The 56,406-nt window shown below is 69.0% G+C and carries 55 protein-coding genes and 5 pseudogenes (1 of these 60 only partly in view); 47 read left to right on the top strand and 13 right to left on the bottom strand.

Annotation, left to right across the window (positions count from 1 at the left end; translation table 11 throughout):
- Positions 1–217 precede the first annotated feature (217 nt).
- From ACZ5XZ_RS19865 to ACZ5XZ_RS19875, 3 genes are all read left to right on the top strand, one after another.
- A complete protein-coding gene (locus tag ACZ5XZ_RS19865; protein ID WP_468979692.1) occupies positions 218–1,507 on the top strand; it encodes an ATP-binding protein in 1,290 nt (429 codons plus the stop codon).
- Between the two features lie 322 nt (positions 1,508–1,829).
- On the top strand, positions 1,830–3,026 hold the full coding sequence (locus tag ACZ5XZ_RS19870; protein ID WP_468979694.1) for a cytochrome P450 family protein: 1,197 nt from the start codon (positions 1,830–1,832) through the stop codon (positions 3,024–3,026).
- A 108-nt stretch (positions 3,027–3,134) separates the two neighbouring features.
- Positions 3,135–3,857, top strand: coding sequence for a bleomycin resistance protein (locus ACZ5XZ_RS19875; RefSeq protein WP_468979696.1), 723 nt, complete (start codon positions 3,135–3,137; stop codon positions 3,855–3,857).
- A 192-nt stretch (positions 3,858–4,049) separates the two neighbouring features.
- Here the strand turns inward: ACZ5XZ_RS19875 and ACZ5XZ_RS19880 are convergent, their stop codons facing one another.
- On the bottom strand, positions 4,050–4,814 hold the full coding sequence (locus ACZ5XZ_RS19880; protein ID WP_468979698.1) for a chitinase: 765 nt from the start codon (positions 4,812–4,814) through the stop codon (positions 4,050–4,052).
- A 358-nt stretch (positions 4,815–5,172) separates the two neighbouring features.
- Between ACZ5XZ_RS19880 and ACZ5XZ_RS19885 the strand changes: the two genes are divergently transcribed.
- Positions 5,173–5,880 carry an aspartate/glutamate racemase family protein gene (locus ACZ5XZ_RS19885; protein WP_468979845.1) on the top strand — a complete coding sequence of 236 codons (708 nt, stop codon included), beginning with the start codon at positions 5,173–5,175 and terminating at the stop codon, positions 5,878–5,880.
- A gap of 76 nt (positions 5,881–5,956) precedes the next feature.
- Entirely contained in the window at positions 5,957–6,307 is a 351-nt protein-coding gene (locus tag ACZ5XZ_RS19890; protein ID WP_468979701.1) for a hypothetical protein, read from the top strand.
- A gap of 228 nt (positions 6,308–6,535) precedes the next feature.
- On the opposite strand, the gene ACZ5XZ_RS19895 is transcribed toward ACZ5XZ_RS19890, so the two are convergent.
- Positions 6,536–6,766 (bottom strand): DUF6296 family protein, encoded by a 231-nt coding sequence (locus tag ACZ5XZ_RS19895; RefSeq protein WP_384430388.1) that lies wholly within the window; start codon positions 6,764–6,766, stop codon positions 6,536–6,538.
- A gap of 388 nt (positions 6,767–7,154) precedes the next feature.
- Between ACZ5XZ_RS19895 and ACZ5XZ_RS19900 the strand changes: the two genes are divergently transcribed.
- The 3 genes from ACZ5XZ_RS19900 to ACZ5XZ_RS19910 all read left to right on the top strand — a co-directional run bounded on the left by ACZ5XZ_RS19900 (position 7,155) and on the right by ACZ5XZ_RS19910 (position 9,538).
- Positions 7,155–8,510, top strand: coding sequence for a serine hydrolase domain-containing protein (locus tag ACZ5XZ_RS19900; protein ID WP_468979703.1), 1,356 nt, complete (start codon positions 7,155–7,157; stop codon positions 8,508–8,510).
- Positions 8,511–8,779: 269 nt separating this feature from the next.
- Positions 8,780–9,157 carry a VOC family protein gene (locus ACZ5XZ_RS19905; protein ID WP_468979705.1) on the top strand — a complete coding sequence of 126 codons (378 nt, stop codon included), beginning with the start codon at positions 8,780–8,782 and terminating at the stop codon, positions 9,155–9,157.
- A 225-nt stretch (positions 9,158–9,382) separates the two neighbouring features.
- Positions 9,383–9,538, top strand: a complete 156-nt coding sequence (locus ACZ5XZ_RS19910; protein ID WP_468979706.1) for a hypothetical protein — start codon at positions 9,383–9,385, stop codon at positions 9,536–9,538.
- Between the two features lie 169 nt (positions 9,539–9,707).
- On the opposite strand, the gene pqqE is transcribed toward ACZ5XZ_RS19910, so the two are convergent.
- From pqqE to pqqA, 5 genes and pseudogenes are all read right to left on the bottom strand, one after another.
- On the bottom strand, positions 9,708–10,892 hold the full coding sequence (gene pqqE / locus ACZ5XZ_RS19915) for a pyrroloquinoline quinone biosynthesis protein PqqE (protein ID WP_468979708.1): 1,185 nt from the start codon (positions 10,890–10,892) through the stop codon (positions 9,708–9,710).
- Positions 10,889–11,146, bottom strand: coding sequence for a pyrroloquinoline quinone biosynthesis peptide chaperone PqqD (pqqD, locus tag ACZ5XZ_RS19920; RefSeq protein WP_468979710.1), 258 nt, complete (start codon positions 11,144–11,146; stop codon positions 10,889–10,891). Before pqqD ends, pqqE begins: the two co-directional genes overlap by 4 nt.
- A pseudogene (gene pqqC, locus ACZ5XZ_RS19925) lies at positions 11,143–11,795 on the bottom strand (pyrroloquinoline-quinone synthase PqqC). Before pqqC ends, pqqD begins: the two are co-directional and overlap by 4 nt.
- A gap of 19 nt (positions 11,796–11,814) precedes the next feature.
- The gene (gene pqqB / locus ACZ5XZ_RS19930) at positions 11,815–12,759 is read right to left on the bottom strand and encodes a pyrroloquinoline quinone biosynthesis protein PqqB (RefSeq protein WP_468979712.1); all 945 of its coding nucleotides are present in this window, start codon (positions 12,757–12,759) and stop codon (positions 11,815–11,817) included.
- 10 nt (positions 12,760–12,769) lie between these two features.
- Positions 12,770–12,841: pseudogene (gene pqqA / locus ACZ5XZ_RS19935) on the bottom strand (pyrroloquinoline quinone precursor peptide PqqA); the annotation flags it as partial.
- Between the two features lie 716 nt (positions 12,842–13,557).
- On the opposite strand from pqqA, the gene ACZ5XZ_RS19940 reads away from it, so the two are divergent.
- Positions 13,558–14,655, top strand: coding sequence for a PQQ-dependent sugar dehydrogenase (locus ACZ5XZ_RS19940; RefSeq protein WP_468979715.1), 1,098 nt, complete (start codon positions 13,558–13,560; stop codon positions 14,653–14,655).
- Between the two features lie 51 nt (positions 14,656–14,706).
- Here ACZ5XZ_RS19940 and ACZ5XZ_RS19945 read toward each other — a convergent pair.
- Positions 14,707–15,054 (bottom strand): annotated as a pseudogene (locus tag ACZ5XZ_RS19945) (transposase); the annotation flags it as partial.
- Between the two features lie 262 nt (positions 15,055–15,316).
- On the opposite strand from ACZ5XZ_RS19945, the gene ACZ5XZ_RS19950 reads away from it, so the two are divergent.
- The 3 genes from ACZ5XZ_RS19950 to ACZ5XZ_RS19960 all read left to right on the top strand — a co-directional run bounded on the left by ACZ5XZ_RS19950 (position 15,317) and on the right by ACZ5XZ_RS19960 (position 17,021).
- Entirely contained in the window at positions 15,317–15,877 is a 561-nt protein-coding gene (locus ACZ5XZ_RS19950; protein WP_468979718.1) for a hypothetical protein, read from the top strand.
- A 193-nt stretch (positions 15,878–16,070) separates the two neighbouring features.
- Complete coding sequence (locus ACZ5XZ_RS19955; protein WP_468979720.1) at positions 16,071–16,682, top strand: alpha-ketoglutarate-dependent dioxygenase AlkB family protein; 612 nt, start codon at positions 16,071–16,073, stop codon at positions 16,680–16,682.
- Between the two features lie 102 nt (positions 16,683–16,784).
- Positions 16,785–17,021 carry a DUF2277 domain-containing protein gene (locus tag ACZ5XZ_RS19960; protein WP_468979723.1) on the top strand — a complete coding sequence of 79 codons (237 nt, stop codon included), beginning with the start codon at positions 16,785–16,787 and terminating at the stop codon, positions 17,019–17,021.
- 112 nt (positions 17,022–17,133) lie between these two features.
- Here ACZ5XZ_RS19960 and ACZ5XZ_RS19965 read toward each other — a convergent pair whose 3' ends face one another.
- Complete coding sequence (locus ACZ5XZ_RS19965) at positions 17,134–17,961, bottom strand: endonuclease/exonuclease/phosphatase family protein (protein ID WP_468979847.1); 828 nt, start codon at positions 17,959–17,961, stop codon at positions 17,134–17,136.
- A gap of 396 nt (positions 17,962–18,357) precedes the next feature.
- Positions 18,358–18,978 (bottom strand): flavin reductase family protein, encoded by a 621-nt coding sequence (locus ACZ5XZ_RS19970; RefSeq protein ID WP_468979724.1) that lies wholly within the window; start codon positions 18,976–18,978, stop codon positions 18,358–18,360.
- 119 nt (positions 18,979–19,097) lie between these two features.
- On the opposite strand from ACZ5XZ_RS19970, the gene ACZ5XZ_RS19975 reads away from it, so the two are divergent.
- The 5 genes and pseudogenes from ACZ5XZ_RS19975 to ACZ5XZ_RS19995 all read left to right on the top strand — a co-directional run bounded on the left by ACZ5XZ_RS19975 (position 19,098) and on the right by ACZ5XZ_RS19995 (position 26,159).
- Positions 19,098–20,780, top strand: coding sequence for a recombinase family protein (locus ACZ5XZ_RS19975; RefSeq protein WP_468979725.1), 1,683 nt, complete (start codon positions 19,098–19,100; stop codon positions 20,778–20,780).
- A 653-nt stretch (positions 20,781–21,433) separates the two neighbouring features.
- Positions 21,434–21,655: pseudogene (locus tag ACZ5XZ_RS19980) on the top strand (DUF5655 domain-containing protein); the annotation flags it as partial.
- A 324-nt stretch (positions 21,656–21,979) separates the two neighbouring features.
- The gene (locus tag ACZ5XZ_RS19985; protein WP_468979727.1) at positions 21,980–22,954 is read left to right on the top strand and encodes a tyrosine-type recombinase/integrase; all 975 of its coding nucleotides are present in this window, start codon (positions 21,980–21,982) and stop codon (positions 22,952–22,954) included.
- The gene (locus ACZ5XZ_RS19990; protein WP_468979729.1) at positions 22,951–25,575 is read left to right on the top strand and encodes a tyrosine-type recombinase/integrase; all 2,625 of its coding nucleotides are present in this window, start codon (positions 22,951–22,953) and stop codon (positions 25,573–25,575) included. Before ACZ5XZ_RS19985 ends, ACZ5XZ_RS19990 begins: the two co-directional genes overlap by 4 nt.
- Positions 25,572–26,159, top strand: coding sequence for a DUF6262 family protein (locus tag ACZ5XZ_RS19995; RefSeq protein ID WP_468979731.1), 588 nt, complete (start codon positions 25,572–25,574; stop codon positions 26,157–26,159). The genes ACZ5XZ_RS19990 and ACZ5XZ_RS19995 overlap by 4 nt, the downstream gene beginning before the upstream one ends.
- A 166-nt stretch (positions 26,160–26,325) precedes the next feature.
- Here ACZ5XZ_RS19995 and ACZ5XZ_RS20000 read toward each other — a convergent pair whose 3' ends face one another.
- Complete coding sequence (locus ACZ5XZ_RS20000; protein ID WP_468979733.1) at positions 26,326–27,072, bottom strand: dienelactone hydrolase family protein; 747 nt, start codon at positions 27,070–27,072, stop codon at positions 26,326–26,328.
- 395 nt (positions 27,073–27,467) lie between these two features.
- On the opposite strand from ACZ5XZ_RS20000, the gene ACZ5XZ_RS20005 reads away from it, so the two are divergent.
- Positions 27,468–28,127, top strand: a complete 660-nt coding sequence (locus ACZ5XZ_RS20005; protein ID WP_468979736.1) for a DUF5655 domain-containing protein — start codon at positions 27,468–27,470, stop codon at positions 28,125–28,127.
- A gap of 92 nt (positions 28,128–28,219) precedes the next feature.
- Here ACZ5XZ_RS20005 and ACZ5XZ_RS20010 read toward each other — a convergent pair whose 3' ends face one another.
- On the bottom strand, positions 28,220–28,969 hold the full coding sequence (locus tag ACZ5XZ_RS20010) for a DNA-methyltransferase (protein ID WP_468979738.1): 750 nt from the start codon (positions 28,967–28,969) through the stop codon (positions 28,220–28,222).
- A 608-nt stretch (positions 28,970–29,577) separates the two neighbouring features.
- On the opposite strand from ACZ5XZ_RS20010, the pseudogene ACZ5XZ_RS20015 reads away from it, so the two are divergent.
- From ACZ5XZ_RS20015 to ACZ5XZ_RS20080, 14 genes and pseudogenes are all read left to right on the top strand, one after another.
- Positions 29,578–30,702 (top strand): annotated as a pseudogene (locus ACZ5XZ_RS20015) (C40 family peptidase).
- Between the two features lie 79 nt (positions 30,703–30,781).
- A complete protein-coding gene (locus ACZ5XZ_RS20020) occupies positions 30,782–31,090 on the top strand; it encodes a DUF6112 family protein (RefSeq protein WP_468979739.1) in 309 nt (102 codons plus the stop codon).
- The gene (locus tag ACZ5XZ_RS20025; RefSeq protein ID WP_468979740.1) at positions 31,090–31,779 is read left to right on the top strand and encodes a hypothetical protein; all 690 of its coding nucleotides are present in this window, start codon (positions 31,090–31,092) and stop codon (positions 31,777–31,779) included. The genes ACZ5XZ_RS20020 and ACZ5XZ_RS20025 overlap by 1 nt, the downstream gene beginning before the upstream one ends.
- A 31-nt stretch (positions 31,780–31,810) precedes the next feature.
- Positions 31,811–33,190, top strand: a complete 1,380-nt coding sequence (locus ACZ5XZ_RS20030; protein ID WP_468979742.1) for an SCO6881 family protein — start codon at positions 31,811–31,813, stop codon at positions 33,188–33,190.
- A gap of 96 nt (positions 33,191–33,286) precedes the next feature.
- Positions 33,287–34,756, top strand: a complete 1,470-nt coding sequence (locus ACZ5XZ_RS20035) for an SCO6880 family protein (protein ID WP_468979745.1) — start codon at positions 33,287–33,289, stop codon at positions 34,754–34,756.
- A gap of 44 nt (positions 34,757–34,800) precedes the next feature.
- On the top strand, positions 34,801–35,256 hold the full coding sequence (locus ACZ5XZ_RS20040; protein WP_468979748.1) for a DUF6238 family protein: 456 nt from the start codon (positions 34,801–34,803) through the stop codon (positions 35,254–35,256).
- A gap of 20 nt (positions 35,257–35,276) precedes the next feature.
- Positions 35,277–36,785 carry an ATP-binding protein gene (locus ACZ5XZ_RS20045; protein ID WP_468979750.1) on the top strand — a complete coding sequence of 503 codons (1,509 nt, stop codon included), beginning with the start codon at positions 35,277–35,279 and terminating at the stop codon, positions 36,783–36,785.
- A gap of 95 nt (positions 36,786–36,880) precedes the next feature.
- Positions 36,881–37,075 carry a hypothetical protein gene (locus ACZ5XZ_RS20050; RefSeq protein WP_468979752.1) on the top strand — a complete coding sequence of 65 codons (195 nt, stop codon included), beginning with the start codon at positions 36,881–36,883 and terminating at the stop codon, positions 37,073–37,075.
- On the top strand, positions 37,068–38,168 hold the full coding sequence (locus tag ACZ5XZ_RS20055; RefSeq protein WP_468979755.1) for a hypothetical protein: 1,101 nt from the start codon (positions 37,068–37,070) through the stop codon (positions 38,166–38,168). Before ACZ5XZ_RS20050 ends, ACZ5XZ_RS20055 begins: the two co-directional genes overlap by 8 nt.
- Before the next feature lie 85 nt (positions 38,169–38,253).
- Positions 38,254–38,964, top strand: a complete 711-nt coding sequence (locus tag ACZ5XZ_RS20060) for a hypothetical protein (RefSeq protein WP_468979757.1) — start codon at positions 38,254–38,256, stop codon at positions 38,962–38,964.
- A gap of 29 nt (positions 38,965–38,993) precedes the next feature.
- The gene (locus tag ACZ5XZ_RS20065; RefSeq protein WP_468979758.1) at positions 38,994–39,764 is read left to right on the top strand and encodes a hypothetical protein; all 771 of its coding nucleotides are present in this window, start codon (positions 38,994–38,996) and stop codon (positions 39,762–39,764) included.
- Between the two features lie 44 nt (positions 39,765–39,808).
- Positions 39,809–39,973, top strand: a complete 165-nt coding sequence (locus tag ACZ5XZ_RS20070; protein WP_468979760.1) for a hypothetical protein — start codon at positions 39,809–39,811, stop codon at positions 39,971–39,973.
- A 24-nt stretch (positions 39,974–39,997) separates the two neighbouring features.
- Positions 39,998–41,194, top strand: coding sequence for a tyrosine-type recombinase/integrase (locus tag ACZ5XZ_RS20075; RefSeq protein ID WP_468979762.1), 1,197 nt, complete (start codon positions 39,998–40,000; stop codon positions 41,192–41,194).
- Positions 41,187–43,643, top strand: coding sequence for a tyrosine-type recombinase/integrase (locus ACZ5XZ_RS20080; RefSeq protein WP_468979764.1), 2,457 nt, complete (start codon positions 41,187–41,189; stop codon positions 43,641–43,643). The genes ACZ5XZ_RS20075 and ACZ5XZ_RS20080 overlap by 8 nt, the downstream gene beginning before the upstream one ends.
- 92 nt (positions 43,644–43,735) lie before the next feature.
- Here ACZ5XZ_RS20080 and ACZ5XZ_RS20085 read toward each other — a convergent pair whose 3' ends face one another.
- Positions 43,736–44,407 carry a hypothetical protein gene (locus tag ACZ5XZ_RS20085; protein ID WP_468979767.1) on the bottom strand — a complete coding sequence of 224 codons (672 nt, stop codon included), beginning with the start codon at positions 44,405–44,407 and terminating at the stop codon, positions 43,736–43,738.
- 71 nt (positions 44,408–44,478) lie between these two features.
- Between ACZ5XZ_RS20085 and ACZ5XZ_RS20090 the strand changes: the two genes are divergently transcribed.
- The 15 genes from ACZ5XZ_RS20090 to ACZ5XZ_RS20160 form a co-directional block, all read left to right on the top strand.
- A complete protein-coding gene (locus ACZ5XZ_RS20090; protein WP_468979769.1) occupies positions 44,479–44,865 on the top strand; it encodes a hypothetical protein in 387 nt (128 codons plus the stop codon).
- Between the two features lie 18 nt (positions 44,866–44,883).
- Positions 44,884–45,390 (top strand): hypothetical protein, encoded by a 507-nt coding sequence (locus ACZ5XZ_RS20095; protein ID WP_468979772.1) that lies wholly within the window; start codon positions 44,884–44,886, stop codon positions 45,388–45,390.
- 35 nt (positions 45,391–45,425) lie between these two features.
- Positions 45,426–45,851, top strand: coding sequence for a hypothetical protein (locus ACZ5XZ_RS20100; protein ID WP_468979774.1), 426 nt, complete (start codon positions 45,426–45,428; stop codon positions 45,849–45,851).
- A 98-nt stretch (positions 45,852–45,949) separates the two neighbouring features.
- Positions 45,950–47,743 (top strand): type IV secretory system conjugative DNA transfer family protein, encoded by a 1,794-nt coding sequence (locus ACZ5XZ_RS20105; protein WP_468979775.1) that lies wholly within the window; start codon positions 45,950–45,952, stop codon positions 47,741–47,743.
- A 353-nt stretch (positions 47,744–48,096) separates the two neighbouring features.
- The gene (locus ACZ5XZ_RS20110) at positions 48,097–49,284 is read left to right on the top strand and encodes a DnaB-like helicase N-terminal domain-containing protein (RefSeq protein ID WP_468979778.1); all 1,188 of its coding nucleotides are present in this window, start codon (positions 48,097–48,099) and stop codon (positions 49,282–49,284) included.
- Positions 49,281–49,889, top strand: coding sequence for a hypothetical protein (locus ACZ5XZ_RS20115; RefSeq protein ID WP_468979780.1), 609 nt, complete (start codon positions 49,281–49,283; stop codon positions 49,887–49,889). The genes ACZ5XZ_RS20110 and ACZ5XZ_RS20115 overlap by 4 nt, the downstream gene beginning before the upstream one ends.
- Positions 49,879–50,172 (top strand): DNA cytosine methyltransferase, encoded by a 294-nt coding sequence (locus ACZ5XZ_RS20120; protein ID WP_468979783.1) that lies wholly within the window; start codon positions 49,879–49,881, stop codon positions 50,170–50,172. The genes ACZ5XZ_RS20115 and ACZ5XZ_RS20120 overlap by 11 nt, the downstream gene beginning before the upstream one ends.
- Positions 50,173–50,188: 16 nt before the next feature.
- Entirely contained in the window at positions 50,189–50,887 is a 699-nt protein-coding gene (locus ACZ5XZ_RS20125) for a DNA cytosine methyltransferase (protein WP_468979849.1), read from the top strand.
- A gap of 272 nt (positions 50,888–51,159) precedes the next feature.
- On the top strand, positions 51,160–51,771 hold the full coding sequence (locus tag ACZ5XZ_RS20130) for a DUF4913 domain-containing protein (RefSeq protein WP_468979784.1): 612 nt from the start codon (positions 51,160–51,162) through the stop codon (positions 51,769–51,771).
- Between the two features lies 1 nt (position 51,772).
- Complete coding sequence (locus ACZ5XZ_RS20135; RefSeq protein ID WP_468979786.1) at positions 51,773–52,573, top strand: hypothetical protein; 801 nt, start codon at positions 51,773–51,775, stop codon at positions 52,571–52,573.
- Positions 52,570–53,073: a type II toxin-antitoxin system RelE family toxin gene (locus ACZ5XZ_RS20140; protein WP_468979787.1), complete on the top strand. Its 504-nt coding sequence runs from the start codon at positions 52,570–52,572 to the stop codon at positions 53,071–53,073. The genes ACZ5XZ_RS20135 and ACZ5XZ_RS20140 overlap by 4 nt, the downstream gene beginning before the upstream one ends.
- Positions 53,074–53,104: 31 nt before the next feature.
- Positions 53,105–54,025 (top strand): winged helix-turn-helix transcriptional regulator, encoded by a 921-nt coding sequence (locus ACZ5XZ_RS20145; protein ID WP_468979789.1) that lies wholly within the window; start codon positions 53,105–53,107, stop codon positions 54,023–54,025.
- Positions 53,992–54,837 (top strand): SPDY domain-containing protein, encoded by an 846-nt coding sequence (locus tag ACZ5XZ_RS20150; RefSeq protein WP_468979792.1) that lies wholly within the window; start codon positions 53,992–53,994, stop codon positions 54,835–54,837. Before ACZ5XZ_RS20145 ends, ACZ5XZ_RS20150 begins: the two co-directional genes overlap by 34 nt.
- A 29-nt stretch (positions 54,838–54,866) precedes the next feature.
- On the top strand, positions 54,867–55,724 hold the full coding sequence (locus tag ACZ5XZ_RS20155; RefSeq protein ID WP_468979795.1) for an SPDY domain-containing protein: 858 nt from the start codon (positions 54,867–54,869) through the stop codon (positions 55,722–55,724).
- Positions 55,725–56,325: 601 nt separating this feature from the next.
- Positions 56,326–56,406 carry the beginning of a hypothetical protein gene (locus tag ACZ5XZ_RS20160; RefSeq protein ID WP_468979796.1) on the top strand. 126 nt of this gene lie beyond the right edge of the window, so 81 of the gene's 207 nt are visible here — the first part of the coding sequence; its start codon is at positions 56,326–56,328; its stop codon lies off the right edge, out of view.

The raw sequence follows: 56,406 nt of genomic DNA on the forward strand, positions 1-56,406 counted from the left end.
CGTCACAAGCGGCGGGGCAGGCCCTCGGGCGTCCCGCGGCCCGTTGCCCGGGGACCGCTGCCGGTCGAAGATCCGTCGCATCGGATCTGGCTACGTACGGACCGTAGCGGTCCGCGCCCCGGTTTGTGCACGGTGGAGCAGGCCCCACTCCCCCATCGCCCCTAGCCTCGCTGCCACCACATCACCACCATCACCATCACCACGAGGGGCGGTACCGGTGAACTGGCTCATCCACGACTACCGCGAGAAGGATCTCGCCGAAGTGGTCCACCTGATCGACTCCACCGCCGAGCTCGGCCAGGAGTCCGTCTTCTCGCTCGCCGAGTGCATCAGCGCGCTGACCTCGCGGCAGCCCGCCGTGGTGGCCGTCCACCAGGGTGCCCCCATCGGGGCCGCGCTCGCGTGTGTGGCGGGTGAGCGGGGCTGGGTGATGCGGATCGCGATCTCGTCGGCGTGGCGCGGCCGGGGGCTGGCGAGCGCGCTGCTGGTCGAGCTGGAGCGGCGGCTGATCGCCGCCCGGGTCAGCCGCATCGCCTACGTACTGCCGGAGGAGGACCTGCTCGGAGAGGGCCTGCTCAACGCGGGCTATACGCGCCAGCCGGCGGTGGCCTACTTCGAGAAGGTCGAACCGCACCACGGGCCCGCGGCGAGTCTCCTGGAGGACCTCGGCGGGCGGTTCCTGCCGGCCGATCTGTGGGCCAAGGTGGCCGGCATGGAAGCGGAGAAGGACCTGATCGAACGGCGGGTCGTGCTGCCGCTGGCGGAGCCGGAGCGGGCCGCCCGGCACGGGGTCCGGCCGCCGCGGGCGATCGCCCTGTTCGGCCCCCCGGGGACCGGGAAGACCACCTTCGCGCGGGGCATCGCGGCCAGGCTCGGCTGGCCGTTCGTCGAGCTGCTCCCGTCCCGGCTGGCCGATGAGGGCAATCTCGCGGCGGCGCTGCGCAGCGCGTTCGCCCGGATCGCGGAGCTGGAGCGGGTGCTCGTCTTCATCGACGAGGTCGAGGAGATCGCGCCGGTCCGCCACGAGCCCGCGCAGCCGGGCGGACTGCACGGCGTGACCAACGAGCTGCTCAAGCTGATACCCGGCTTCCGGGAGCGGGACGAGCGGCTGCTGGTGTGCGCGACCAACTCGATCCGCTCGCTGGACCCGGCGTTCCTGCGCCCCGGCCGGTTCGACTACCTGATCCCGATCGGTACGCCGGACACGGCGGCCCGCTCCGCGATCTGGTCCCGGTACACGGACGGCCGGGCCGATGTGGATGTGGCGGCGCTGGTGGCGGCCAGCGAGCTGTTCACCCCGGCCGACATCGAACACGCCGCCCGGGTGGCGGCCCAGGCCTCGTTCGAGCGGGACCTGGAGGCGGTCGGCGTCGGCTCGGCCGTACACGGGCGGCTCGGCGCGAGCACCGAGGACTATCTCGCCGCCATCGCCGAGTGCCGGCCGACCGTCACCCCCGCGATGATCGACGAGTTCAGCACGGACATCACCGCCCACGCCCGCTGTTGAACGAGCGACGCCCCGCCACTCCCGACACGACGGGCTCGGGCCCGCCGTTCGTCCTGTCGCCGCGCCTCCGGACGGCACCACGACCGCATATGGCACGACGGCCGCGTCCGTACGCCGACCACATCCGGTACGCCGACCGCGTCCAGTACGGCGACCGCATCCGACGCGACGACAGGACGACGGCCGCGCACTGCGTGCGGAGGACATGGCGCGATGCGGCTCCTCCGCCGGGCGGATGCTGATGCCACCTGGTGTACGTACGGTGCTGAAGAGAGCCGGGCGACGGATTTCGCCGGAATTCGAGAGAGCGGGCAGGCAAGGCATGCGGGACATCGTCGATCTGGGCGCCTTCGGTACGGACTTCACCGCGGACCCATATAAGTACTACGCCAAGCTGCGCGCCCAGGGGCCGGTGCACCGTGTGCGGGTCCCTGATGGGCCGGAGGCGTGGCTGGTCGTCGGACACGAGGCGGTCAGGGCCGCGCTGACCGACCCCCGCATCAGCAAGAGCTGGCGCCGGTCCGGCCTGCTGGGCGAGGCGGGCGAGGAATCGGCACTGTTCACGAACATGCTGGACGCGGACCCACCGCAGCACACCCGGCTGCGGAAGCTGGTGGCGAAGGAGTTCACGCCCCGCCGTGTGGAGGCGCTCCGACCGCGGGTGCAGCAGATCACCGATGAGCCGCTCGATGCGATGCTCGCCGCGCCGGACGGCCGTGCCGATCTCGTGGCGGCGCTCGCCTTCCCGTTGCCGATGACCGTCATCTGCGAGCTCATCGGCGTGCCCACCATCGACCGGGAGGCGTTTCGCCGCTGGTCGAACGAGCTGGTCGCGCCGACGGGTGAGCAGGCGGTGCAGGCGGCGAGTCTCGCGATGTCCGAGTACCTCGTCGATCTCATCGAAGCCACGCGCAACAGCCCCGGCGACGGCCTGCTCAGTGCGCTGATCCGCACCAGCGACGAGGACGGCGACCAGCTCTCCCGCGAGGAGGTGGTCGGCACGGCGTTCCTGCTGCTGGTCGCCGGCCATGAGACGACCGTGAGCCTGCTGTCCAACGGCGTGCGCGCCCTGCTGCAGCACCCCGCCCAACTGGCCGCCCTCCGGGCCGACTACTCGCTCCTCGACAACGCCGTGGAGGAGATGCTCCGCTACGACGGCCCGGTGGCCACGGCCACTTGGCGCTTCACCGCGGAGCCGGTCGACATCGCCGGTACCCGGATCCCCGCCGGCGAGAACGTACTGGTCGCCCTGGCCTCCGCCTCCCGGGACCGCGAACGTTTCGCGGCCGCCGACGACTTCGACATCACCCGCGACGCCCGCGGCCACGCCGCCTTCGGCCACGGCATCCACTTCTGCCTCGGAGCCCCGCTGGCCCGTCTGGAGGCACGTATCGCCATCCGGTCCCTCCTGGAGCGTTGCCCCGACCTCGCGCTGGACACCGACCTCGCCGCCCTGACCTGGCGCGCCGGGATGCTCATCCGGGGAACGGAGCAGTTGCCGGTGCGCTGGAAGGCGTAGGCAGGGGGCCGCCGCCCCCACTGGCGGCGGCCACGCTCCTCTTCCTCTCTCCCTCCCACCCACTCCAACTCCCCTCCCCTTCTAGTCAACTTTGACTAGAATCGAGATGTGACAGATGCGAGCAGCGATACCAGCGAGAAGACCATCCCGATCCTGCCGTGCCGCACCATCCAGCCCGTGCTCGACTTCTACGGCGCCCTCGGCTTCGAGGTGACATTCCAGCAGAAGAGCCCCAACCCCTACGCCGTCGTCGAACGCGGCGGCATCCAGCTCCAGTTCTTCGGGATGAAGCACTACGATCCGGCCGGCTCCTTCAGCACCTGCTACGTCCGGACCCATGACGTCGACGGCCTGTACGAGACCTTCAAGACCGCCCTCAAGGCGGCGTACGGGCGACTCCCGACCCGCGGACTACCGCGCATCGGACCGCTGAAGGACACCTCGTACGGCACCCGGCAGTTCCTCATGTCCGATCCGGGCGGAAACTGCCTCCGCATCGGCCAGCAGACGAGCGAGGACCCGCACCACCGCCCCGCCCCCAAGGAAACCTTCGCCCGGACCCTTCACCATGCGTCTCTCCTCGCGGACTCGAAAGAGGACTTGGCGGGAGCCGCAAAGATCATCGACCGGGCACTGGCCCTTGAGGACGAGCACCCCACGCCCGTACAACTACTGCGCCTCCTGGTCCTGCGCGCGGACACCGCCCGGCGCCTCGGCGACGAAGACAGCGCGGCGTCCGCACTGCGCAGGGCCACCGCCATCCGCCTCACCACCGAGGAACGCCACTCGGCCCACGACGACCTCATGCGCCTTGAGGAGCTGCGAGCTTAGGGACCAGCCGACGGGCCTAGAGCCTGTCCGACGAGCCTGGGGCCTGCCCGACGAGCCTGGGGCCAGCCGGCTCTGATCCACCGGACAGGCTCCTGGACGGGCCCCAGGCGCGTCACCCGTACGCATGGGTGCCGCGGCCGCCGTCCAGGACGTGCTGCCACTATGGCGGCGGCCGACCCGGACGGCTGCGTCTCAGCAGCTGAGGTTGTCGCCGGGCGTGGTCCCCAGGATCTGCACAAAGCTCTTGTAGTTGTTGATACGGCTCTGCACCTGGCCGGGATTGCCGCCGTTGCATTCCAGGGAGCCGTTGATGCTGCGAATGGTCTCGCCGAATCCGGCGCCGGTGACCATCGCCTGGTGCGGGGTCATGGTGCCCGGGCCGGTCTGGGTGTTCCAGTACCAGAGCGCGGTCTTCCAGGCGACGGCGGGATCCTGCTCCACCAGAGAGGGATTGTTCAGCAGATCGATGCCCAGCGCGTCACCCGCCGCCTTGTAGTTGAAGTTCCAGCTGAGCTGGATCGGGCCGCGCCCGTAGTAGGCGGCCTGACCGGCCGGGCATCCGTACGGCTGGGTGGCATCGCAGTAGTGGGGGTAGTTGCCGGTGTTCTGCTCCACCACATAGACGAGGCCGCCGGTTTCATGGCCCACGTTCGCGAGAAAGGCCGCGGCTTCCTGGCGCTTCACGGTATCGCTTCCGGTGTTCGCGAACTCCGGGTACGCGCTGAGCGCGGCGGTCAGGTCGCTGTAGGTGTAGAACGGATTCCGGTTCGGGAACATCTGGTTGAACTGCGCCTCGCTGACGACGAATCCCTCGGCTCGCGTCTCGACGCCGGCCGGGGCAGCGGCGCACGAGGAGGAGCAGTGCACCGTGGCTGCCGCGGTCGAGGTCGGAGCAACGAGGGCGACGCCCGCAGCCATGGCGGCGGCGCTCAGCAGCGCAGCGGTACGAGATCTCATGGCAGGACTCCTTCGAGCGCGGCCGACCTCCGGACGGGCCGGGGCACAACGGCCGCTGTGGGGGGAAGAGGAGGAATCGCCTTATGCAGCACGCCGATTGACGTGCTACCGGGCATGGGCGACCGCGCTCTACAACCATCGCAGGGCGCGGTCTAGACCAACCCCAGGCTATGGGTGGGCACTTGAGCATGTCCAGACCAATTCACTGATCCACTGGAGGCCAGGCGCCGCCCGGGCAGCGCACCGCCGACCGCACCCAACCACACCCGGCCCCGCCCGACCACCGAGAGAGCATTGCTGCGCCAGGGCCGCAAAAGACCAGGGGGAATCGGCGCACATGTGCGAGAGTGACGCGATGATGCGAACAATCGGACTGCTCGGAGGCATGAGCTGGGAGTCCACGGCGGAGTACTACCGGCTGCTCAACGAGCTGACGCGCGAGCGCCTGGGCGGCCTGCACTCATCTCGCTGCGTGCTGTACTCCGTGGACTTCGCGGAGATCGAAAAGCTGCAGGCGGCAGGCCACTGGGAACAGGCCGCCGAGATACTCGCCGAGGCGGCCAGGGCACTGGAGGCGGCCGGCGCGGACCTGCTGCTGATCTGCACCAACACCATGCACAAGGTCGCCGACCAGGTGGCCGCCGCCGTCACCATCCCCCTGCTGCACCTCGCCGACACCACTGCGGATGCGGTACGCGAAAACGGCCTGCGCCGCATCGGGCTGCTGGGCACCGCCTTCACCATGGAGCAGGATTTCTACCGCGGCCGCCTGGAAAGCCACGGACTGGAGGTGCTGGTCCCGGACGCCGCCGGTCGAGGCGCCGTCCATCAGGTGATTTACCAGGAGCTGTGCCTCGGCATCGTCCGCGAGGAATCCCGTGCGTCCTTCATGGCCGTCATCAACGACCTCGTAGCCGCGGGAGCCGAGGGCATCATCCTGGGGTGCACCGAGATCGAGCTGCTCATCGGCCCCGAACACTCCCCGGTCCCGGTCTTCCCGACCACCCGGCTGCACGCCGAAGCGGCCGTCACCCGCGCCCTCGCCGACTTCCGGGAACCCGCATGACGGCCGCCAACTCCCCGAAATCCACAGATTTTTGGGTGAAGCCGAGGTTTGAACTTACGACAGGTACGCTGACGTGGTGTCGCGCAGCGAGTTAGAACGTCTGGCCAGGATCCGGATACAGATCACCGGAGAGACGCTGGAACGTGCCATGGCCGTGCTCGGAGGGGAGCTCACCCCTCCGGAGCCGGCCCCCGAGCCCTCCCCCGCCCCCGGACACGACTCCGAACGCGAGGCCGACCGCAACCGGCAGGGAGCGCCTGAGACGGACAGCACGACGGACCCGACCAGCACGACCGACCCGGCGGGGGCGACCGATACGAGCGGCACGTCCGGTGCGACCAGCGCAGGCACCGAGACCGGCGGCGAAACCGCCGCACCCGACGCCCGCCGGAAGCCTCAGCGACGCAACCACCTTCGCGGCCTCTGATCACGATTCGCCGCAGAGCCCCCACCGCGGAGTCGAGCCTCGGCGAGCAGGCAGGCACGGCCCGGCACGGCACGGCACGTAAACCCAACAGAAACAGCTGACCGCAACCAGCCGACGACACTGCGTCACCATCGCGGACCAGCTCTCACCGCAGAACGCACCATGGCCTGGCACCGGCCGCGAACCCGGCCATGACCCATCGGACCCGCCCTGGCGCCAGGCCCACGCTCATGTGACGAGGGGCCGCGCCAGCAGCGGTGTGCTCAGTACCTGGTGCCCACCGCTGGCCAGCATGCGGACCTCGCCGCGGTCGCTGATCTCCGCGCGCACGATCCCCGACTCGTCCTCGTAGACCGGGTACCCACCCGCTCCGGCCCGCTCGGTACGCCGGACGATCACCACGTCGTCCTCCACGGCGGAAGCTTGAAATACCAGCTCATAGCGTTCCGGGTAATCCATCGGGGCCTCCCGATACTGCTCGGCAGGTGCTCGGGCGTCGCCCTCCGCCGGCGCTGCACGCGCGCCGCTGCACCTCGCTCTTCCATCGTCGCGCACGCCCGCCCGCAGCGCCTCAGGAAAGCCGTAGAACGGCTCTTCCCTGGCCAGCCCAATGTGTCCCGAGTGACCGAAGGCCCCCGGCCCCCTGCCCCGCCCTCCTCGGCACTACATCTCAGCGGGCCGCCCCAAGAGGCGCCCCAAGAGCCTCGCGACGAGAAACCTGACATTTGTCATCTGGACTTGGGATCAAGGTCGTTCCAAAGGTTGACGGCCGGCCGCCGTCCCGCCGCAAGAATCGAGGAAGCGAAGATCGAACAGCGGCCACAAGCCGTGAACTGACGGAGAAACCATGCCTGTTGCCCACTCCCCTCGCAGCCGTGTACGGCTGGCCGGAACCGCCACCGCCGCCCTCCTCACGCTGACGATTCCGACCATCGCCCCGGCCGCCGCCGCTCCCTCTCCCGCCGCGCCGACCGCGGCCGACGCGCATTCCGACACCGCGGTACGCGCCGAGCGGACCGGCCTCGACCGCGCCGCCCTGGGCTCGACGCTCAAGGCGTTCCACGACGCGGGGATGTACGGCGCCTACTCGGCGGCGCGGGACGGCTCCGAGGAGTGGCAGGGCGCGGCCGGGGTCGCCGACGTCGACACCGGGCGACCCACCACACCTCAGATGGAGCACCGCATCGGCAGCGTCACCAAGACCTTCACGGCCGTGGCCGTCCTCCAAGAAGTCGGCAAGGGACACATCGCGCTGGACGCCCCCATAGGGCGCTATCTGCCCGACCTCATCCCTGGGGACCGCGGCCGAGCCATCACCGTCCGGATGCTGCTCAACCACACCAGTGGCATCGGCGAATACAGCGGAGCGATCTTTGCGACGCCCAACAGCATGGAAGAGAACCGCTTCCGCAATTTCGCCCCCGATGAGCTGGCTCGACTCGGCCTCAAGGCAAAGCCGTTGGGCAAGCCGGGCGAGGCCCACCACTACTCCAACACCAATTACGTGATCGCGGGCCTCCTGCTGCAGAAGGTCACCGGCAAGGCACCGGAGGCGTACATCACCCAGCACGTCCTCCGGAAGGCCGGGCTGCAGCACACCTACTTCCCCCAGACTCCGTACATCACCGGCCCGCACGCCAAGATGTACGAGGCCGCGTACGGCGGATACAACCCGCCGCGCGACTTCAGCGTCTACCACCCGTCCTGGGCCAGCACGGCCGGTGCGCTCATCTCGACGATGCCTGATCTGAATCGCTTCTATCGCGCACTGCTGGGCGGCGAACTACTCGCCCCGACCCAGCTGCGCCAGATGAAGACCACAGTGCCGATCGAGGGCAGTCGGGCGCGCTACGGCCTGGGCCTGCTCTGGACGCAGACGCCGTGCGGCGAGTTCTGGGGGCACAACGGCCTGATGCTCGGGGCCATGACCTGGTCTCTGTCCAGCGCGGACGGTCGCCGTCAGGTTTCCCTCGGCTTCAATTTGTCGCGCTATCAGAAGCTGGACGGAAACAACGTTCCCCAGAACGGCCCGATAGACGACGCCATGAACACGCATCTCGCCCAGGGGGCGTGCGGAAGCAAAGCCACGCGACAGCCGGGAACAACCCCTGGCACCGGGGCGGCCAGCGATCCCTCCCGCCTCGCACGTCTCTCGCTCCAGACGCCTACGCAGGATCTGCAGCACTCTGCCCACCGGGGCTAACCGCACTGAACGCCCTGAACGCCAGGCCCAAGCCGTCGAGTGCCCCGCTCCCGTGCGCTGTCACGGGAGCGGGGCGGGTCCGAGTAGCGCCAGCAGCTCGGATAGTTACGGAACCACGGTACGGGTCACCACTGACAACGGCGGCTCCAAGGCAGCGGCGATCCGCTTCCCGGACCGTGCGGGAACGCCACAATGGAGGGAGGTCAGGAGCACAGACCTCACCCGATCGGAGTACTCCGTACTCCCCGCCATCGCACCGGAGGGAACGCGTGACCACGAGACCTCGTTTTTCGCTGGCGACGGTGGTCCTGGACTGCCTGGATGCTCACACGCTCGCCGACTTCTACCGTCGGCTGCTGGGCTGGAAGGTGAAATACAGTGAACCGGACTGGGTGTTGCTCGGCTGTCCGGACGGCGGAACGGGCCTCTCCTTCCAGTCCGAGCCGGGATATCAGGCACCGGTGTGGCCCGAACGGGTCGCCGAGCAACAGAAGATGCTGCATCTCGACATACGTGTCGACGACCTCGCCGAGGCCGAGGCGTACGCGGTGGCGATGGGCGCGACCCGAGCCGAGTTCCAGCCGCAGGACGATGTCCGTGTGCTCTTCGATCCGGCGGGGCACCCCTTCTGCCTGTTCCTCCACTGAGGCCGTTCCCGAGGCACCGAACGCGGAGCGTGTGGGAATGGACACATGCAGACAGCGAGGAGACGTTTAGGGACGATGGTCCTTGCTGGTCAGGGAGTTGTCGTGGCGTCGGGGCAGCGCCAAAGGCGAAGACGGTGGGCTTGGGGCCGTGCATGCCGGGAGGCGATGTCAGTGTCTGCCCCTAACATTGCTCATATGTCCCCAACTCCTCCTGCCCATACGGGCGTGCCTGTTCCTGCTGCCGAAGCGAACGAATCGATTCGGCGTTTCGTACGCGCCCGGCGCGGTCTGGCGTGGACGGCACAGGACATGGCGGAGTATGCGGTGCTGCTGGAGATCTGGACGCTGGCCGTACGCTCCGAGGTCGTGGAGGCGGCATAGCGGATCCGATGGATCAAGTCGGCCGCGTCCGCCCGAGCTCCGATATCTCCCTCAGGCATCGCCCGCACGCATCGCCCTGAATCCGGGCATGCAGATGCATGTCATGCCAGCCGTCCGCATGCCGAAGCGCACTGCGCCGAGTCCCTTCGAGCGCAAAGCCGGCCTTGTCTCACCGTTCCGCCGTCCCCCTCTGGGTGGGCGTGCCGCGGCGGGTGGGTCTGCGCGGTCGGCCCGGTCCGGTGGCGGTCCGCTCGGGCCGGGCGTCCACCAGGTCACGGACGAGGGCGTGGTGCGGGGAGAGTCGGCAGGCGGGATCGGTGGCCGCGGCGTCGCCGGTGAGCGCGAAGGCCTGGCAGCGGCAGCCGCCGAAGTCCTTCTCGCGCAGGTCACAGCTGCGGCACGGGTCGTGCATCCACTCCGTCCCCCGGTAACGCTGGAAGGCCGGTGACCGGTCCCAGATCCACTCCAGGCGGTGATCGCGGACGTTGGGGGCACCGAGGTCGGGGATCGAGGCGGCGGCCGGGCAGGGCAGCGCTGTGCCGTCGGGAGCGACGGTGAGCGAGAGAGCGCCCCAACCGCCCATACAGGGCTTGGCCTTGCCGTCGAAGTAGTCGGGGACGACCCAGATCAGTTCGAGCCTGCCGGCGAGCTCCGTACGTCGGAGCCGTACGGTCCGCTGTGCGCGATCGAGCTGCTCGCGGGAGGGCAGCAGCTCGGCGCGGTTGTGCAACGCCCAGCCGTAGAACTGGGTGTTGGCGAGCTCGATGCGGTCCGCTCCCCAGGCGGGGCCGAGATCGATCAGCGCGTCCAGCGCATCGAGGTTGTGGCGGTGCAGTACGACATTGAGGCCGAGGGGCAGTCCGGCGTCCCGGACCAGGGCGGCGGCCCGCTCCTTGGCGGCGAAGGAACGGCGTCCGGCGATCAGGTCGGAGGCGCTCGGTTCGGCATGCTGGACGGAGAGCTGCACACTGCGCAGCCCGGCATCGACGAGCCGGCCGAGCCGGGCCCGGGTGAGGCCGACGCCGCTGGTGATGAGCTGGGTGTGGATCCCGGCGCCGTCGGCCGCCGCGACGATCGCATCGAGGTCGGCGCGCAGCATCGGTTCGCCGCCGGAAAGGTGTGCGCTGACCACTCCGATGTCAGCGGCCTGCCGGACTACGTCCTCCCACTGCGTGGTCGTCAACTCGGCTTGCTTCCGTACGAGTTCGAGGGGATTGGAGCAGTAGGTGCAGTGCAGCGGGCAGCCGTGGGTGAGTTCGGCGAGCAGGGCCCAGGGGCGCGGCGGCGGAGGCGGGGACGGGGCCGTACGGGACGGGCGCACCGGCTCCGGATCCGGCCCGGACGTACTGGTCACCGCAGCCACCCTTCGTCTCGTATTCGCCCGAGGAATTCCGGCACTTCGGCCGACACCGGCGCGTCCGGATACCGGCGGCTCAGCTGCGTGACGATCGCTGGTACGTCGTGCCGGCCGTCGCACAGCCGCAGCACGTCGCCCGCGCTCCCTTCCAGGACCACGACGCGTTCGGGGAGAAGCAGCAGATCGGTGCCGCGTACCCGGTCATGGCGCAGATGGACGCCGGGAGCAAGCTCCGGGCACCAACGTGTCATGGCCCCTCACCGCGCTCGACCGCGTCCAGCAGCGCCCACAGCACCTGGCATTTGAACGTCAGCGCGGCGACCGCCAGGTCCTGCTCGGTCTCCGTACGCGCCCAGTCCAGCACCAGCGCCAGCGCCTCCTTGCTGTCCCGTCGTCCCTGGCTCTGCCGGCCACGGAAATAGGCCAGACCGTCGGCCTCGATCCAGGGGTAGTGCTTCTCGAAGGCGTCGATGCGGGTGCGCATGATGTCCGGCGCGGACAGTTCGGTGAGTGAGGCCGCGACCGCTTCCAGCGGCGAGCGCAGCCGGCAGAAGTTGACGTAGCCGTCGACGGCGAGTCGGACCCCCGGCAGGACACCGGCCTCGTCCAGGAGCAGCGGCCGGTCGAGTCCGGCCGCGTCACCGAGCCGCAGCCAGCGCTCGATACCGCCCTCGCCTTCCTGCTGCCCGTCATGGTCCTGGATCCGGCGCAGCCACATCCGGCGCAGTTCGGGGGTGTGCAGCTTCGCCAGGATCAGGGCGTCCTTGATGGGGATTGGCGCTGGTAGTGGAATCGGTTGCGGATCCACCGGCGCAGCTCCTCGGGTGTCAACTCGCCCTGGTGCATCCGCAGGTTGAAGGGGTGGCGGTCGTGGTAGCTGTCGCGGGCCACGCCTCGCAGTCGCTCCTCGAACGCGTGCTCATAGGTCGATCTCCATGCCTTCCGCGGCCACCGCGAGCCCCAGCTCCGCCAGCTGCTTGTGCTGTGGCGCGGCGGGGTCGACGAGCGGGTTGGTGTTGTTGAGGTGGGTGTAGAGGCAGCAGGCGGCGAGCGGGGCCAGGCGGACGGCGGTGCCGTCCGGTCCGTCGATGGGCAGATGCCCCATACCCTGCGCGGTGCGTGGGGAGAACCCACTGCGACGAGGTTCGTCGTCCCAGAAGGTGCCGTCGACAAGGACGACATCGGCACCGGCCAGCGCCGTGTGGAACGCCTCGGGCCAGGCGGCGAGGGCCGGGGCGTAGAGCACGGTGCCCTCGGTCCGGCGGTCGTGCAACCGGATGGCGACGACCCACGGGTCGTTGCCGCGGTGCTTGTCACGGTGGTCGGCGCGGGACTTGGCGGGGTTCTGGTCACCGCCCGTGTCACGAGCGGCGTACCGGGGCCGCTTCGCGGAGAGCGGGATGGCGCTGATCTCGACGTCGGAGCCCTCGCTCAGCGGTACGGGCGCGGAACCCAACTGCCGCCATTCGAGGCGGATATAGGGGGTGAGAACGTCATCGAGGTGCGCACGGTCGCGTAATGCGGCACGGACCGGTCCGGTGGCGAGCACTTCGATCCGGTCGGCCTCCCGGAGCCGTGCGATGCCGAGCGTGTGGTCGAGTTCGGCATCGGTGAGCGCGATTCCCGCCACCGGGGTCCGACGCGCTGCGGGGCCCGGGTGGAGGGCGGGAGTGCTCTCCATCTGGTCGGCGATGTCGGGGGTGGCGTTGATCAGATACCAGCGGTCGTCGTCGGCTCGTACGGCGAGCGAGGCGTGTCGGCGGCGCCGATCGGGGTGGGCGCGCGCCCCGGAACACCCGGGGCACGCACAGTTCCACTGCGGCACGCCGCCACCCGCCGCGGTGCCGAGCACCTGCAGCAGCACGGCGGGGCGGTCAGCGGGTGGTGAGGGAATAGGCGGTGACTTCGAGCGCGGTCTCGATGACCGCATAGCCCGGCTTCCGCCAGACGTCGGCCGACTCGCGGCGCGCCGCAACGGGCCGCAGGGTAGCCCCACTCACAGCGGTTTCGCCCAAAGTGGTTTCACTCATATGGACGTCATTCCCCGTCACGTCATCCGAGACGGCCTCATTGATGCGGGATTTCATGCCGATTCCAGCCTTTCGTAGGGACGCGGGGCGTGGAAGTGTGCGGGGTGTCGGGCGCCGAGGCACAGCCGAGGGACAGTAGCCATTGCTCGCCACGCTAGAGGGAACGGAACGGGGAACGCGCGCTTCGTTCACCAACGGTTCCAGGGGCGCCGGCCGTTGACGGATCGTTGACCACGTGGCGTCGTGTTGCCTCGTGACGTTCCTTGTGTTGCCTTGCAGAATCCTCAGCCACCGGGCCACGGTCAAGGGCGGGACGCAAAAATGATCCGACCTATGGGGCGGTTACGCGGTCCCCCAAGAGTCTCAGCAGCCGAAACTCCGCTGCTCATTACGCGAATCTGCGGAATACGCCCACCCGTCAAGGATCTTTGACCCCCAACTCCGCTCTCCGCAATTGGCCCGCCATGGGGATACCTCCCACGTCCCCATACCTTGACCCCACCCCCCAAGCGCAGTACTTTCCGGAGTCCCCCGAACCAACAGGAAACTTTCCTATCAGCCCGGCGCCGCTGATGCTCGTCCGTTCGCCCGAGGGAACGCCCCATCGCATCTCCCCGACCGGAGGACCCCCCATGCGCATTCGCACCAGAGCCGCGCGCCGCGCCGCACTGACCGCCGTCGCCGCTACCGCCCTGGCCGCCGGACTCCTCACCTCGGCCGCAGGTACGGGCGACGCCGCCGGCTACTCCGTACGCGCCTCCGAGCCCGGCACCCCTCGAACCGTGTCGGCGGGCTGGTCCATCCCCTGGGGCCTGAGCTGGCTGCCCGACGGCTCCGCCCTGATCACCGAGCGCGAATCGTTCAAGGTCTTCACGCTCACCCAGGACGGCACGAAGACGGAGATCGGCGAGGTTCCCGACGTCGTGACCACGGGCGGTGAGGGCGGACTGCTGAGCATCGCCGTATCGCCGTCGTGGCAGACCGACCACTACGTGTACGTGATGCACACCGCCTCCGAAGGCAACCGCATCGCTCGCCTGACCTTCGACGGCAGCACTCTGGGCGACTACACGGTGCTGGTGGACGGTATCGAGAAGAACAGGTACCACAATGGCGGGCGCATCAAATTCGGCCCCGACGGCTATCTCTACGCCACCACGGGCGATGCCCAGGCATCCGACCTCGCCCAGGACAAGAATTCCCTCAACGGCAAGATCCTCCGGATGACCCCCGACGGCAAACCGGCCCCCGGCAACCCCTTCGACTCGCTGATCTACTCCTACGGCCACCGCAACCCGCAGGGCATCACCTGGGACGCCCAAGGACGGCTGTGGGAAGGCGAACTGGGCAACACCACATACGACGAGCTGAACCTCATCGAGCCGGGTGAGAACTATGGCTGGCCGAAGTGCGAGGGCGAGTGCTCCCTCCCCGGTATGACCAACCCGAAGCGTCAGTGGCCGGTCGCGGAGGCGTCACCCAGCGCGGTCGCGTACGCCGACGGGGCGATCTACATGGCCGCGCTGCGGGGCGAACGCCTGTGGCGTATCCCCGTCGACGGGACGACCGCCGGCACCCCCAAGGCGTACTACACCAACGACTACGGGCGGCTGCGTACGGTCGAGTCCGTCCCCGGCACGACCTCCCTGTGGTTGACCACCACCAACGCCGACAACAACGGGGACGGCGGGCCGGGCTCGGACAAGGTGTTCCAGGTCGACCTGAATTGACATCCTCGCCCACCTAAAGGTGGGCGATTCCCGTCTGCCGCACCGTTGCGGGCGCGGCTCCGGTTGGATTCCTGCTTCACCGCGCTGCGCCGGAACACGTTCCGGTCTTACCTGCGCTCGACAGGCTGTCACCGCCAGTCCGGCGGCCTTGGCGACGTTGACCGCCGCGTTGACGTCCCGGTCCAGGACAGCCCCGCATGCGCCGCGGGTCCAGGCGCGTACGCATAGCGGCTTGGGGCAGTCCTTGACGCCGCACGACGAGCACTTGGCCAGGCGCGCACGGGCGAGTCCTTCAACCGCCAGCTCTTCCACCGCAACCGCTTGGTTATCGCGTATCAGCTTGGTGGAGAGCTGGTGGTGGAACTCGCGTCGTGCGTCTGCTACCCGTGCGTGAGCGCGGGGGCGGCGGCCCCACTGGTCCGGCTCGTACTTCGTCAAAAGCTGCGGCGTTAAGGGGCGGCGGCCGGCCACCGTGACGTCCGTTTCCCGCCAGCCGTGGCGCCGTCGAAGCCGCAGACTCATAGAGCGGCAGCAACACAGGCCACAGCAGCAGGCGCAGGCACGAGCGAAGACTCGCGTACGAGGCCGCACGAACAACGACGTAAGCACACGGCGTACGCGCCACGGCATGCGAGCACAGGCGCGCAAACAAGGACCCATCATGCTCTCTCCTCTCCTCCCCCTCGCGGAGGCGTCCGCGTACGGCGACCTCCCCTCCCCCGGCCCGCATCGCGATGCCGAACTGCGCACTCTGCTGGGCCTGTTGACCGCTCCGCGTACCCGGATCAGCACGGTGGTCGTCGGCCACAGCCGGGACGCGGCGTCCCGATCCGCAGCCGCGGCGTTCATCGAGGCGTGGCGTACGACGGGCGGTCGCACGGTTCTCGCCAGGGTTGACTGGCCGGAGACCGCCGCGTCCTGGTTGCGGGCGGCCGTGCGCTTCACTGCCGAGGAGCCGGACGCCTGGGTGGTGGCCGCCGCCCCGCTCGGTTGGGTCCAAATGAGTCGTCGGCTCCGCCACAGCACCCACTGGGACCCGGCCCGCACCTACGGCTTCGCCTCGCTCGGGGACTCCCGCCTCCCCGCGCTCGCCGGCCCGGCAACGCTGCAGGGCATGCGCGGGGCCACGGCCGACGGAGCACTCTGGACCATCGACCGTGGCTGGGGCACCCACCAGGTCCCGGCGCCGTCAGCCGACCACCCCAGCCGTGGCACGCTGTAGATGTATTGAGGCAGCGCGAATCAGCGGTCTCGTGAATTGGCGATGGCGCGACGAGGCAGGAGCAGATGAGCACGCCCCTTCCCGGTTTCGAGGGCTTCACCACGGCGGCGGAGCAGCCCGACGCGCCCGTACGGACAGCGGTCCGCACGCCGACCATACGGGCCGGGGCCGCCGGGAACTCGCCCCCGGCGCCGTGCACGTCCCCGGCTGGCTCTCCCTGACCCGGCAGCGCGAGCTGGTCACCGCCTGCCGTGACTGGGCGCGCGGCCCAGCCCCGATCCGCCACACCAAGCTCCCGCGCGGAGGCGTGATGTCCGTCCAGACGGTGTGCATCGGCTGGCACTGGCAGCCGTACGCGTACACCCGCACCGCCGACGACGTGAACGGCGCCCGGGTCGCCGAGTTCCCGGACTGGATGGTCGAGCTGGGCCGCCGGGCACTGGTCGAGGCATACCAGGACGCCACCGCCGGGGACGCCTACACACCGGACACCGCGCTGATCAACTTCTACGACGGCCAAGCGAAGCTCGGAATGCACCAGGACAAGGAGGAGCGCTCCAGCGCGCCGGTGGTCTCCCTCAGCATCGGCGACACCTGCGTCTTCCGGTTCGGCAACACCGAAACCCGCACCAAGCCGTACACCGATATCGAGCTGGCCTCCGGCGATCTCTTCGTCTTCGGCGGCCCGTCCCGCTTCGCGTACCACGGCGTGCCCAAGGTCCGCCCCGGCACCGGCGACCCGGCAACCGGGCTGAGCAGCGGCCGCCTCAACATCACCATGCGGGTGACCGGGCTCGCCGGCTGACGCCGGCAGCTCCTACCGGCGGTGTCAGCGGAGAGCTCTCACCGGCGGTGTCGGCCGACAGCTCTCTCCGACGTTGTCAGTGCCAGGAGGCACACTGGACTCATGTGCCGCAGCATCAAGACACTCCGTCCACCCGCCACCCCCGCGGTCACCGACGAGGACATCCGGGCCGCAGCCCTGCAGTACGTCCGCAAGGTCTCCGGATTCCGCGCCCCCGCCGCACACAACCGCGCGGTGTTCGATGACGCCGTGGACGCCGTGGCGGCCGCGACCCGGGAACTCCTCGACGGCCTGCAGATCCGTGGCTCCTCCGCCGCCGCCCGTCAGCACTCCCCCTGAAAGGCGGCGCCACCCGCACGGGCAGCGAGTCCCCTGCGGGGCAGTGACCACTCCGGGACAAGATCACCGCAAGCCAGCGCCACAGCGCCCCCGCCCCGCCTCTCGCCTGCCCTCACCACTCCACCAGCGCCTGCACCGGTAGGTGATCGCTCGGAAACTGACCGTGCGCGGAGTAGGTATTGATCGTCGCCCGCCTCGTACGCACTCCCGGCGAGGTGAGGATCCAGTCGATGCGGTCCCCGTCCCGCACCAGCGGCCGGTATCCGTGAAACGTGGCGTACTGGGTGCTGCGCTCGTCCGCCGTGTCCCAGCTGTCGACGAGCGCCCCGCCATTGAGCATCGCCTCGTACACCGGGTTCTTGTGCGCTGGGACATTGAAGTCACCCGTGACGATCCGGGGCAGGGCGGCATCCAGCCCGCCCAGCCGCTGCGTGATCAGACCGGCGGACCGCTCGCGCGAGTACTGATTCAGATGATCGAGATGCGTATTGAGCGCATAGAACTCGCTGCCCGTCCGCAGATCCCGGAACCGCACCCAGGTCGCCATCCGGATGACGGTGTTTCCCCAGGTCGCCGACGCGATCAGATAGGGCGTGTCGGACAGCCAGAAGTGGTCGTACTCGACCGGGGCCAGCCGCCGCACATCGTAGAAGACCGCCGCGAACTCGTCCTTGCTCCCGCCTCCTCGCCCCGTCCCCACCCAGTCGTACTGCGGCCCGAGATCCGCTGCGATGTCACGCAGCTGTCCGTACAGCCCCTCCTGGGTACCGAGCAGGTGCGGGGCCTCGTGACGCAGCAGGGACCGCATCACGGGCCGGCGCTCGGCCCAGGAGTTCGGCCGACTGTCCGAGGCGTACCGCAGATTGAAGGTCATCACCCGCAGCGGCCGCCCGCCGTCGGCGGCGGCGTACGCGGTCCCCGACCCGTACGCCGCCACCATCGGCCCGGCAGCCGCCGTAGCGGCCACGGCCCGCAACGCACCCCGCCGGCTGAACGGCGCGGACTCATTCGACGCGGAAGCGAGACCAGTCACAGCAGCTCCAGTCAGTCGGCCAGGCAGGCATCATTCGGCTGTCCGGCCATCAAAGCCGGACACACCAACCGCCAGAGCCCCCAACCCACCCAAGGCCCCAACCCCGACAGAGTCTCGGACACCCGGGCAATCCGGAAGTAGCCCGCAAGGGAACCCGCTGAGAACTCCGGGACACCTGCTGAAGCCCACCTGGGAACTACCGGCAACCTGCTGGGACTCACTCGGCCCTACCCGGAACCCGTCGCCGACCAAGGCGCCCCCGACCTGAGGGACAGCCCGCCCCGCTCCCGCTCCCGCCTTCCCCTACCGGTCGCCGGCCGGCCCCTGCCAGTCCGCGTACTGGATACGGGCGAGGTCCCGTACATCGCCGACCGCGGCCCACTCGTTCTTCCCCATCCGCGACAACGGCTTCAGCCGGGAAACCTCGGGGTGCCCGTCGACCAGCACGTCCTGCGACACCACCGCATGCACCACCCGCCCGAAGACGACGGTGGAATCCCCGATCCCGATCGTGGTGTGCACCTCGCACTCCAACGCCACCGGCGACGCCGCCACCCGCAAGGGCTTGACCCGCAAACTCGGCTCAGAATCGATGCCGGCTGCCTCGAATTCGCTCACACCGTGCGGGAAATCCGCACCTGTGTCGTTGATCTGCGCCATGAGCCCCTCCGGCGCAAAATTCACCACGAACTGTCCGGTCGCCTCGACATTGCGCAGGGTGTCCTTACGCCCGACAGAACTGAACTGCACAACGGGCGGCGCAACACTCGCGATCGAGAAGAAGGAGTGCGGGGCTAGGTTCGTAGAAGCACAATCAGGGCTGATCGTCGAGATCCAGGCGATGGGCCGCGGCACGACCACCGCGGTCAGGAGCTTGTAGAACTCGTTGCGGGACATCTCAGCAGGATCGAAGTCAATGCGCATGGTGATCAGTATCCACACGGCGGCCGCGGATCGTACAGCGGATCCACGGCACCACCAAACCCCTGAGTTCGGCGGAGAGTGCCCGGTATCGGAGCCGACGAGCACCAGGAGCCGACACCGTGTCCACCGCCCCATCCATGGCACCATCCGTCTGGGAAGACTTCGACGTCCCCGCACACGCCCGCGGCGGCCAGGTCACCCTCAACCTCCACGACCATCTGGCCGCCTACGCCCCCAAGCGCCCCGGCGCCTATCTGCGCATCTCCTCCGACCGCTTCGGCCTCGAAGCCGGTGTCGACCGCCAGCTCGAAGACGCCCAGGACACCAGGACCCGCCTGGGCTGGGGCTCGTTCGCCAAGGTCTACCGGGAGAACGACACTTCGGCCTTCAAGAAGCGCAAGGTCATCAAGCCCGACGGATCGATCGACTGGATCGTGCTGCGCCCCGAATTCCGCCAGCTCCTGGCTGACCTGGCCAACGGTGTCATCGACGGCGTGATCTTCTACGACCTCGACCGGCTGGTCCGCCAGCCCCGGGATCTCGAAGACCTCATCGACATCGTCGAATACGTCAAGCGCCCGGTCACCGGAGCAACCGGCGGGCGCATGAACCTCATCAACGACAGCGACCGCCACATGGCCCGCATGATGTGCGTGATGGCGCTCAAGTCCTCCGAGGACACCGCTCGCCGCGTAGCCCGCCAGCACCTGTCTGCCGCCCAGAACGGAACCGCCCAGGGCCGCATCGCTTACGGCTGGGTCCGCAAGGGCGAGCGCAAGGGGCAGCTCGTCTCGGACGAAGCCGACGTCGTCGTTCGGATCTTCCAGGACTTCATGTCCGGGGAATCGGCCTACAGCATCGCCAAAGCCTTCAACACCGAAGGGATCAAGCCTCCTACCGCCTCCCTGTGGTCTTCCACGATGGTCGCCAAGATGCTCCGCAATCCGCGCTACGCGGGCATGGTCTCCTACGCCGGCAAACACCGGGTCCAAGCTGCGACCGCCGGGGATGGCTGGTCACTGGTCCTCTTCGATGACGAGGGACGCCCCTTGCTCGGCTCGTGGGAACCCATCATCACCCCCAAACTCTGGTCCCAGGTCCAGTTCGAATGGCAATGCCGCCGCCAGAAGGCCGGCATCAAGCCCGGCGCGGCCGGCACCGCACCGGTCAATAAGTACTTCCTCTCCGGAATCCTGCGATGCAGCAAATGCCATCGAGGTCTGGTGGGACACCGCTATCGACGTAAGTCAGGAAAGGTGGTCCACAACTACGTCTGTCCGTCGTCTGAGCGAGGTGGCTGCGGGGGGACAGCCATCTCGGCCCCTACCGCTGACGCGGCTGTCGAGGAAGCCATGAATGCGTTCCTCCGAAAGCAGCTTCAGGCATCGTCGAACGGCTTGGATCAGTCCGCCAGCACCATTACGGCCTTGGAAGCGCGGTTGGAGCAGGAACTGGCCCGGAAGAGTGAACTCATCTGCCGTTGGTCCGAGGGTTCCTTGCATGAGGTCGATTTGACCGAGGAGGACTACTTCACCATGCTGGCGGCACTCAATCGCAAGATTTCCAGTCTCAGGGAATCGATTGCCGGCCTGGAAGGCACTCCTCCGCCGAGGGTCGCACCTGAAGAGCTCCTCGCCAATTGGACGGCGGGCTCGCTGCTTCAGAGGCGTGCGACCCTCAAGCGCTACCTGCACTCCATCACCGTGCAACCACCTCTCCCGCCCTTGGAGTTCAACCGGTCCGAGCTCGTGAAGGCGCGCCTCACGCCGCACTGGAAGACTGCCGCAGAAATAGCCACGTAAACAAGAGGCGTCCCCAGCCGATCAGCTGGGGACGCCTATCACCTCACCGCCCCATGTACTCCAAAAGCCTCCGCACTCGCATGGATTCAGCCTCCACCAGCTCCGGACTCTCTTCGAGGAACCTCTCCACCCAATCACTTTCACACTCGCCCTCCTCTCGACTGTTCGACGCAACTTCCGAATCCGCGCCCTTCACACTTTGCAACGCCCCATCACATGCCATATGAACTCCCAACCTGCAAATTTGGAGGGGTATGGGTGATCGCACAACGACCGCTCGGCCAGGGCTTCATCGTTCCCGGAGGCCGTTCGGCAGTGCACAGAAGGCAATGTAGGAAATAATCCCTTCCGCACCAAATGGCGCAGCCGCCAGCACGCAATCCCTGTGGGCGCACGACCCGCAAGGGTGCCGGCCGAGAACCTACGGATTACGAGCGTGCTAGAGATCAGCCCGCAAGCCGCGCGGTCACGAATGATCCCAATTTCCTCGACCAGGGCACATTTCCCGGTCCCGCTGTTCACGTCCCATGTTGCACGGCCCAGAGGCGTCCGCGCCCCCTTCCTCTCCCCTGGTCGCCAGGTCCTTCCGGAATAAATGCCTCCTAAGCTCGATTGTTCGTTCGCAGTGACCAAGATGAAGTCGGGGGAGGCGTATGAGCAACCTGAAGGCATTCAGGCTGAGTGGTGGGAAGGCCACGGAGATTCCGGGCTCGTCCGTAGCGCTGGAGCGCCAGTTGCAGACCCTGATCGAGGCCAACATGGAGGCGATGCTCGGCATCCGATTCCTGGCCAGCGAGTACACGACGGGCCGACACCGGGGCCGGATCGACTCTCTGGGTTTGGATGAGAACGGGACACCGGTCATCGTGGAGTTTACCGACCGCAGGTAGTCCTGCCCGTGATGTCCGTCTGGGACTGTGACCAGCGCGTCCCAGGCTTGTTTACCGACCGTGTCCGGGACGTCTGTCATGTTCTGGAGTCGGTACGGAGGACGAGTGGCACGGCATGTGGTGGTCGGGGACTTGCGGGTCCAGCAGATCGAGCGGAAGGACGGGCGGCGGTCGTGGACGATCGTGTGGCCCGAGGGGACGGTCCATGCGGAGGCCGACCGGTTCCTGCGTCTGCATGATGGTTCGGGAACGCAGAGGACGTACGCGTATCTGCTGGTGGACCATCTGCGGTGGCTGGAGCGGGAGTGCTTGGCCTTCGCCGCAATCCAACTGCGTGACCTGGAACGGTACATGGGCCTGGTAGGTGCAGAGGTCCGCATGCCGCTCGGCGAGCCGTGGCGGGTCGGCAAGCGCCCCTACGGCCGGTCCGCGTTGTCGATCGCGGCGGCTTGTCTGAAGGGCTTCTACCTGCATCAGTCCTGCCTCGGCATCAACGGCGAGCTCGGCAGGAAGCTCGATAAGTCGCGGCTGCCGTCACGGGTGGACCGGCGCCGTTCGTTCCTCGGGCATGTGAAGTCGTCGCTGCCCACAAACCCACTGGCGCCGAAAGGGCCGGACCGCCGGCATCCGAAAATGCTTCCGGACGGCGCCCGGGAGAGGCTGCTGGAGACGGTGAACGCCGCCCGGGACCGGCTGGTTGTCACCTGGCTCTCCGACGGGGGCTTGAGGATCGGTGAGTTGTGCGGGCTGCACCTGGTCGACCTGCACTTGCGCGAGAACGCGGCCTGCGGCGAGTGCCGCGCCCCTCACCTGCACGTCTGTCACCGGCCCGGCAATCCGAACCGGGCCGAGGCCAAGAGCAAGCACCCCTGGCGGGTCAAGCACGGCATCGTGACCGGCGGGCTGATCAAACGGGTCAGCCCCGCGATGGTGCATACCTACTTCGAGTACCTCACCACCGAGTACCCGCGCGGCGCCGGGCACGGCATGCTCCTGGTCCAGCTGCACGGCGCCTATACCGGACAGCCGTGGGCGCCGGTCGGGGCCCGGCGGATGCTCGGACGGGCTGGGAAGCGCGCCGGACTCGGGATCGTGAAACCCCATGCCTTCCGGCACTCGTTTACTTCCGCGGTTCTCGACGCCGCCGACGGCAACCTGTTGATCGCCCGGGACGCCGGCGGCTGGGCCTCGGCAGCGATGGTGGATGAGGTCTACGGACACGTCGATGTCCACGACCCGGTCTTCGACGCCGCCCTGCGCACGGTCTGGGGTGAGACGAAGTGACGGCGCCGTCGCTGCTGCCGCAGCAGGATGCCCGCACGCGACGGGACCGGCTGGAGGTGCTCACCGCGCTTACCAACGGGCCAGAGTTCGACCCGGTGCTGCGCGGCGGGGTGCTGAAGATCCCGCCGACGCACCCGGTCTATCCGTGGAGCTGCACGGTCGTCGACTGCGCGCGGCCCCGCTGGAGGCGCTACGCAATGTGCTCGGTGCACGCCGGGCAATGGCAGGAGGCGGAGGCGCGCGGCATGAGCCGGGCGCAGTTCCTGCGGACCGCGGAGCCACTGCCGGCCACGGAGATGCCAGAGGCGATGATGTGCCGGATCTGCCCGCAGCGTCCGGCGTTCAGCCTGCAGCTGGTGCTGTGCTTCCGGCACCGCAACCGGTGGCTGAGCCACCTGAAACGGCACCCCGGCGGGGGCGAGGCGGAGTTCGAACGGTGGCTGGCCGACCAGCCATCGCTGCCGGGCTACGGTGAGTGCCGCGCTGACGTGTGCGACGAACTGGCCGCCTCGCCGCTGGGGTTGTGCGGCGCGCACGAGCGCGGCTACATCCGGGCCGGGCGGCCGGGCGGGGCGAAGCTGCCGAAGAACTTCTTCGCCACCTACGAGCGCCGTGATCGCCCTGTCCCGGTGACCTGCGAGGACGCAGTCGCCTTCCGTGCCTGGTGCCGCGCACAGCTGCCGGTGCACCGCACCGGAACGGTCAACCTGCGCGGGCTGCGGCCCCTGCTGAGGGCGGAGTTGCAGTGGGGCATGTATGTCCACGGCCTGCAGCCCGTCGCCGTGTGGCACCTGACGTGGGTGCAGTCACTCGCGGACGAGTGCCAGCGCCGCGACGTGGACTCCCTGGCTGGCCTGGATGCGTCCGTCTTCCGCCGCGCCTACCACCAGCGCATGGTCCAGGAGATACAACAGGCCCTGCGGAAGATCTACTTCAGCCCCTCCGACACCCGGGACGCCGGCTACATCGAGACCGAGCACTTCGGGGTGCGCTTCCCCCACCGCTCCAGCTATGTCGACCTGACCTGCATCACCCAGCGGTGGCTGCGCGACCTCTTGTGGGATCACATCGCCGACGTGCTGCGCTCGCCCACCTGCCCGCGCAGCGCCCAGCCGGTGGACTTCGTGCGCCGCGCCGGCGCCGAACTGTCCGCGTTTTTGGAGGCGGAGGCGCCGGGCGGCGGCCACGACCCGTCCGTTATGCGGGGCGAGCACGCGCACCGCTTCGTCGCGGACCTACGCAACCGCGAACGCCTCGGCCTGGCCTTCCGCGGCCAGGCTCGCCTGGACGGCAAAAGGGCGAAGGTCACCGAGAACTCGCGCCGGCTGGTGTTCAACTACGGCCGGTCCCTGCTGCGCGGCGCGCTGGACAGCGGCAGCGCCGAGCAGATCGGCCTGGACCGCGCCTTCATCGCCGCCATGCCGGTCGGCGGCCCGGGCACGCCCCGCAGCCGCAACCCCTTCCCCGACGAAGTCGCCCGGGCGCTTGCGGACGAGGCCAACCTGCAGCAGCTCGCAGATGGCTACGACCCGCACGACCGGGGCCTTAGGGATATGTGGGAGACCATCATCGTCACCGGCCGGCGCGCCAGCGAGGTCATCCAACTCCGCCTGGACTGCATCGGCCGCTACGGCGGGCTGCCCCTGCTCTGGCACGATCAGACCAAGGTCGGCAACCTGAACGCGGCCGTCCGCATCCCCGACCATCTCCTGGACCGGCTCGAAGAACGCCGCCAAAAAACCCTGACCCACTACGCCGACCGGCACGCCGGCCGCCCGCCCACTGCTGCCGAACGTGCTCACCTGGCCCTGTTCCCCACCGACATCCTCAACCCTGACGGCCGCCGCGCTTTGTCCTACACCTGGTTCCACACCGGCTTCCGCAGCTGGATCGCCGAGCTTGACCTCGGCGGTCACTACGTCGCCCACCAGGCCCGACATACGCTGGCCACCCGGCTGCTGCGGCACGGCGCGAGCCTGACCCACATCCGCCGTTATCTGGGACAGGTCAGCGATCGTATGGCGGAGCACTACGTCCATCTGACCAGCTCCGATCTGGAGAACGTGCTCCAGCACGTCTGGGTCGCCGGCCCCGGTGCCGCCCAGCCCGGCGAACTCCTGGCTGGGGGCACCACCCCGCTCTCCCGCCAGCAGGCCCAGGCCCTGGCGATCGACCTGTCCCGCCGCAGCACCCCCGCGGAGGGCGGCTTCTGCACCTTCCAGCCCGTCGTCGACGGCGGCGCCTGCCCCTGGAACCTCGACTGCCACAACTGCTACAAGTTCGTCCTCTCCGGAGCCGACCTCCTCTACTGGCGCCGCAAGCGCGAACAGTGGCGACTGCTGGCCGAAGGCGCCCCCGATGACGCCACCGCCGACTACCTCCACCGCTACTTCGAGCCCACCGCCCGCGCCATCGACGGCCTGGAGAAGGCTCTGGCCGGACTCGGCCTCCTTGATGAAGCCCTCGCCCTGGACCTGCGCAAACCCCAGGACTACTTCCACCGCGTGTGGTCTACCGCCTTCCGCGCTACCGACCTCGCCGACGCGGGCGACGACGAGCAGAGCGAGTACAGCGATACGTGCACAACCGACGACAACGACCCCGAGCAGGACGTCGCATGAACACCGCCACCGTTCCCGAACCCCGCACTGCTGCCGCCCTGGCGGCCCGCCGACGCAAGACCGAAGCCGCCCTCCATCGAGTCCACGAGGCCATCGCCCGGCTCCGTCGCGAGAAATCCCAGATCAGCGTTGCCGCCGTCGCCCGGCGGGCAGACGTGTCCCGCACCTTCCTCTATGACAACCCTGACGCCAGAGCCTCGGTCGCCAAGGCCATAACGGAGGCGAGTGAACGCCGCGGGCAGATGCTTGCTGCCCAGGACGACGAGCGCGAGGTGACCTGGCGCGAACGGGCGCTGAACGCCGAGGCCGGCCTCAAGGACGCCCACGTCGAGATCCTCGCCCAGCGCACCCGCATCGGCGAACTCCTCGGCCAGGTCCGCGACTTGGAGGCCGAGTGGACTGAGGAGGCCATCCAGCGGATCACCACCGAGAACACCACTCTCAAGCAGCGCGTCCGGCAGCTCACCACCGACAACCGCACCCTTGACGAGCGGCTCAAAGCCGCCCGCTCCAACCTCCGCTTCCAGGACCGACACGTCGCCGACCTCGAAGCCCGCCTCACCGGGCCGGAACCACCGGCCTGATCGCATCCTGCTGGCATCTCATGGCCCGTCCACCGTCCCGATGGACGGGCCATCCCACAAGCCTCCGCGACCGGGGCTGCATCAGCGAACCTTTGCCCTGTTGCGGTGTGACGCGCTGATCGGGAACGGATCCTGATCAGCGCGTCGCGGACTGCAGGCGGCTGTATTAGCCGAGGTGCCGGGCGAAGAACCGGACCGCGCTGTCGGCCTCGAACCTGGGCAGCTCCTTGTGCTTGCCCGAGTTCACGTGCAACGACTTCTCCTTCGAGGCGAAGGCATCGAACAGCGCGAGACCCTCCTCACGCGAGATGTGCTCGTCGTCCCACTGCAAGTCGAACTCGATCGGGATGGTGATCTGCTTCGCCTTCTCGGCCAGGACATCGGGCCAGTGCTGACCGAAGACCGCCGCGGTGATCCTGGATTCGATCGCCACGAACGGTACGCCGATCGCGGTGCCCATGTTGATGCCCCAGAAGCCAACAGGCCCGTCGGTGCCGATCTCCGGAAGTTCCTGAAGCGCGTCCAGCATCGCCCGGTACTCGGGCACGGCGAGCTCCGCCAGGTGGTCGTTATAGCGCACGACGATCGGGCCTTCCGGCTCTCCCGCCGTCCTCGCCCGGAACAGCTCGGCGATTTCCGCCTCGTCGTGCGCCGTGCGTGGCCGGTCGCCGTGACCGGGCGCGTCTATGACGGCGACGTGGAAGCCACAGTCAGTCACGAGGCGCTGGGCGCGGCCGGACATCGCCGGGTGCTTCTTGTGGTTGCCGCCGCCGTGGGCCATCAGGACCAGGGGCGCGCGATCGGCTGCGCTGGAGGCCGGCGACCAGAGGACGCCGGGGACGTCGCCCAGGGTGAAGTCGCGCTCGACCATGCCGTTCAACGACGACTCGGCAGTGAACTGCAGAGAGTACATAGGTGTTGCCTTTCGGGAGTGCCTTGTTGTCGAGGCGCTCCCGACGACCCCTACGTCAATCGCCGACCGTGACGGGAAGGGGGAGCACCCACGTCGATACAGCGTTCATGGGTCTCACCTCCTCGGGCGGTGTCACGGTCGACTGAAAGCTACCAGCCCGATGATCACCCCTTCTATCCCTTTTCCCCGGCCACGTGATCAGGGCGAACGGCTATGCGAAGTGGTCAAGAGGGCGAACGTTGCTTGATGCGGCTCTAGTTACGGCAACGACCCCATCCCGTCGTCACGAACATGTAGTCTATGAATCGCCGCAGTTCAGAGCCGGTGCATGAGCTCCTGCGGTCGGTAAAGTCGAGTACAAGCGCTCCCGCGATCAGAACGTTACGAATCAGGCGTTGTCGTATCTGTCGTGGCTTCATGACCATCACCATGAGTTCGCGAGCCTGGTCAAGGAGCAGCTCGGCGCCGAGGCGGCCGAGGTGATCGACTGGAGCAATCCTCGACTCGTCTGCATTGCCGGGGACTTCACGCACCATGACACGGTGGCGATCGAGATGATCGGCCGTCGTATCGACTTGGTGAGCTACCGGGTCTTCGACGATGTGCTGACGCTGCAGCTGGTCGCCTCCGTTGCCGGCGCCGCCTCTCCGGCTCAGGGAAAGTCACCCACCACGTCCCGAGTCGCCAGTGCGGCTTCGCCGAAGTCGGTGCAGCAGTACCTGGACGAGTCACCGCAGGATCTTCAGGATCTGTACGCGGCCCTCGACGACGTTCTCCTGTCGCACGAGGAAGTGCAGAAGGAGACGCAGCTGCACTACATCGCGTATCGACGGATCAAGAATGTCGCCACGGTGCGCGTCCAGCCGCGGAACCGCATGCTCGTGGTCAACCTGAAGCTAGATCCGGATGCCGTGGAGCTGGAGGAGGGCTTCTCTCGCGACGTTCGCGGGCTGGGGTGCTCGGGAATCAAGGATGGCGTGGAGGTGCGCATCAGATCGCGCGAGCATCTCGCACGAGCCGGTGACCTCATCCGGCAGAGCGTCGAAGCAGGCTGATCTCGAACGTCAAGGGCGGTTGCGTCATCGGGATTTCGATGCGCAACCGCCCTTTTCTGCGTTCTAGCCCGGTCTGCCAGGGCATGTCGCTCTCACTCTTCGGGCCCGACGAGTGCGAAGTCGTCCTGGGTCAGGACGTTGCGAAGGCGCCGTTCGGCAATGCCGGCATAGTGGTCGGAGAGCTCCACGCCCACGAAGTTGCGGCCTTCCTTCAGGGCGGCGATGCCGGTGGCCCCTGAGCCGGTGAAGGGGTCAAGGACGGTGCCGCCGGGCGGGCAGACCTGGACGAGCTGCTGCATGACCTCGATGGGCTTTTGGGTGATGTGAACGCGGTCCTTGCGGGGCTGGGAGGCGATGAAGTGGCCGGGGAGGTAGAGGTCGCGGGTGTTGTCCAGGGTGCCCTTGACGCCCCAGAGGATGAACTCGGAGTCCTGCTTCGGCCCGCCCTTGCGGGGCCGTGAGGCCGGCTTGATCCACGGCATCTTCCCGTGCCAGGTCCAGCCGGCCATTTGCAGGGCGTCAGACGTGGTGGGGTCCTGCCTCCAGTCGGAGAAGACCATGACGACGGCGTGTTCGCGGCTGGCGCGGTATGCCTCGGTGAGCAGTTCGGTCAGCCAGGCGCGGTAGGAACGCTGGTCGCGGTTTTCGCCGGGGAAGTTGGCGAGGTCGTGGCGGGCGTCGCCGCTGGTGTACTTCGCTCGGGCGGTGCGGGCGGTGCGTTCGGAGCTGGTGCGTCCGCCGGAGTTGTACGGCGGGTCGGTGATGACGGCATCGACGCTCTCGTCCGGGAGGGACTTGAGGGCGGTGAGCGCATCGCCTCGGTGCAGGATGTACGACGACATTCGGCGGATCTCTCTTTCTGGAATACGGCCACATGCACGCACCCGTGGAACGGGATATGCGTGCAAGAACCGCTCGGGACAACCGCACAGGCGGCTGACTGGGGCGCGCAGTGGGCTGGAGGTTAGCGCCTTTTTCCGGCCGCACCCAATGACGTGATCTAGCCCGCCTCTTTTCATGATCGCGGCACGTTTGGTGCGGCCGGATTTTGTCTCTACAGTCTCGGCATGTTCGCAGGATCGGCCCCGGCCCCAGCCCTGTTGAGCTGTGCTGATGCGTGTTGCCTCGTCCAATCGGCGGCCCGTTCGGCACCCGTGAAAGCCCTGATGGACGCGACGGAGAGGAATTCACCGTGTGGCGCCTGAGATTACGAGAGCGGCTGGCTGCCGCATTGCGATAAAGGGTCCAGCGCTTCGGAGTTAGCAGCTCCGAAGCGCGGCCCTCCCTTCGGGGACTTTCGAGTGTTTATCCGGTGTGGTGCCGGTGGCCTTTTCGACGAGAACGCTGGCACCACGCTGCCTACGAGTAAGGAGCTGCTGATGCAGCATGCCCAGGCACGCCCCTCGCCCGAGCCAGATATCTGGATACGCCAAGCGTCCGGTGGTGGGCTGTGAAGAAGGTCGCCGCGATGGCCGGCGGCGTCGCCCTCGCCCCGGTGCTGCTGATCGCGCCCATCGGCGTTGCCCTGGCCGGCGCCAGCAATGCCCAGGCCGCCTGCGGCGAAGCCAGTGCTGGTGCCGGTGCGGTGTATGCCAAGGCCGTGGCCAGGCAGGTGGAGTCGATCCTCAAGGGCGGCGGCAAGGGTTCGGTATCCGTTGCGGACCTGGATAACCCGAAGGAGCAGATACCGAACGCCAAGACGATCCTGGCCACTGGCGTGGCGATGAAGGTTCCCGTACGCGGACAGATCGTCGCGCTGGCGACTGCGTTGCAGGAGTCGGGGCTGCGGAACTTGTCCTACGGCGACCGGGATTCTCTCGGCTTGTTTCAGTAGCGTCCCAGCCAGGGCTGGGGTACCGCGCAGCAGGTCCGGGATCCGGTGCACGCCTCGACGAAATTCTACGAGGGGCTGCTGAAGGTCTCGGGCTGGCAGTCGATGACCATCGCCCAGGCCGCGCAGGCGGTCCAGGCGAGCGGGTTCCCGGATGCCTACGCCAAGTGGGAACCCCTGGCCACAGCGCTCCAGAAGGCCATCGCCAAGAACCTCCCCACCAAGGGCGATTCCGGCAAAGACGCCGAGCCGGAGGTCCCGTCTGGGGGATGTGGGACGGGAGGCGATGGGAGCGGGTTCGGCCCGATTCCGGCCGGGTCCGTCCCCAAGGGCTACAAGATCCCGGCCGATGCGCCCAAGTCCGTTGGTACGGCGATCCGTTGGGGGCTCGGTCAGCTCGGCACCGCGTATCAGTGGGGTGGCAGCTGTACCGATCCGCGCGGTCAGGACCCGATGGGTCGTTGTGACTGCTCGTCGTTGATGCAGGCGTCGTACAAGGCCGGTGGGGTCTCGATTTCCCGGACCACGTACACGCAGGTCAAGGAGGGTGAGGCGGTCAGTGTCGATGCCCTCAAGCCTGGCGATCTGCTCTTCACCCGTGGCACGGCAGCGGTGCCGGAACACGTCGGGATGTTCATCGGCCAGGGGCTGATTTTGCAGGCCCCGCGAACCGGCGACGTGGTCAAGATCTCGACTCTCGCCTCGTGGCGGCCGGACATTCTCGCCGCCCACCGAGTCGCCTGACCGGCCCCGCTCCCCCTCTCCCCTTTTCTCTCCCTCCCCTTCCGGGCCGTCGCATGCCCAAATCCGCACTGGAGTTCCCATGAAGCTCATGCAGCACGCCCAGTACCTGGCTTACAACCCCGGCGTTACGCCGAAGCAGGGCGGGCTTCCCGGTCTCGATGTCCTGAAGAACGTGATGGGCAGCATCAACCTGTTCGGCATCATCGCCGCGGTCGGAGCCCTGGTCATCTCCACGGTCGTCTGGGCCTGGGGCCACCACAGCGGCGGCCACCAGGCAGAGGCCAACGGCAAGAAGGGCACGGCCGTTGCCGCCGGATGCGCCCTGCTGTTGGGTGCGGCCAACGGCATCGTCGCGTTCTTCTCCGCGATGGGAACGCAGGTCCACTGATGCCGAAGCAACGTCTCCGCATTCCCGAGGAGCGCACGTACGGAGAACCGGCCTCGGTCCTGCGGCGCTCGCTGATCGGCGGCATCATCCTCGCCGTGCTGCTGGCCGTCGCCGGTCTCGTCGCGTATCTGAACCGTACGGACAACCCAGCCTCGGCCAAACCCTCCCCGCCGTCAACATCCGCTCCGGAGTCGTCACGCTCACCCGAAGCGCCTTCCGGCAAGGGTGTGGCTGTCGCGGCGCCGCCGAAGACGAGCGATCCGATCGCGTTCGCCAAGGCAGCCACGAAGGTCCTGTGGGCGTACGACTCCCGCTCGTTCTCCCAGGCCGAGCATCTGGCCGGGCTGAAACGGTGGATGACCGGCGAGAAGAAGTACGCCGACTGGAAGTCCGTCACCGACCAGGTGCCCAGCCCGGTGCTGTGGGCGCGGATGCACGACAACCACCAGCACGCGAGCGTCGACATCGGCGAGGGCCACTTCCCGCAGGCGTTCAAGACCGCTCTGGCCCAGGATCCCGGTGCGATCACCGAGGCGTACGTCTACGCCGTCACGGTCACCGGCAACCAGACCCTCGCCTGGCAGGGCTCGGGAGCCGGGGCCGAGGCCCGATCAATGACCCTCGCTATCCAGTGCCGACCGCACCAGAACTGTGCGCTGGCCGCCGTCCTGCCCAACGCCGCGCCATGACCACCCTCAACCCGGATAAGGAGGTGCCCTGATGGGAGCCTGCGACCTTCCCTTGATGAACTCGGTCTGCGACGCCGTCGGCGGCGTCGTCAGTTCCACCGGCGAGGCGGTCACCGACGGTATCGGTGCCTGGATCGCCAAGTCGATGGGCGAGGTGGCCCAGTCGGCCGCCGACCTCGCGTCCAAGGCGGTCGACAAGACTACCGCCATCGACCTGAACGCCGAGTGGTTCCGCATCAACTACGAAATGCTGCTGCCGATCGGGTTGATCCTGACGGTGGGCACGTTCTGCCTGCAGCTCACCCGTGCCGCCTGGCGACGGGACGAACGTGCCCTTGCCCAGGCCGCGTTCGGGACCATGGTGGGCGTCTTCTTCGCCTTCGCCGCCATCGCCTGCACCACCGTCGCCATCACCGTGGTCGACGCGCTCAGTGCCGGCCTGTTCAAGGCCGCCAACAGTTCCGTCGATGACGCGGTCCGCCGCATGATCAAGGTCAACGAGCTGGGGGCGATGTACGGCCTGGGCTGGGGTGTCCCCTCGATCATCGCGCTTGGCTGCGCGATCGGGGCGTTCTTGTACTGGGCCGTGATGGTCGCCCGGAAGGTCGGCATCCTGGTCCTGGTCACGCTGGCGGTCTTCGCCGGTGCCGGCGGAGGCTGGGAGGTGGCCAAGCGCTGGCGGCGCGGCTGGATCGAGGCCACGGCCACCCTGGTGGTCAGCAAACTGCTGATGACGATCGTGTTCTTGCTGGGCGTCTCGGCCATGGGCAAGTCCGACTCGCACGGTGGGCTCGCTGCCCTGTCGGATGCGATCGCGGGCATCGTCGTGATGGTCCTGGTGATGCTCTGCCCCTACGCCACCTACAAGTTCATCCACTGGGCCGCTGACGGCGGGGGCCACGATGACCTGCACCGCACCGGCGTCGCCGGTGCGGGAGTGGCGGCCGGTGCGGCCAAAACCGCAGCCCAGCTCGCCATGCAGACGGGCACCGGGACACCTGCTCCGCAGGGCCCGTCGAAGGTGCCGGGCCAGGGCACGGATGGCGTCGCCTCCGGCATCGACCCGACCGGCGGCCCGAGCGGTGGCGGAAAGCCGAAGCAGACCCGCTTCCGCTACGGCGAGGACCCCAACGCCACCGGCGACAAGGGCCGAGCGCTGATCCAGCGGCCTCCCACGGACGGGGACCGCGGCCAGCCCCTGATCCAGCGCCCCGGCCAGCCGACCACCTCGGGCGCGGCAGCTTCGGCGCCAGTTTCGTCCGCGCCGGGCGCCTCGGCGGCGGGTACCCGGATGGATCCGCCAGCGCCACGGCCCAGCGGGTCGCCACCGGCAAGTGGGCCTCCTCCGCAGGGCGGCAGTACGCCCCAGCGGTGGATCTATCCCAAGCCACCGGGTGGATCGGGCTCGTAGCCCTCATCTGACGGGGGCGGGCGCCTGCCGCGGTCGGCCCGCCCGCCCCCGTCTCCCCTTCCTTCTTTCTCACCACGTTCCAAGGACGGCTTCGCCATGCACCCCGACTTGTCCACTTCCGACGGCCCGGCCACTGTGAAGTTCCCCCATCGCTCACGCCGCGGTGTACTGCTCGGCCTCTCGGTCGCCCAGCTTGTCGTCGTCACCCTCACCGGCCTGGCCCTGCTCGCGGTGCTGATGCAATCCGGCGTCACCGGGGCGCTAAAGCTCCTACCGCTGTGGGCGGTCATCCTGGCGGCGGTCTTCATCCGTCACCGCGGGCGGTCGCTCGCCGACTGGGCACCGATCGCCCTGCGATATGCGCTGCGGCGTTTCAAGGGCCAGCTCATCTGGCTCGCCCGCCCCTCCCGCCGACCGCGACGTGAGGGCCTGCTCCACCTGCCGGGCACGGCCGCCTCGCTGCGGGTGGTCACCTCGCCCGACGGCCAGCTCGGTGCCGTGCATGACCCGCACCATGGCACCCTGACCGCCGTGGTGAAGGTATCGTCCCGCGCCTTCGCCCTGCTGGATCCGGCCACCCAGACCAGCAACGTCGGAGGCTGGGGCCGCACCCTGGCCGCTCTGTCGCGCACTGGTCACATCGCTCGGGTCCAGGTGCTGGAGCGGACCGTGCCCGACTCCGGCGATGCGCTCAACCGCTACTGGAGCGAGCACGGGAACGCCGACACCCACCTGGCCGGCCCCATCTACAGCGATCTGCTCGCCGCGGCTGGTCCCGCAGCAGCCCCGCACGAGGCGTACGTCGCGCTCGCCCTCGATCTCAAGGCCGCCCGACGTCTGATCAACCAGGCCGGCGGCGGACTCACCGGCGCCTTCGCCGTCCTGTCCCAGCTCACCTCCACGTTCGACCAGGCCGCCCGCAACTCCGGTCTGACGCCCAGTGGCTGGCTGGGGGCGAGTGAGATCGCCGCCGTGATCCGCACCGCGTATGACCCGAAGGCGTCCGCGGCCCTGGATCAGTGGTCCGAGGCCGGCCGACCGCAGGCCGACCCGGCGGCTGCCGGCCCGGTCGTCCTGGTGGAGAAGGCCGACCGGATCCAGACCGACTCGGCCCGCCACGCCACGTACTGGATCGAGAACTGGCCCCGCATCGAAACCAGCCCCGGGTTCCTGCACCAGCTCCTGTTCACCTCCGGGGTGCGGCGCACCCTGTCGCTGTCCTACGCGCCCAAGGGGCTGGACGCAGCGCTGAAGGATGTGCAGCGCAAGAAGGCCACGGTGATCGCGGATGCGGCCGAGCGGCAGCGCAAGGGCCAGGTCGACTCCGAAGAGGACTCCGTCGAGTACGCCGACATCAAGAACCGCGAGCGCCAGCTGATCGCCGGCCACGCCGACGTCGCCCTGACCGGCCTGCTCACCGTCAGCGCCGACAGTGACGAAGAACTCAACTCCGCCTGCGCGGCGATCGAGACGGCCGCGGTCTCCGCCCTCCTCGATCTGCGGCTGCTGACCTGGCAGCAGGCCGAAGCCTTCACCAACGCCGCCCTCCCGCTGGCCCGCCCCTAGCGCCCCAGCACCACCACCGCGCTCAACCGAAGGGCCACTCCCCAATGCCGACCGATCCCCTGCCCGACCTGGCTGAGGACTTCGTCCCGTTCGCCACCGCAGCCCTCGACTTCCACCGGGCGATCAACCTCCCCGCCGGACCCGTGGCCGCACACCGCACCGAGGTGGACGCCCTCCACGCCCACCTCACCGCCCTGTACGGCCTGCTCGACACCCACACCGCCCGCACCACCCCGGTGGCCGAGGCCGAGGGCGATCACCTGCGGGCCTGCCGGATCCGGCTGTGGCAAGCCGCCGAGCACCTCCACGACGCCTACCACGCAGCCGCCCACCCCGGCACCGACCGCCCCCGCACGCGGGAGGCGTGCCGGGCCCGGCTCCCCGAAGGCGCGCCCGAACTCACCATCTGCCAGCGCCACCTGGCCACCTCCGCGCACGTCCGCCGTGCCCACACCCCGGCCGATCTGCGCGACCCGTTCACCGGCCTGACCCGCCACTGACCTGCTGGAGCACCGCCAACATGCCCAACCACACCCGCGACCGTGCCAGCGCCAGCCCGCTGTTCGTCCCCCGCAAAAGCGACCGCCGCACCGCCCGCGCGGCCCGTGACCAGTTCGCCGCCGCCCGCGAACAGGCCCGCCATGCCGCGCGTCCCCAAGCCCGCCTCGCCGAACCGGGCATCGACCCCGAGCTGCGGGCCACCTACCCGGCCGCCGGGCGTCCCGGCCCGTACTCCGCCCGCGGCGGCCATCTCAAACTCCCCGCCCACCGGATGACGACTGCCACCGCGAGCGGCGCGTACCCGTTCCTCGCCGAGGGCGGCCTCGGCGCCCAGGGCATCTACATCGGCCGCGACGTCCACGCCGAAGCGGCGTTCACGTACGACCCATTCGCGCTGTACGGGCGCCTCGACGGATTCACGAATCCGAACATCCTGCTCGCCGGGATCATCGGCATGGGCAAGTCCGCCCTGGCCAAGTCCCTCGCCCTGCGTGCCGTCGCCTTCGGCTACCGCATCTACGTCCCCTGCGACCCCAAGGGCGAGTGGACCGTCGTCGCCCAGGAGCTGGGCGGCCAGACCATCGCGCTTGGCCCCGGCCTGCCCGGACGACTCAACCCCCTGGACGCACCCGCCAGGCCGCACGGCGTCAGCGAGGAGGACTGGGCCAACGAGGTCCGCAAGCGGCGCCTTCTTCTTCTCGGTTCACTCGCGAAGACGGTCCTGCGGCGGGATCTGCACCCGATGGAGCACACCGCTTTGGACGTGGCGCTCGACCAGGCTGTCACACACGCCGAGGCGAGCGGCACCACGCCGCTGCTGGGCGACGTCGCGCACATCCTCGGCTCTCCCGAGCGGCTCGACTCTGCTCTCGGCGACCTGACCGGGCGGCTCGGGCACGCAGCCGAAGACCTGGCCCACGCACTGCGCAGGCTCGTGCACGGTGACCTGGCCGGGATGTTCGACGCCCCCAGCACCGTGGCCTTCGACCCCAGTGCGCCGATGCTGTCCATCGATCTCTCCCGCCTGGGCGGGGCCGGCGACGACACCGCGCTCGTCCTGGCCATGACCTGCGCCTCGGCATGGATGGAGTCCGCGCTCGCCGACCCCACCGGAGGGCGGCGCTGGGTGATCTACGACGAGGCATGGCGCGTCATGCGCCACGTCGCCCTGCTGGAGCGCATGCAGACCCAGTGGAAGCTCTCACGTGGCCTCGGCATCGCCAACCTCATGGTCATCCACCGCCTCAGCGACCTGCTGACCGCAGGAGATGCCGGCTCCCGGGGCCGGGCGCTGGCCGAAGGTCTGCTCACCGACTGCTCGACCCGCATCATCTACCGCCAGGAAGCCGACCAACTCACCTCCGCCGCAGCCCTGCTGGGACTGACCGGCGTGGAGACCCAGGCCGTGTCCGCCCTCACCAAGGGCCGGGGCCTGTGGAAGGTCGCGGGCCGGTCGTTCATTACTCAACATCTCCTTCACCCGCGCGAACGGGAGTTGTTCGATACAGACGCCCGGATGTCCGCCTGAGCGCATTCGCGGGCCGGGCTCATGCCTCGGAGGGAGCCGAAGCCGCACTTCGGCTCCCTCCGCCCCCTACCAAGCATCTGAAGGAATCCATTCCCATGCCTCTGCAGATCACCATCCGCCGTGCCGTACGTCGGCTCGTCCAGCTCTACATCGACGCCGCAAAGGCCAACGCCTCCCACAGCCACATCCCTTTGGCCACAGGCCCCTTCGGCATCCTGGATGAGACTCGCCGCACGAGTGCGGCACACCAGGTAACCGCTGGTGATCGCACCGGGACCCGTCATGGCTGAAGCGACGCGCCCCAACTCCGTCGCACGAGCTGTCCAGAGTGAGATCACCCGCCCGTCCCACCGGCCGCAGGAACGTGCGGATCTCGCGCTGTTCGCCGAAGCACTCGCCGCCCGCCTGCCGGGCTCGTGGACCGCAACCACCCGCGAGCACGCCGAATACAGCGACCAGTTCCCGCTCCGCGAGCGGCTGTGGGGGTTCGGGCATGCCCGCTGGGCCCTGTCCGAGTTCGTACTGCAACGGGACGCCGTGCTCACCAGCGACTCCGGCTTGGAGCTGGTCGTCGTCGACCGTCCGCTGCGCAGGCACGAGTTCCTCGTCGCCGCCCTCGCCCCACAAGGGATCAACGTCACCGGCGCTGTTAAAGCGCCCGACGGCATTGTCGTCAGTGCCGACCCAGCGCGGGCAGCCTCCGTCGTGGCTGACCGGCTGCTCCCCCGGTACGAACAGGCCGTTCATCAGGCACGGATCGAGCATCTCGCCGGATCCGTGGCTGCCGGTGAGCGCGCGCTGGCCGAGTGGGATGCCGTCTCGGACAGCTTGTGCGACGCCGATCACTGGCCGCTCGATGACCGCTACGGCCTGCGCCAGCAGCAGCGGGACGCCGAGATGTGGGCCCAGTTCGCCCCCTTCCTCGACCACGGTCCGGCCCTTCTGTCCCAGGCCGAGGAGACCCTCCCGCTCCTGGATCCCGCCGATCGTGCGGCCGGACGCTGGCCGTACCGGCTGCGGGTTCTGCGCGAAGCGCTGGACGGCGGCGCACGCGTCCAGGCGGACTTCCAGGTCATCGCCGATGCGCTGGTGCCCGGCCACCCTCGCGCCAAGGAGATCTTCGACAGGGCGGTCGTCGAGCGTAATGCCGAGGGTTGGGACTGTTCCCTGACCTGGACCGATAACGCCAGCGCGCTCGTCGAGATAGCACGGGCCGAGCAGGCACTTGAGCGCAGTCCGAAGAGGCTGAAGCGGTCGGTGCAAGCTGAGGCAGCCCGCGCCCGGTCGCCACTCGACGCCCGGAAGTGCACCGCGCCGACGCAGGAGGCCGCCTCACGGCTGGCCGACCGGCAGGGGCACGACCGCCGGCCTCGCTCGCGCTAGCGCATTTTTCCGGCATCACCAAACCCGTCTTCAGATCGCATCCTCGTCGTCCGCACGGCCCCAACCTCTGCGAGGTGCATTACTCGTGGCGGAAACACGTCCGCACATCACCGTCAGCCACCACGACCGCTTCGGCGTCGTGGCAACTGCTTCGCACGAAAACCACGTCGCCGACCACATGCTGCGGCGGGTCGGCTTCGAGCCCCTGCCCGGCAGCAACCTCTACGCCCTCACCGAACCGAACCACGATCCGACCCGCCGAGGACAGCAGGCGGTCCAGTCCCTGCGGGCCGCGCAGTACACGGTCACTTCAGACGCTGCGTACGACCTCAATCCCCACGCCCCGCTCACCGCCCACCAAGGTCTTGGCCGACTGGAGAATCGTTCCGCCGCGCAGGTACCCAGTGCCGGGCAGGCGGCCTTCGCTTCCGCCCGCGCGCTCGACGCTGACATACGGGCTGCTCAGATCGTGGTGCACGACCAGGTGCGTGACCGTGAGGGCACCCTGCGCGCGGTCGGCACGGACGTACGTACCCGCGAGGGACTGCTGCTCCGTGGCGAGGGCGATCTGCGGTACGTCGAGTCCCGGCTGGAGCACACCGGCCGGGCGTTCGACGTCTTCTACGCGATGCCCGGCAATGAGCGTCGTGATCCGAGGTCGTCGATGATGCAGCGCGCTCAGGCCGCCACCGCCATCTCCCCGGCACGCGCAGGCGTCGCAATGCCGCAGCAGCCAGCCGCCGCCGTCGCCTACCGCCCGGCTACCGCCACCCAGCAGCCGGTCCGCACCCGCTAACGCGCCGATGCCTCGAAGGAGTCTTCGTGATGAACCTGCCCCACGAGCCCGACGTTGCCTTCGGAGTTCACCCCGATCTTGGTGTGGGCGCCGCGGTAGCGGATGACCGGCCGCGCCTGGACGAGGTCCTGCGCAAGCACCACTTCCGCTACAGCCAGGACCTGGACGTCTACCTCCTGCCGGACGGCACACCACACAACACCGCGCTCCGGACCGTGGCCGCCGCCACCCGCGAATTTCAGGAAGCCGGCCTCTCTGTCGCCGCCGATCCCCGCATCATGCTGCCGCCTCCCGTCCCCACACCGGACGGCGTGACCGCACGTACAACGCAGCCTGGGCAGTCGTCGACCGCGCTGACCGGCGAGTTGCACGAGCTGCGTCGCTCGGCCGACGTCGCCGATGTGCTGGAGCAGATCCTCGATGAGCACCACGGTGCCGTCGGCGATCTGGAGGAGTTCATCGACACCGCTGCCGCCTGGTGCGAGCGACTCGATACCCCGGGCGGCAGGGAGTTGGGCCAGCGCCTGCGCACGGTCGCGCACCGTGTCGCCTTCCTCGGCGACCGGTTGGCCGACGCGCAGCTCGATCTGTCGGTCATGCCGGATGTGACACCCAACGGTGCTCCGCCGCTGGCTGACGTTCCGCTCCCCAGGCGGCACGAGGTCCCCGCCGTCACGCACACCGCCCGTGCTCGTGCGGCGGTGGAGTCCTCGCCGAAGCGCCCAGCCGACCTTGCTGGGGACCCGGGGGAAGCACCCCGCCCCACGGCCGCGCCGCCCAGCCCCCGCCGTACACGCTGACCACCCCTTTCGATCCTAGAAGCACAGAAGAAGGAGTTCCTGTCATGGCCGTCAAGACGCTGTGGAGCATTGACCACGCCTGTGGACACACCGCCGAGGCCGACCTTGCCGACCGGTCGGCCGACCGGCGTGCGGGCTACGCCCGCTGGCTCTCAGCACGCGACTGCTCTGTTAACTGCACCATCCTCACCTCGTTGGTCACGGCGTAACAGGTCGCGATCAAGGAGCAAGTGATGGATGTACGCGATGAGTTGATGGAAGGGCAACGGGCCATCCCTCGCCTCGGACGAGTCGTGGAGGTCAACCGGGCACATCCGCCGTACGTGATGCTCGATGCGGCGGGGTCCGAGGTCGAGCCAGTCACCGCGTTTCTGCGGGACCTGGCACTTGGGGATTCCAGCCCGCTGACCTGCCGCAGCTACGGCTACGGCATGCTGCGTTGGTTCCGCCTGCTATGGCTGCTGGGCACCGGGTGGGAGCGGGCGACGGAGTCGGAGGTCGCGATGCTGACGGGTTGGCTGCGCTCGGCCGCCAACCCGCAGCGCCAGCGGCACCGGGCCGATGCTGCGGTGGCCGGGACGGTCAATCTCCGCACCGGCAAAGCATCCCTGGGCGCCGGATACGCGCCACGCACCATCAACCACGCTCTGACGGTGATCAGCGGGTTCTACGAGTTCCACGCGCATCAGGGCCGCGGCCCGGTCGTCAACCCGGTGCCGCACTCGGCTCAGCGGCGCCGGGCGCTGGGGCACCGCAGTCCGCTGGAACCCACGCCGGTGGTGGGCCGGGCCCGGCTACGGCAGCGAGTGCCCGACCGGCCACCGCGGTCGATCCCCGACCGGCTGTGGGACGAACTGTTCACCGCAATGAACTGCGACCGGGACCGGGCACTGCTGGAGATCTACGTCTCCAGCGGCACCCGCGCCGAGGAACTCCTCAGCGTCACCGTCGGCGACATCGACTGGTCCGGTCAGCGGATCTACGTGATCACCAAGGGCACCCGGGCCAGGGAAGCAGTCCCGGTCTCCCCGCAGGGCCTGTTCCGCCTGGCCGTCTACCTCGACGCGGTCGGCACACCCGCCGGTGGCGAACCGGTCTGGCGGGCCCGCCGAGGCCCCGACCGTCCGCTGACCTACTGGGCCATGCGCCGGGTCATGCAGCGGGCGAACACCCTGCTGGGAACGAACTGGTCCCTGCACGATCTACGGCACACCGCCGCCTACCGCATGGCCAATGGCGGAAAGCTCACGCTCCCCGAAGTCCAGACGATCATGCGGCACGCCGACATCCAGACCACCAACCGCTATCTGGCCGTCCGCATCGAGGAACTCTTCGACAAACTCACCGAGCACTACGCCACGCCCCGACCTGCCCGGCACTACCCCGCGGGCTACGCCGCCGCGGACATCGAGGCGGTGTTCGGTGGCTGACCTCGCCCGTCCCACCACCGGAGTCAGCCGCCGCCACACCCACACCGGCGACGAGCCGGCCTTCGCCAGCCGCCTCGTCTCCAGCCAGATCGAGGCCCGACCGGCCTTGGCGACCACCGTGCCGCGCCCCTTCGGGGATCTGTCCGCCGCCACGCCGCAGCTCATCGGCCAACTCGCGCACGACGCCTCACCGGCAGCCTCCGCGCGGACCGCCGAGCAGCACCGGGCCTCCACCCGGCGCGTCCTGGCCTACCTGGGCGGGTTCGAAGGGAGCACCTGGCAAGAGCGCTGGGATGCCAGCCCCCTGGGCCGCGGCGAGATCACCGCCGCCGATCTGGGCACCAACCGGGCCGGCCAGAAATACAGCGTCGGCGTCAGGGCTCTGTTCTGCCTCCGCGTCGTCCAGCCGACGCTGCTGGTGATGAAGAAGCACAACTTCAACGGATTCCCTGCCCAGTTCATCGCCGCCCAGGACGATCCCCTGCTGGAGAAGTACGCCGCCCAAGTCGCTCACCATGACTTCTCCTGGCCCCACAAACGCGAAGCGCTCTTCGACGTGTGCTGCCTGCTCGCCGTCCAGGGCATCGGCTTCGCCGACCTCACCCCTGCGGCCCTGCTCCACCACGCCCACGCCTCACGCACAGCGAAGACTGCCCTGCGGCGCGGCAAGAAAGACGCCCACGTGTTCGCAGGTCACGCTGCCTGGAACGTCCTGCACGCCATGGGCCACTTCCCGCCGAGCACACCCGCCACGCTGCGTCAGGCCCTGCACCGCGGCCAGCTCACGCTCGAGGAACTCGTCGACCGCCACGCCATCCGCAACCAGGGCGTCCGCCGGCTCCTGCTCGACTACTTCCATCGCCGCAAGTCCGACACCGACTACGCCTCCCTGGTCAACCTCGTCCGCAACGTCGCCCACAACTTCTGGGCCCGCATCGAAGAGATGAACCCCGAGCAAGCAGATCTGAACATCCCGGCCGACCTCTACAGCGCCTGGCGCCAGAAGATCGGCATCCGCCACGACGGCAAGCCCCGCATTGGGGTCGACACCATCGTCATCGCCGTCCGCAGCTTCTACTACGACCTGCACACCTGGGCCGCCGACGAACCCGAACGATGGGCTCCCTGGGTCGCCTCATGCCCTGTCCCGCCCAGCGAACTACGCGGACTGGCCAAGCGCCGCCGCCGGATCAACGAGCGCTCCGCCGACCGAACCCGCCTGCGCCAACCACTCCTGCCGCTGCTCGTCCGACACGTCGAGGAGCGCTACGACCGCACCCGCACGCTCCTGGAACACGCCTCAGCAGCCGCCACCGACACGCCCTTCACCCACGGAGGCCGCACCTACCGCCGCATCCTGACCGAGGAAGACCTCACACTCGCCCGCGCCGGCCACCGCACCCCCGTCCGCGTCCGCGACGACACCGGGCAGCTGGTCCAGATCGAAGCAGAGGAAGAGACAGCCTTCTGGGACTGGGCCACGCTCGAAACCCTGCGTCACTCAGGCGCCCGCATCGAGGAGATGTGCGAGGTCAGCCACCTCAGCATCCGCCACTACCAGCGCAACAACGGCGAGATGGTCGCCCTCCTGGTCATCAGCCCGTCCAAGACCGACCGCGAGCGCGTCATCCCGATGTCCGCCGAACTGTTCCACGTCATCGCGTCCGTCATCCGCCGGCACACCCGCGACGGTAACTCCGTCCCGATCTTGCGGCGCTTCGACCCGCACGACAAGGTCTGGAGCCCGCCGATGCCGTTCCTGTTCCAGCGCAAGATCGGCTCCACCCGCAACGTGATCAGCCCCGTGACCGTCCTGAGCATGCTCGAACGACGCTGCAAGGACCTCGCTGACGACAATCCCGCGTTCAGCTCGGTCAAGTTCACCCCGCACGACTTCCGCCGCATCTTCACCACAGAGCTCGTCAACAGCGGACTGCCGATCCACATCGGCGCCACTCTGCTCGGCCACCTCAACATCCAGACCACTCGCGGCTACGTCGCCGTGTTCGACGAAGACGTCATCCGCCACTACCTCGCCCACCTCAACGAACGCCGCCAGCTCCGCCCCGATCATGAATACTGCGACGTCACCAGCGACGAGTGGGCCGAGTTCGAAGAGCACTTCGACAAGCGCAAGGTCGAACTCGGTGCATGCGGACGCCCCTACGGCACCCCCTGCCAGCACGAACACGCCTGCATCCGGTGTCCCATGCTCCAGGTCAGCCCGAAGATGATCGGCCGACTCGACGACCTCGAAACGGACCTCATCAACCGCCGGGCCCGGGCCGAAACCGAAGGCTGGCGCGGCGAGACCGAAGGCATCGACCTGACCCTCACCCTCCTGCGAGCCAAGAGAGACGAAACCGGGCGGCGCCTTCGTCGGCCCGTCGTCAATCTCGGCATCCCCTTCCCACGCACCACCACGCCACCGCAGGAGACCACACCATGACCCCCTTCATATCCATGCATGCCGAAGCAAGCGGTTCTGTCGCCGGCAGGCCCATGAGCAGCAGGGCAGCCGTGCTTACGGAGGGTTCGCAGCTAGTGCTCCGCCAGGCCGCTCAACTTTGCCCAGGTGTAGCTGTCCATACTGTCGTGAGGGCCGATCCTGGAGAGTTCCGAGCCGTCGCGCCCCACGGCCACGATGAGCGGTCGAATCCCTACGTGGCCTGTGGACGGGGACTTCCAGACCACGATGAGCCTGCCGTGCCCGGGCACCTCAATCCGTCGGTCACCGAGGAGGAGATGATCCACTTCGGCCGCCACCTGGAGTTCGTTGGATCCGACCCACGGGGCCGCCCCGATGAAGTCCGGATGAAGATGTTGCAGGCGATAGGCATAACTCAGACCACCTGCGCCTCCGCCGAGCTCGATCATGCCAACCTGCCCCGGCTGGCCCGCCACCAGCCTCTCCGCCGGCAGGTCACCATCCGACCTACTGCCACCGCCTGTGTACTGCCACTTCTCACCGCAGCGCTCAATCAGCGCGGTGTGCGTCTCCGCTTTCGGGGAGCCGGGACGCCAGACGAGCCAGACTGCGCCGATACCCGCGTCCAGGTCAACGTCACCCGACACCAGGGTCAGACAGCGGCGAGGCAGCCAACCGGGCTGCGACACCTCGCCGTTGACCACGCGTCGGACCGCCCCCGGCAGAATGGCCTTCATCCAGCGGTCGATACGGCGCATCCGACGCAGCTCCGCGCGAGTGGACATGTACACACGGTACCCAGTGGCGAAGCCCGCGACGACGGAACGCGACCTGGAATCGCACTCGTTCAGGTGAAGTGCAGATAAGCACGGACTGTTGGCGGGCTTCCCGGGGCGAGGATGCCGAGTCGAAGGCCGAGTGGCTGGCGAAGAAGCGGGCCGCCGAGCAGGCCGAGGCCGATGAGTGGTCCGAGCAGTACCGCATGCCGCTGCTGGAGGGCACCGACCGTGCCATTTCCTGGGGTACCCGATGCCGCCACCAGCTCGTCTCTGCCGCCTACGCCACCCTCGTCCTCGAAGGCACCACCAGCGAATCCGAGTGGGAGGCCATCGAGGACGCGGTGCGGCCCCTGACCCGCGCCGGCTGGTGGATCGACCAGCGCGACGCCGACCCCGCCGACCTGCCCGAGCTGCTGGACGCCGCCACCGAGAGCGACCGGCCGAACGAAAACCCCCACTTCTAACCCCCGAAAGGCTCTGCCGTGCATCCGTCCTTCGACTGCCACATACGGCGCTCCGCCGACACCGCAGCACTGCTCACCACGCTCCACGCCCACCGCGAGGAAGGCTTCGAGCCCTACCTCCTCGCCGCCTGGTCGCCAGATCTGCACGCCGCGAACGCGCTCTCCCTCGCGCACCTCGCCCAGCTGCTCGATGAGCCTCTCCACGCGCGCCGGCAGCGCACCGGACGACGGCCGACCCGTCCCGCCTGGCACTGCTCCGTGGTCAACCACACCGGCCGTGGCCTGTCCGACGAGCAGTGGGCGGCCCTGGTGAAGGACATCGTCGCCGCGACGGGGATCGAGCCCGGCGGCGACACGGCCGCCTGCCGGTGGGCCGCGTTGCGCAGGGGCCGCGGCTCGGTCGATCTCGTCGCCAGCGTGATCCGCCAGGACGGGCGCTGGGCCCGGATCCATCAGGACACCTTCCACGCACGCTCCGCATGTGACCACTACGCCGGCGCCCTGACCGCTCAGCTCGCTGCCTGACCCGCCACCAGCTCTTCTTCAGAAAGGAACGCGCCATGTCCCGCATCACCCGATTCCTGTCCCGCTGCATCTCCTCCCTCTACGAGGTGTACGGGCGGGAAGCCGAGATCTACCGCGACCCGACCAGCGGCGCGGTCATCGCCGACTGCCGCAACAACTGCGCCCGCCGGATCTTCCTGGCCTGTGGCTTCGAAAGGACCGCCACCGCCTTCCGCCTGCGTCTGCCTGAAGGGCTGAGTGAGGCGGAGCAGAAGGCCCGTGCCACCCAGGCCGTGGTCCATCTGTTCCATGCGGGCCACTACACCGACATCGCCTCTCACCTCGTGTGCGATTCCACGCTCACCGCCACATGGGCCAAGATCCGCGAGCGCCGCCCCGACCACCCCGGCTGGGCCACCAGCCCGACCACCGACACGCACACGGCGACAAGTACACATACCGCCGCGTCCCGCCGCTCGTAGACCACTCCTTCAACTGCCTCCAGGAGCCCTCGTGATCACCAGAACAACGCGCCGCACCCTGCCGTCCCTCACCGCGCCGCGCACTCCTGGAACTCACCTTGTCGTCCCCACGCACCAGCACGCCCTCGACCACCACCGGTACCGACCTCCTCCTCTACCTCCTGCTCGCCGTCGCCGGGCTCGGCATGGCAGGAGGTTCACTGACCTGGCTGTTCGGCAACCTCACGAACGCCGTCGCCGGCTCCGACCCGTGGGCCGCCTACCGCCCCGAAGAAACGTTGCTCCACCCGGGGCGGGTCTGGCCTCATCTGCCGCAGCCCGCCTTGATCACTGGCTGCTACGTCCTGCCCTCTCTCGTCCTCATAGCCACCGCGGTCGTAGCCGCGAAGGTGTGGCTGCGCTTCCGCAGCAGCCCGTCGGGTCTGGCCACCCGGCGTGACCTGGAGCCGCTGCTGGCGAAGCAGATCGCCGCCAAGGCCATCGACCTGCGCCCCAGCCTGGCGGGCAAGAAGCCCAAGGATGTCGCCCCGGATGACCGGGGTGTCCTGCTGGGCACCTTCGATCCGGGCCAGGCCGAACTCCGCTCCTCCTGGGAGGACGTGATCCTGGCGATCATGGCCCCCCGTTCCGGCAAGACTTCCGGACTGGCCATCCCCGCGATCCTGCGCGCCCCCGGCCCCGTGCTGCTGACCTCGAACAAGGCGGCGCGCGACGCCTACACCGCGACCGTCGACGCCCGCGCTGAGGTCGGGACGGTGTGGACGCTGGATCCGCAGCAGATCGCCCACGCGCCGCAGACCATGTGGTGGGACATCCTCGCCGACGCCCGCGATCTCGCCGGCGCCCGGCGGCTCGCCGGGCACTTCGTCACCGCCTCCGTCGACGAATCCAGCGCGGGCGACTTCTGGTCCACGGCCGCCGCCAACACCCTCACCGCATTCTTCCTGGCCGCCGCCCAAGCCCGACGCCCCATCACGGACGTCCTGACCTGGCTGGCCTCGCCGGCCGACCGCACGGCAATCGATCTGCTCCAGGATGCCGGGTTCGACGCGGTCGCCGCCCAACTCCAAGGCACCGTGGCCGGCGCCGTCGAAACCCGCGACGGCATCTTCGAAACCGCCCGCCAGTACGCCAGCTGCCTGCTCGACCCCGGCATCGCCGCCTGGGTCACTCCACCCAACAGCCTGGAGAAGGTACGGGAGTTCAAGCCGGAGGCGTTCGCGACCAGCAAGGACACCTTGTACCTGCTGTCGAAGGACGGGGGCGGCTCCGCCTCGGCGATCATCGCCGCAGCCGCCGACGCCGTCATGCGCACCGCCGTCATCCAGGCCGAACGCGATGGCGGACGTCTGGATGCTCCGCTGCTGGCGATCCTGGACGAGGCCGCCAACGTGTGCAAGATCGCCGACCTGCCGGACCTGTACTCGCATCTCGGCTCCCGCGGCGTCATCCCGATGACGATCCTGCAGTCCTACCAGCAGGGCGTGCGGGTCTGGGGCCAGTCCGGCATGGACGCCCTGCTCTCCGCCGCGACGATCAAGGTGATCGGCTCGGGCATGGACGACGCCGACTTCGCCGACAAGATCTCGCGCCTCGGCGGTGAGCACGACGTGCGCACGGTCTCGGTCTCCACCGGCGAGTCGGGCAAGTCCACCTCGGTCTCGATGCGCCAGGAGCGCGTGCTCCCACTGGACGTGCTCCGCGCGATGCCCAAGGGCACCGCCGTGTTGATGGCCACCGGGATCCGCCTCGCGCGCATCGACCTCAAGCCCTGGTACAAGGGCCAGGGCGCCAAAAAGTTGGGCGCTGCGTCCGCCAAGGCCACGGCCGCGATCAGCGAGCGCGCTGCCGCCAAGGCGCTGCGCCAGGACGACTTCACTCCCGCGGCATAACCGGCCCCGCGCAACTCCGCACCCGGGCGAGACCGCGCGGCGCGGCCCTCGCGCCGCCCGCGCCCGACCCGCTTGCCAGCCTTCGCCTTCTTCACGAGGTGCTCTCCCATGCCACACCCCGCACCGTCCTGGGCTCCCCTCAGCCAATCCGAGCGGCTGGCCGACGCTCCCGTCGTACGCCGCGCCGGCCGCTGGTGGATCGTCTCCCCGGCCGGAACCATGCTCGCCACGGACCCCGCCTTCACAGGCGAACTGGACCGCTTCGCCACCGACATGGCCGCCGCCAACCGCGCGGTCGCAGATCTATACAACGGACATGACGCTTCCGGCACTGTCGTATGTGAGGTCCGGCGGTGACACCGCTCGTCCACGCCGAGCAGGCCGTCCTGGGCGCGGCCTTCCTGGCCCCCGGCCAGCTCGACCAGCTCTCCCCCTGGCTGCGGCCAGAGCACTTCTCCCGCCCGGCACACACAACCCTCTACGCCGCGATGCTCAAGCTCCGATCCGACGACCACCCTGCTGCGAAGTCGCAGGGTGCGAGTCCCGTGCCGATGTCGTGGATGACCGACACGGTCGCCGAGGCGAGCAAGCACACCCGGGGGCTCACCGCCTCCTACGCGCATGCGCTGGTGGCGGCCTGTCCGCGGCCTGAGCACGCGGTGGTCTACGGACGAATGGTGCTGGAAGGTGCCATCCACCGCCGTGTCGCCCAGCACGCCACACGACTACATCAGGCCGCCCGCGCTGATGCGATCCGCGGCGGCGTAGAAGAAACGGTGCACCACGCCCAAGTCCTTTCCGACGTGCTGGCCGATCTCGCACGCCGCTGGGGCGGCGAGCCCCGGCCCGTAGCACCACCGGTGTCGCCCCCGCCCCCTCCCGTTCATCCACAGGCGGTGGATGAACAGCTCCTGGCCGATGAGGAGTTCCTCCTCGGGTGTCTCAGTGCGCGTCCTCACAAGCTGGACGAGGTGGTGGGCTGGCTCCATCCCGGTGACTTCGCCGATGCCGGCCATCAGCAGATCTACCGGTCCCTGGGCGCGCTCCACCATCGGGGCGAGCCCATCGACCAGCTGACCGTGCTGTGGGAGACCCAACGCCGCGGCGCCCTGGCCGACCGGACCCTCGATGGCGAACGAGTGCTGCGGATCTGCGACCCCTCGGCGTTCGCAGGGTCGGCGGAGTACGTCGGCGAGCAGGTCGTGCGAGCCTCCCTCGTGCGGACGGCAGCCGCCTCGGCCCGGCAGGTGCGGGCGCTGGCCGACGACGAGTCGCTGGCACCGGGGCGACTGATCGGCTACGCCCTCCACGCACTCGGTCCGCTGGAGGAAGTCCGCCGCCGCTGGCGCATCGCCACCGGAACCCAGGCCGAGCCGAGCCCCGCCGCCGACCAAACGGCCGCCGACCCACCTGCTGCCCGCATCGAAGCGGCCCGATCCCGCAGCCGCCCTCACCTCCCAAACGCCGCCCCTACCGCGGCATCCACCGCGACCTGGCGTCCCGCTGTCCTCGACCGTCCTCACCGCCGGAGTCCGTCATGACCGATCACACTGGCCGCGCCGGCCTGGAGCGAGAAGAGCTGTACGCCGTTGCCTACGAGTTCGACGAGCTGCGCACCGAAATCAGCGTTCCCGGGGCACCGAGCGGGCTTCCCAATCTCACGACCGCATCCAAGCAGCTGGCCACCCTGGCGGGATTGACCAGGGACTTGTCGGAGGCCGTCCGGTACAGCGCGGAAAACGACTCCCCCGAGCTCGACCTCGGACTGGTCATCGACGCCTACACCTCGGCCTCCGTGCCCGCCGGGCGCGCCATGGAGAACTACACCCAGGCATACGCCCAGCTCGGATTCCTGCGCCGCTTCGCCAAAGCCCCCACCACCGCAGACCTTCGGGACGTCCGACTGGCCGCATTCGGCGTCTTCCAAGAGCGGATGATCTACGTCCGCGACGATCTGAAGGAAGCCGCCAACACGCTGCGGGGCTCAGCCGACCGCATCGACGGCACTCCGCCACGCATCCTGGCCGCACTGAGTCGCTCAGCCCGCCCGACGAACTCGATCTACCAGATCCCTCCAGAGCACAACGCCCCCGCACCCACGCCCACCCGGCTCGCCGACACCCCCGCGCCCCGCCATGCCCGCTGACCTGACGGTGCCGTCGGCCGCGCCATTGATCGGGAGCCTGTGCTCCGGATACGGCGGCCTGGACCTGGGCGTCCAGGTCGCCCTGGGCGGCGGCACGCTTGCCTGGCACGCCGAGATCGATGCGGGGGCGTCACGGATCCTGTCTCGCCACTGGTCGACCGTGCCCAACCTCGGAGACATCACGACCGTCAACTGGGCTGACGTCCCCGGAGTGTGCGTCCTGACGGCCGGTTTCCCTTGTCAAAGACGTCTCGGTCGCCGGCCGCCGCGCCGGACTGGCTGACGGCACCCGGTCCGGCCTGTGGCACCACGTCGTCCGTGCCATCGACGCCCTCAACCCGTGCCTGGTGGTGATCGAGAATGTCCGAGGACTCCTGTCCTCCCCCGCCGGTTCCCCTGGCGACGTGGAACCCTGCCCGTGGTGTCTGGGAGACGGCACAGGCCAGCCTGCTGTGCGCGCACTCGGTGCCGTACTTGGATCCCTGGCCGACCTCCGGTTCGATGCACGCTGGTGCGTGCTTCGCGCCTCCGACGTCGGAGCCCCGCACCGACGCGAACGGATCTTCCTTGCCGCCTGGCCCTCCGGGCGAACCGCCGCTGCTCAAGACACCCACGAGCAACCTGGCGACCAACGGCGGCAGCCAGCACCCGGCGAAACGCAAGGAGGGCGGCCACGGCCCGAACCTGGCGGACGAGGTCGAGTGGCTCCTAGCCACACCCGTGGCCTCCGACGAGGTCAAGGGCTCACCGAACGTGCCCGTCTCCCCAGCAGCCTGGATGTCACACCCATACGGTGCGGGGCGCATGCTTACCAGGCGGGAACGGAATGGCCCCGTCAGCGACGCGTCGCTGTCGAAGGTGCTGTCGCTGTTCGCGGATCCGGCGGACGCGGAGACCGCTCTGGGGTCTGGGGGCCGTACGGCGCCGCCGTCGCCCGATGGGAGAAGATCACCCGTCCCGTCCCGTGCCGCGGCCGACCGATGACGCGGGCCGCCTGAGCCCGCTGTTCGTGGAGTGGATGCAGGGCCTTGATCCCGGGTGGGTGACCGCCACGCCAGGGCTCGGACGTCCTGCCCAACTGGCCGCCTTGGGCAATGGTGTTGTGCCACAACAGGCCGCCCGCGCCCTGCAGATCCTCGCCCCACCCCGTCCGACGTTCTGCCACCACACACCGCTCTGAGCTGCGCCTTCTACACCAGATTTCCGGCATGGCCAAACCGTGCTTTCTCCGGAACCTCGATGCCCCACACGTTCACGCCAAGGGGTATCGATGTCTGAACCCGCTCACGAGAGCGAGCCGGTACGCATACCGGACCACGACCTGGACGACCTCGTCGCCACCGTCACAGAGCTCGTCACGGAGAGCCGCAAGCAGGGCGAGACACTCGCCCGGCTCACCGACGAACAGCCGCCCCAGCAGGACGGCGAACACGACGAGCCCGGTCGCGCGGAAGACGCCACGCCGGCCTCCGCCCCGGAGGGCAGCGATGCTGCTGCCACCGGGGCGGAGGGGCCGTCCTCCGTCTTCATCCTCGCGCTCGACGGCAAGGCGTACGCCGAGGAACTCGCCGCACTGACCACCTGGGTGCATCATCTTCTCCTGCCGGTCTACGGGCGGGAGATCACCACCGGCCGGCCGTGGTGCCAGCAGTGGCACGAGCACCCTGAGGCCGTGGCCCGGCTGCACGCCCTGTGGCTGGCCTGGCAGCAGCTCACCGACGTCAACGCCGGCCTGGCCGGACCCTCCACCTGGCACCGCGACCACCTCGACCCGGCCCTGCTGCAACTCCGCACACCGGACGGTCCCTTCGGTGCGTGCACCACCAGCCCGGCCCGGCCCAACCACCGCCTGCTGGCCTCGCCCGAGCCCGCCGGAGTCTGACATGGCCGACTTCCACGCCCCGGCACCGGACTACCGGATCGACGGCTACAAGGCCGCCACCGAACTGATCGAGGACGACTTCTTCTCGGTCACGCTCTCGGACGACATGCTCGTGCCTCTCGCCGAGCACCACAGCGCCGATGGCCGCGACACCTACCTGCTGCTGTACGACCGGGCCGCGATCTGGGGCATCCCCGGCATGGCGGAGTACATCTCGCTCCACATCACGCGGGATGTCGACCAGCGAACGTTCGACTTCGAGTACGAGAACCACCCTGTCATTCCGCTGGCGCAGAACTGGCTCATCCGCCAGGGCTGCCCGGCCGAATCGGCGGAGCTTTCCAAGAACCACGGGCCCCGGCCGGCCGACGCTCTCACGGCCCGGCTTGAGGATCTGCTCAAGGCCAATCCAGGCGACCGGTACAAGGTCATCGACCACTACTCCGACAACCCGTGTTCCTTCGACTTCGGCACCGAGGTGCGGACCCTCGTCCACGACAGCCACCCCGATTCCGCAAGCGCTCCGGATCGGCTCTTCCTCGAAGAGACCACCAAGGACTTCCGGTCCTACACGGTGCGGGAAGGAGCCTTCGCCACCGCCGAAGCCGCGGACACCTGGGCCATGGAACGGGACTCACCGTTCCCCCTGGCACCGACGCCACAAGGCACGCTCGGCCGTCGGGCAGAAGCTGCTCGCGCCCGCTCGACGGTCAAAGCCGGCAGCCTCGCCGTAGCCCCCGCTCCCGTCGCGCCACCTCGATCGGCGGCTGCGCCTGTACGTCCGCGTCGGAGCGCGCCGTGAGCCGGGCCCGGTACGCCTTCGCGGCCCACCCCGAGGCCCTCGCCGACTTGCGATCCGTCCCGGAAGAGATCCGCGACCTGGCCCTGCTGGAACTGCAGCACCTGGTCCACGGCAACGAGCGCGGAGCCGCCCTGCACCGTGAACTGGCGGGCTGCCACAAGGTCTACGTCGATCCGGAGACCCGGTGGCGGCTGGTCATCCAGTACCGGGACGCCCCGGCCTCCTCCCAGCACAAGAGGGAGATCTACCTCCTGGCCGTCGGCGAGCGCCAGGACCAGGCCGCCTACCGCACCGCAGCCCGCCGACTGGAGCGCGAACGGGAGGCATCCGCCGCCGCGCAGCCTCTCGGACGTCGCGCTCAGGCAGCTAGGGCCCGCTCCCCGCACTCGGCCACGGCTCCCCAGGCACGGTCCGCGGCACTGCGCACCACGGCAACGTCACCCCGCTCCGCCCCACTGGATCCACCCGCGTCCGCTGAACGCTCTGCGCGCTCGCGCTGACAGCCCCCGCCCGACTTCCGGAGAACTCGACATGTCCGACCACCGCATATCGGCGCACGACGCCGCGCTCGTCAGCAAGGCGATTGACCGCCTCGCTCCCCGCTGGACGACCTGGACGCTGCAGACCGTCGCGCAGCACGGCCAGATGCGCTTCACGAAGATCGCCGCGGCGCTGCCGTGGCTCAGCACCCAGAACACGCAGCAGATCCTGCGGCGAATACACGCCAACGGCCTGCTGGACCGACCGGGGCACGGGGTCTACGAAGTCTCCCCCTGGGGCCAGAATGCGCACAGCGCGTACCGCACGCTCGCTTCCTGGCACCGCACACACTCCAGTGAAAGCGGCCCGGCGATCGCCGAAGCGGAGCGCACGGAGGACGCACTGCGCCAGCTGCGCGGCGAGGGGGCTGTCGAGATCCTCCATGCCCTCTCGGAACAGGGCCCCCTTCCACACGGCGAACTGCGGAAGGCGACGGGACTCGCCACGGGCACCTTTCACTACCGCCTCCAGCAGCTCCAGGAGTATCAACTCCTGGCCCGCACCGGCCCCTCGTTCCGCGCCGCGTACGCCCTGACCCCGGCAACCCAGGCACTCGAGCCGATCTACGCGGAGCTGGCCGCCTTCGAGTCGATGGCTCCCCCCGTCGCCGTGCAGCGCAACCCCGCCGTACTGACAGCGGCCCGCACGACGAGAGCCAACGCGGCCGTACAGCGAACCCCCTCAGCCTTCCCGGGGTTGTTCTCCCACGCCCCAGCACCCCCAGCCACCTGTCCCGACACACATCACGGCGCTCTCCCACCCCTCACGGACCAGGTGATCGACATGCCCGCCGCCAGACCCCGCCGTCACACCGGCGCCCGCACACGTTCCCGTGCGAGCTGCGCGGGCGCCCGCTCACCCCCTCCGGAGCCGTTCTCATGCCCACCACCGACCCGGATGTCGACGTCCTGATCGCCCCCGTCTACCTCGCCGGCCCCGGCACCGGTCAAGTCGTCTTCAACACCCTTGATTCCGCGGCAGGCTGGACCAAGACCGTGGCCTTCGACAGCGACACGTACTACACCAGCCCCTGCCAGCGTGTACGCATCGCCAACGCGGTGGAGAGCCACTACGGCGGCTGGACGATCTCGTATGCCGAGGACCCGCTCGGCGTACCGGACTGGATCACCACCTTCGACCGAGACACCCCCCAAGAGATCGTGGCGGCCTTCACGGACACGCTCGTCGCCGGGCTGCCGAACAACTTCGCCGACTACCTCAGCGGCGGCGAGCACCACACCGGGCACACGCCCGCCACCGTGCTCACCAATCATCAGTGGGAGGCCGTCCGTGGCACGCGGCCGTTCCGCACGGTGTCGCCCGACGGCCACGCCGCCTTCCGGATACGCAGCGGCTGGCTCCACGAGTACGACGAGCTACTCGACCCGGCGAAGTCGACCTGGCGGATGTCCGCCGGCCCCGACCCCATCGCCGCGCCGAGCTGGCAGGCGTACTTCAGCCGGGGCACCCCTGAGCACCTCATGACCGCCGCGGCCAAAGCCCTGACCGACCCAAGGCCAGTCGTCCGCTCAGCATTTCTCCTTCCCGACCGCCACCGCTCCCTGGTCAAGACCCAGCCCCTGCACCCCGAGCAGGCGCGGTCACGCAGCACGGCTGCGCTGGCCCGCAGTTCGCCCACCCACGCGATGCACCAACTCCAGCTCCCACCAGCCGCATCCACTCCCACGCCGCCCGTCATCGCCGGCTCGCGCCGTCAGCGCTAACCCCCACACCGCACCCGGAGATCCGAACCATGCCCGCCCACGCTCCCGACGGGGACTTCTACGTTTCCCCGGTCTACCTCGCCGGCAGCACCTTCACCGGTGATCCCGCCCTCCAGCCGCTCCTCGACCAGGGGTTCCACCTCCACCACGACGAGCTGGCGAACGTCTACGTCACCTCGCCCGAACAGCACATCCGGCTCGGCTACCTCCCCGAAGGCGAAGACACCACCCTGTGGAAGATCGCGGTGCACTCCGACCCGTTCGGCCCGCCCCGCTGGCTGGCCACCTTCGACAACAGCACGCCCACGGAACTCGTCACCGCCTTCACCACCGCCCTCGCCCACGACTACGCGCAGGGCCACGACACCTACCTCTACGGCAGCACCGGCAGGGACCGCGGCTTCCAGCCGCTCGTCGAGGCCGGCTGGCGCACCGACAAAGGGCCGCACCTCAGCGTCTCCGTCGCACCCGACCGCCTGGCGGAAATGAACCACGTCCGAGGGACGCTGGATCATCAGGCCGAACTGTCCGGCTACCAGTACCGCTGGAGCACCAGTGGCGGACGCGACGGCTACCGCTCCAGCTGGCATGCGACGTTCACCACCCACACCCCCTCGCACCTGATCGCTGCCACCGCCACCGCCCTCGCCGACCCCGCCCCGGTGCCCCGGTACGAGGCCGAGATCCCCAAGCGCAACCTCTCCGCGGCCCACGTGACGCCGGTGCCCCCACCAGTACCGACTCCGCTCGACGTCCGCCGCGCAACGGCCGCACGTGCCCGCTCGGCCGGTCATCGTGCCCTCGCCCACGCTCCGGCGAAGGCGATGGCGACGGCCTCCAGCAGGCCGAGCGCCGCGCTGCCGACACGCGCCTCCCGTCGCCGATGACCTCCTCCACCGCCTTCCCGAAAGGCCCTCCCATGCCGCACCCCAACCGCGCGAACGCTCCGGACAGCCGCACGTCCCGGACGCCTGACTCCGGCCCCTGGGCCATGGACGACGAACTCGGTCACCGCCTGCGTGCCGCCGTGCATGCCCTGCTCGACTCCCTGCCCCACCAACGACTTGGAACTGAACTTCTCCGACGCGCTCGTCGGCGGCGGCGAGGTTGTCTGCGACCTGAGCGAACTCCACCCGTCCAGGGCGCCCTTGATCGAGGCAGACGCCCTGCGGCTCGTCGCCGGCACCGCGGGTCTCCGAACGCCCTCGCTGTTCTCCCCGGCAACGCCGCACGTGATCGCGAACATCGACGCTCAGCCACTCGAAGTGCAGCGGGCCCTCGTGGAACGAGCCGCCGAACGATTCGCGAACCACGACGAGCACGTCCCCAACCACCCGCTCGCTGCCGTTTCGCGGTCGCCACACCACCCCCTCTCCAGCTACGCCAACCCCAAGTTCCCCACCCACCTCTACGCCTCGTCCGGACGAGTACAACCACCGCCGATCTCGCTGATCAGCCATCCCTCACCACAGACTTCGGGAGTCATCCGTGCCTGTCACATCCGACCTCACCGCCGCCGATGCCCTGATCAGCGCCGCCTGGGCGCACCCCGTAGACGAGCTGTACGAC

This window comes from Streptomyces sp. NPDC033270, assembly GCF_055576575.1.

Excerpts from the sequence above, each read along its gene's own strand:
- ACZ5XZ_RS20070 (WP_468979760.1), top strand. The coding sequence starts at position 39,809 with ATGGCCGTCAAGACGCTGTGGAGCATTGACCACGCCTGTGGACACACC.
- ACZ5XZ_RS20100 (WP_468979774.1), top strand. The coding sequence starts at position 45,426 with ATGTCCCGCATCACCCGATTCCTGTCCCGCTGCATCTCCTCCCTCTAC.
- ACZ5XZ_RS20000 (WP_468979733.1), bottom strand. The coding sequence starts at position 27,072 with ATGTACTCTCTGCAGTTCACTGCCGAGTCGTCGTTGAACGGCATGGTC.
- ACZ5XZ_RS20145 (WP_468979789.1), top strand. The coding sequence starts at position 53,105 with ATGTCCGACCACCGCATATCGGCGCACGACGCCGCGCTCGTCAGCAAG.
- ACZ5XZ_RS20050 (WP_468979752.1), top strand. The coding sequence starts at position 36,881 with ATGCCTCTGCAGATCACCATCCGCCGTGCCGTACGTCGGCTCGTCCAG.
- pqqD (WP_468979710.1), bottom strand. The coding sequence starts at position 11,146 with ATGACACGTTGGTGCCCGGAGCTTGCTCCCGGCGTCCATCTGCGCCAT.
- ACZ5XZ_RS19870 (WP_468979694.1), top strand. The coding sequence starts at position 1,830 with ATGCGGGACATCGTCGATCTGGGCGCCTTCGGTACGGACTTCACCGCG.
- ACZ5XZ_RS20135 (WP_468979786.1), top strand. The coding sequence starts at position 51,773 with ATGGCCGACTTCCACGCCCCGGCACCGGACTACCGGATCGACGGCTAC.
- ACZ5XZ_RS19900 (WP_468979703.1), top strand. The coding sequence starts at position 7,155 with ATGCCTGTTGCCCACTCCCCTCGCAGCCGTGTACGGCTGGCCGGAACC.
- ACZ5XZ_RS20085 (WP_468979767.1), bottom strand. The coding sequence starts at position 44,407 with ATGTCCACTCGCGCGGAGCTGCGTCGGATGCGCCGTATCGACCGCTGG.
- ACZ5XZ_RS20010 (WP_468979738.1), bottom strand. The coding sequence starts at position 28,969 with ATGTCGTCGTACATCCTGCACCGAGGCGATGCGCTCACCGCCCTCAAG.
- ACZ5XZ_RS20065 (WP_468979758.1), top strand. The coding sequence starts at position 38,994 with ATGAACCTGCCCCACGAGCCCGACGTTGCCTTCGGAGTTCACCCCGAT.
- ACZ5XZ_RS20020 (WP_468979739.1), top strand. The coding sequence starts at position 30,782 with ATGAAGCTCATGCAGCACGCCCAGTACCTGGCTTACAACCCCGGCGTT.
- ACZ5XZ_RS19970 (WP_468979724.1), bottom strand. The coding sequence starts at position 18,978 with ATGCGCATTGACTTCGATCCTGCTGAGATGTCCCGCAACGAGTTCTAC.
- ACZ5XZ_RS19895 (WP_384430388.1), bottom strand. The coding sequence starts at position 6,766 with ATGGATTACCCGGAACGCTATGAGCTGGTATTTCAAGCTTCCGCCGTG.
- ACZ5XZ_RS19960 (WP_468979723.1), top strand. The coding sequence starts at position 16,785 with ATGTGCCGCAGCATCAAGACACTCCGTCCACCCGCCACCCCCGCGGTC.
- ACZ5XZ_RS20155 (WP_468979795.1), top strand. The coding sequence starts at position 54,867 with ATGCCCGCCCACGCTCCCGACGGGGACTTCTACGTTTCCCCGGTCTAC.
- ACZ5XZ_RS19950 (WP_468979718.1), top strand. The coding sequence starts at position 15,317 with ATGCTCTCTCCTCTCCTCCCCCTCGCGGAGGCGTCCGCGTACGGCGAC.
- ACZ5XZ_RS20115 (WP_468979780.1), top strand. The coding sequence starts at position 49,281 with ATGACCGATCACACTGGCCGCGCCGGCCTGGAGCGAGAAGAGCTGTAC.
- ACZ5XZ_RS20130 (WP_468979784.1), top strand. The coding sequence starts at position 51,160 with ATGTCTGAACCCGCTCACGAGAGCGAGCCGGTACGCATACCGGACCAC.
- ACZ5XZ_RS19880 (WP_468979698.1), bottom strand. The coding sequence starts at position 4,814 with ATGAGATCTCGTACCGCTGCGCTGCTGAGCGCCGCCGCCATGGCTGCG.
- ACZ5XZ_RS19995 (WP_468979731.1), top strand. The coding sequence starts at position 25,572 with ATGAACACCGCCACCGTTCCCGAACCCCGCACTGCTGCCGCCCTGGCG.
- ACZ5XZ_RS19885 (WP_468979845.1), top strand. The coding sequence starts at position 5,173 with ATGCGAACAATCGGACTGCTCGGAGGCATGAGCTGGGAGTCCACGGCG.
- ACZ5XZ_RS20040 (WP_468979748.1), top strand. The coding sequence starts at position 34,801 with ATGCCGACCGATCCCCTGCCCGACCTGGCTGAGGACTTCGTCCCGTTC.
- ACZ5XZ_RS20075 (WP_468979762.1), top strand. The coding sequence starts at position 39,998 with ATGGATGTACGCGATGAGTTGATGGAAGGGCAACGGGCCATCCCTCGC.
- ACZ5XZ_RS20055 (WP_468979755.1), top strand. The coding sequence starts at position 37,068 with ATGGCTGAAGCGACGCGCCCCAACTCCGTCGCACGAGCTGTCCAGAGT.
- ACZ5XZ_RS20150 (WP_468979792.1), top strand. The coding sequence starts at position 53,992 with ATGCCCACCACCGACCCGGATGTCGACGTCCTGATCGCCCCCGTCTAC.
- ACZ5XZ_RS19965 (WP_468979847.1), bottom strand. The coding sequence starts at position 17,961 with ATGGTGGCGGCGTACGGGTCGGGGACCGCGTACGCCGCCGCCGACGGC.
- ACZ5XZ_RS20120 (WP_468979783.1), top strand. The coding sequence starts at position 49,879 with ATGCCCGCTGACCTGACGGTGCCGTCGGCCGCGCCATTGATCGGGAGC.
- ACZ5XZ_RS19940 (WP_468979715.1), top strand. The coding sequence starts at position 13,558 with ATGCGCATTCGCACCAGAGCCGCGCGCCGCGCCGCACTGACCGCCGTC.
- ACZ5XZ_RS20035 (WP_468979745.1), top strand. The coding sequence starts at position 33,287 with ATGCACCCCGACTTGTCCACTTCCGACGGCCCGGCCACTGTGAAGTTC.
- ACZ5XZ_RS20045 (WP_468979750.1), top strand. The coding sequence starts at position 35,277 with ATGCCCAACCACACCCGCGACCGTGCCAGCGCCAGCCCGCTGTTCGTC.
- ACZ5XZ_RS20030 (WP_468979742.1), top strand. The coding sequence starts at position 31,811 with ATGGGAGCCTGCGACCTTCCCTTGATGAACTCGGTCTGCGACGCCGTC.
- ACZ5XZ_RS20025 (WP_468979740.1), top strand. The coding sequence starts at position 31,090 with ATGCCGAAGCAACGTCTCCGCATTCCCGAGGAGCGCACGTACGGAGAA.